Source organism: Bacillus sp. RC252, from assembly GCF_044909215.1.
Taxonomy (GTDB): domain Bacteria; phylum Bacillota; class Bacilli; order Bacillales; family Bacillaceae_G; genus Bacillus_A; species Bacillus_A mycoides.
The window spans coordinates 288,358-330,514 of sequence record NZ_JBIYDV010000003.1; the positions used below are offsets into that span (position 1 = coordinate 288,358).

Annotated in this window: 44 protein-coding genes, 1 pseudogene, 1 riboswitch and 1 other annotated feature (1 of these 47 cut by a window edge); of the genes and pseudogenes, 22 read left to right on the top strand and 23 right to left on the bottom strand. The window is 37.8% G+C overall.

Features of this window, described 5'->3' with window-relative positions; translation table 11 throughout:
* The 5 genes from moaA to ABH960_RS06685 all read right to left on the bottom strand — a co-directional run.
* Positions 1-182 carry the start of a GTP 3',8-cyclase MoaA gene (gene moaA, locus ABH960_RS06665; RefSeq protein ID WP_404443748.1) on the bottom strand. Its footprint begins 832 nt before the window's first position, so only the first 182 of its 1,014 coding nucleotides appear in the window; the start codon lies at positions 180-182; its stop codon lies off the left edge, out of view.
* 175 nt (positions 183-357) lie between these two features.
* A complete protein-coding gene (locus ABH960_RS06670; protein ID WP_404443751.1) occupies positions 358-3,189 on the bottom strand; it encodes a BclA-related collagen-like exosporium protein in 2,832 nt (943 codons plus the stop codon).
* 121 nt (positions 3,190-3,310) lie between these two features.
* Positions 3,311-3,634, bottom strand: coding sequence for a hypothetical protein (locus tag ABH960_RS06675; protein WP_113935769.1), 324 nt, complete (start codon positions 3,632-3,634; stop codon positions 3,311-3,313).
* A gap of 20 nt (positions 3,635-3,654) precedes the next feature.
* Positions 3,655-3,879: a spore germination protein gene (locus ABH960_RS06680; RefSeq protein ID WP_113935770.1), complete on the bottom strand. Its 225-nt coding sequence runs from the start codon at positions 3,877-3,879 to the stop codon at positions 3,655-3,657.
* A 78-nt stretch (positions 3,880-3,957) separates the two neighbouring features.
* Positions 3,958-4,263 (bottom strand): rhodanese-like domain-containing protein, encoded by a 306-nt coding sequence (locus tag ABH960_RS06685; RefSeq protein WP_000141214.1) that lies wholly within the window; start codon positions 4,261-4,263, stop codon positions 3,958-3,960.
* A gap of 199 nt (positions 4,264-4,462) precedes the next feature.
* On the opposite strand from ABH960_RS06685, the gene ABH960_RS06690 reads away from it, so the two are divergent.
* Positions 4,463-4,645, top strand: coding sequence for a hypothetical protein (locus ABH960_RS06690; RefSeq protein WP_002129493.1), 183 nt, complete (start codon positions 4,463-4,465; stop codon positions 4,643-4,645).
* A 48-nt stretch (positions 4,646-4,693) separates the two neighbouring features.
* Here the strand turns inward: ABH960_RS06690 and ABH960_RS06695 are convergent, their stop codons facing one another.
* Positions 4,694-5,818 (bottom strand): homoserine O-acetyltransferase family protein, encoded by a 1,125-nt coding sequence (locus tag ABH960_RS06695; protein ID WP_404443756.1) that lies wholly within the window; start codon positions 5,816-5,818, stop codon positions 4,694-4,696.
* Between the two features lie 152 nt (positions 5,819-5,970).
* Between ABH960_RS06695 and ABH960_RS06700 the strand changes: the two genes are divergently transcribed.
* The 5 genes from ABH960_RS06700 (at position 5,971) to ABH960_RS06720 (ending at position 11,095) form a co-directional block, all read left to right on the top strand.
* On the top strand, positions 5,971-7,980 hold the full coding sequence (locus ABH960_RS06700) for a spore germination protein (protein WP_404443759.1): 2,010 nt from the start codon (positions 5,971-5,973) through the stop codon (positions 7,978-7,980).
* Positions 7,981-7,996: 16 nt separating this feature from the next.
* Entirely contained in the window at positions 7,997-9,091 is a 1,095-nt protein-coding gene (locus tag ABH960_RS06705; protein ID WP_002138709.1) for a spore germination protein, read from the top strand.
* Positions 9,067-10,146, top strand: coding sequence for a Ger(x)C family spore germination protein (locus ABH960_RS06710; RefSeq protein ID WP_404443763.1), 1,080 nt, complete (start codon positions 9,067-9,069; stop codon positions 10,144-10,146). The genes ABH960_RS06705 and ABH960_RS06710 overlap by 25 nt, the downstream gene beginning before the upstream one ends.
* Positions 10,147-10,237: 91 nt before the next feature.
* Entirely contained in the window at positions 10,238-10,423 is a 186-nt protein-coding gene (locus ABH960_RS06715; RefSeq protein ID WP_002129504.1) for a hypothetical protein, read from the top strand.
* 249 nt (positions 10,424-10,672) lie between these two features.
* The gene (locus tag ABH960_RS06720; RefSeq protein ID WP_404443766.1) at positions 10,673-11,095 is read left to right on the top strand and encodes a pyrophosphohydrolase domain-containing protein; all 423 of its coding nucleotides are present in this window, start codon (positions 10,673-10,675) and stop codon (positions 11,093-11,095) included.
* Positions 11,096-11,139: 44 nt separating this feature from the next.
* Here ABH960_RS06720 and ABH960_RS06725 read toward each other — a convergent pair whose 3' ends face one another.
* On the bottom strand, positions 11,140-12,216 hold the full coding sequence (locus tag ABH960_RS06725; protein WP_404443769.1) for a VrrB protein: 1,077 nt from the start codon (positions 12,214-12,216) through the stop codon (positions 11,140-11,142).
* 157 nt (positions 12,217-12,373) lie between these two features.
* Between ABH960_RS06725 and ABH960_RS06730 the strand changes: the two genes are divergently transcribed.
* Positions 12,374-12,802 carry a GNAT family N-acetyltransferase gene (locus ABH960_RS06730; RefSeq protein ID WP_404443771.1) on the top strand — a complete coding sequence of 143 codons (429 nt, stop codon included), beginning with the start codon at positions 12,374-12,376 and terminating at the stop codon, positions 12,800-12,802.
* 25 nt (positions 12,803-12,827) lie between these two features.
* Here the strand turns inward: ABH960_RS06730 and leuS are convergent, their stop codons facing one another.
* The 11 genes from leuS to ABH960_RS06785 form a co-directional block, all read right to left on the bottom strand.
* The gene (gene leuS / locus ABH960_RS06735; protein WP_404443774.1) at positions 12,828-15,236 is read right to left on the bottom strand and encodes a leucine--tRNA ligase; all 2,409 of its coding nucleotides are present in this window, start codon (positions 15,234-15,236) and stop codon (positions 12,828-12,830) included.
* 65 nt (positions 15,237-15,301) lie between these two features.
* Positions 15,302-15,520: a binding site (T-box leader), on the bottom strand.
* Positions 15,521-15,718: 198 nt separating this feature from the next.
* Positions 15,719-16,912: an MDR family MFS transporter gene (locus ABH960_RS06740; protein WP_002089089.1), complete on the bottom strand. Its 1,194-nt coding sequence runs from the start codon at positions 16,910-16,912 to the stop codon at positions 15,719-15,721.
* Between the two features lie 190 nt (positions 16,913-17,102).
* Positions 17,103-18,326: a cation:proton antiporter gene (locus ABH960_RS06745; RefSeq protein WP_404443777.1), complete on the bottom strand. Its 1,224-nt coding sequence runs from the start codon at positions 18,324-18,326 to the stop codon at positions 17,103-17,105.
* A gap of 3 nt (positions 18,327-18,329) precedes the next feature.
* Positions 18,330-18,827: a cation:proton antiporter regulatory subunit gene (locus ABH960_RS06750; protein ID WP_002089091.1), complete on the bottom strand. Its 498-nt coding sequence runs from the start codon at positions 18,825-18,827 to the stop codon at positions 18,330-18,332.
* A gap of 39 nt (positions 18,828-18,866) precedes the next feature.
* On the bottom strand, positions 18,867-19,433 hold the full coding sequence (locus tag ABH960_RS06755; RefSeq protein WP_404443780.1) for a tyrosine-type recombinase/integrase: 567 nt from the start codon (positions 19,431-19,433) through the stop codon (positions 18,867-18,869).
* Positions 19,434-19,545: 112 nt separating this feature from the next.
* Positions 19,546-19,734, bottom strand: coding sequence for a hypothetical protein (locus ABH960_RS06760; protein WP_002067637.1), 189 nt, complete (start codon positions 19,732-19,734; stop codon positions 19,546-19,548).
* Positions 19,735-19,891: 157 nt separating this feature from the next.
* Entirely contained in the window at positions 19,892-21,751 is a 1,860-nt protein-coding gene (locus ABH960_RS06765) for an FtsX-like permease family protein (RefSeq protein WP_404443783.1), read from the bottom strand.
* A 16-nt stretch (positions 21,752-21,767) separates the two neighbouring features.
* Positions 21,768-22,529 (bottom strand): ABC transporter ATP-binding protein, encoded by a 762-nt coding sequence (locus ABH960_RS06770; protein ID WP_105585974.1) that lies wholly within the window; start codon positions 22,527-22,529, stop codon positions 21,768-21,770.
* Between the two features lie 239 nt (positions 22,530-22,768).
* Positions 22,769-23,791 carry a DUF418 domain-containing protein gene (locus ABH960_RS06775; RefSeq protein ID WP_404443786.1) on the bottom strand — a complete coding sequence of 341 codons (1,023 nt, stop codon included), beginning with the start codon at positions 23,789-23,791 and terminating at the stop codon, positions 22,769-22,771.
* A 136-nt stretch (positions 23,792-23,927) separates the two neighbouring features.
* Positions 23,928-24,077: a hypothetical protein gene (locus ABH960_RS06780; RefSeq protein WP_001129345.1), complete on the bottom strand. Its 150-nt coding sequence runs from the start codon at positions 24,075-24,077 to the stop codon at positions 23,928-23,930.
* A gap of 15 nt (positions 24,078-24,092) precedes the next feature.
* Positions 24,093-24,356: a YtzC family protein gene (locus ABH960_RS06785; protein ID WP_002089099.1), complete on the bottom strand. Its 264-nt coding sequence runs from the start codon at positions 24,354-24,356 to the stop codon at positions 24,093-24,095.
* A 261-nt stretch (positions 24,357-24,617) separates the two neighbouring features.
* Here ABH960_RS06785 and mnmL point away from each other — a divergent pair, with 261 nt between their 5' ends.
* From mnmL to ABH960_RS06815, 6 genes are all read left to right on the top strand, one after another.
* Entirely contained in the window at positions 24,618-25,577 is a 960-nt protein-coding gene (gene mnmL / locus ABH960_RS06790) for a tRNA modification radical SAM protein MnmL/YtqA (RefSeq protein ID WP_002034421.1), read from the top strand.
* Positions 25,574-26,146 (top strand): tRNA 5-(aminomethyl)-2-thiouridylate-methyltransferase MnmM, encoded by a 573-nt coding sequence (gene mnmM / locus ABH960_RS06795; protein ID WP_404443791.1) that lies wholly within the window; start codon positions 25,574-25,576, stop codon positions 26,144-26,146. The genes mnmL and mnmM overlap by 4 nt, the downstream gene beginning before the upstream one ends.
* A 185-nt stretch (positions 26,147-26,331) precedes the next feature.
* Complete coding sequence (locus ABH960_RS06800) at positions 26,332-27,165, top strand: ABC transporter ATP-binding protein (protein ID WP_002034419.1); 834 nt, start codon at positions 26,332-26,334, stop codon at positions 27,163-27,165.
* Between the two features lie 18 nt (positions 27,166-27,183).
* Positions 27,184-27,864, top strand: coding sequence for an ABC transporter permease (locus ABH960_RS06805; protein ID WP_404443794.1), 681 nt, complete (start codon positions 27,184-27,186; stop codon positions 27,862-27,864).
* A gap of 24 nt (positions 27,865-27,888) precedes the next feature.
* Positions 27,889-28,563, top strand: coding sequence for an aspartate/glutamate racemase family protein (locus ABH960_RS06810; RefSeq protein ID WP_002184795.1), 675 nt, complete (start codon positions 27,889-27,891; stop codon positions 28,561-28,563).
* Between the two features lie 155 nt (positions 28,564-28,718).
* Positions 28,719-30,020 (top strand): PepSY-associated TM helix domain-containing protein, encoded by a 1,302-nt coding sequence (locus ABH960_RS06815; RefSeq protein ID WP_404443797.1) that lies wholly within the window; start codon positions 28,719-28,721, stop codon positions 30,018-30,020.
* A gap of 34 nt (positions 30,021-30,054) precedes the next feature.
* Here the strand turns inward: ABH960_RS06815 and ABH960_RS06820 are convergent, their stop codons facing one another.
* Positions 30,055-31,119, bottom strand: a complete 1,065-nt coding sequence (locus tag ABH960_RS06820; protein WP_002089107.1) for a tetraprenyl-beta-curcumene synthase family protein — start codon at positions 31,117-31,119, stop codon at positions 30,055-30,057.
* 37 nt (positions 31,120-31,156) lie between these two features.
* Positions 31,157-31,960 (bottom strand): alpha/beta hydrolase, encoded by an 804-nt coding sequence (locus tag ABH960_RS06825; RefSeq protein ID WP_002129529.1) that lies wholly within the window; start codon positions 31,958-31,960, stop codon positions 31,157-31,159.
* Positions 31,961-32,034: 74 nt separating this feature from the next.
* Here ABH960_RS06825 and ABH960_RS06830 point away from each other — a divergent pair, with 74 nt between their 5' ends.
* The 5 genes and pseudogenes from ABH960_RS06830 to ABH960_RS06850 all read left to right on the top strand — a co-directional run bounded on the left by ABH960_RS06830 (position 32,035) and on the right by ABH960_RS06850 (position 35,689).
* Entirely contained in the window at positions 32,035-32,547 is a 513-nt protein-coding gene (locus ABH960_RS06830; protein ID WP_002015678.1) for a gamma carbonic anhydrase, read from the top strand.
* 145 nt (positions 32,548-32,692) lie between these two features.
* Entirely contained in the window at positions 32,693-33,223 is a 531-nt protein-coding gene (locus ABH960_RS06835) for a phosphatase PAP2 family protein (RefSeq protein ID WP_404443802.1), read from the top strand.
* A gap of 12 nt (positions 33,224-33,235) precedes the next feature.
* Entirely contained in the window at positions 33,236-34,378 is a 1,143-nt protein-coding gene (locus ABH960_RS06840) for a glycosyltransferase family 4 protein (RefSeq protein ID WP_404443805.1), read from the top strand.
* Positions 34,379-34,381: 3 nt separating this feature from the next.
* Positions 34,382-34,565: pseudogene (locus ABH960_RS06845) on the top strand (IS200/IS605 family transposase); the annotation flags it as partial.
* Between the two features lie 11 nt (positions 34,566-34,576).
* Entirely contained in the window at positions 34,577-35,689 is a 1,113-nt protein-coding gene (locus ABH960_RS06850) for an RNA-guided endonuclease TnpB family protein (RefSeq protein WP_404443808.1), read from the top strand.
* A gap of 218 nt (positions 35,690-35,907) precedes the next feature.
* Here ABH960_RS06850 and ABH960_RS06855 read toward each other — a convergent pair whose 3' ends face one another.
* Positions 35,908-36,510 (bottom strand): molybdenum cofactor guanylyltransferase, encoded by a 603-nt coding sequence (locus ABH960_RS06855; RefSeq protein WP_404443811.1) that lies wholly within the window; start codon positions 36,508-36,510, stop codon positions 35,908-35,910.
* The gene (locus ABH960_RS06860) at positions 36,507-37,016 is read right to left on the bottom strand and encodes a MogA/MoaB family molybdenum cofactor biosynthesis protein (protein WP_404443814.1); all 510 of its coding nucleotides are present in this window, start codon (positions 37,014-37,016) and stop codon (positions 36,507-36,509) included. The genes ABH960_RS06855 and ABH960_RS06860 overlap by 4 nt, the downstream gene beginning before the upstream one ends.
* Before the next feature lie 246 nt (positions 37,017-37,262).
* Here ABH960_RS06860 and ABH960_RS06865 point away from each other — a divergent pair, with 246 nt between their 5' ends.
* Together ABH960_RS06865 and ABH960_RS06870 are read left to right on the top strand one after the other, a co-directional pair.
* Positions 37,263-37,442 carry a hypothetical protein gene (locus ABH960_RS06865; RefSeq protein WP_002067722.1) on the top strand — a complete coding sequence of 60 codons (180 nt, stop codon included), beginning with the start codon at positions 37,263-37,265 and terminating at the stop codon, positions 37,440-37,442.
* A gap of 6 nt (positions 37,443-37,448) precedes the next feature.
* The gene (locus tag ABH960_RS06870; RefSeq protein ID WP_404443817.1) at positions 37,449-37,631 is read left to right on the top strand and encodes a hypothetical protein; all 183 of its coding nucleotides are present in this window, start codon (positions 37,449-37,451) and stop codon (positions 37,629-37,631) included.
* Between the two features lie 191 nt (positions 37,632-37,822).
* On the opposite strand, the gene metK is transcribed toward ABH960_RS06870, so the two are convergent.
* Positions 37,823-39,022, bottom strand: coding sequence for a methionine adenosyltransferase (gene metK / locus ABH960_RS06875; RefSeq protein ID WP_131246890.1), 1,200 nt, complete (start codon positions 39,020-39,022; stop codon positions 37,823-37,825).
* Positions 39,023-39,191: 169 nt separating this feature from the next.
* A riboswitch (SAM riboswitch) is annotated at positions 39,192-39,313 on the bottom strand.
* A 228-nt stretch (positions 39,314-39,541) separates the two neighbouring features.
* On the opposite strand from metK, the gene pckA reads away from it, so the two are divergent.
* On the top strand, positions 39,542-41,128 hold the full coding sequence (gene pckA / locus ABH960_RS06880) for a phosphoenolpyruvate carboxykinase (ATP) (RefSeq protein WP_242310584.1): 1,587 nt from the start codon (positions 39,542-39,544) through the stop codon (positions 41,126-41,128).
* A 287-nt stretch (positions 41,129-41,415) separates the two neighbouring features.
* Positions 41,416-41,622, top strand: a complete 207-nt coding sequence (locus ABH960_RS06885) for a hypothetical protein (RefSeq protein WP_404443821.1) — start codon at positions 41,416-41,418, stop codon at positions 41,620-41,622.
* Positions 41,623-42,157 lie beyond the last annotated feature (535 nt).

Below are 42,157 nucleotides of genomic sequence, written 5' to 3' on the forward strand. Positions count from 1 at the left end.
ACTTTTGCTAATCGCTCTATTTCATCAAATGTCAGTAAAAACTCATCTTTCAAAAAAGCATAATCAGGACCAAACACTTCCGCTGGCATACAATACGTACACCGTAAATTACAACGATCAATGACAGAGATGCGTAAATCTTGAAGTGGGCGTCCGAAAAAATCTTTAACCTTCTCCTGCATCGCCACTCTCCCTTTCTGCCAAATTTATACCTCTCTTCATTCTATTATAATATATTTTTGAACCGCGATGTTTTTGCTAAGGTGAATAAAGTGAAACTTTACTAACCAATTAGACTATCTACAAGTAACGAGATAAAAAACCTTGAAACATAAAAGTTCCAAGGTTTTCTGTTTATTAACTTAATCTAATAATAGTTAGAGTAGCTCCTGGCGTTGTTGTAGATAATGTAGCTATTGCAACTAATCCAAATAACTGCAGACTAATAGCAGCTCCAGCAGGCAAGTTAGCAATTATTGGTGCACTAAATGAACCAGTAGCCACTGTCGGGGAGTTTATCGTTCCCGCAAGCGGACTGCCATTTACGGTTATACGAGAACTGACAAGTAATCCTGCCGTTAAATTAATTGTATAGGCTATATAATAATTCCCTGCATTCGCAACTGTAAATACAGTATTTCCACCACTAACGGTTATTCCTGGTCCAATATTTTGATTGTTCGGTAATGAGATATTCGTACCGCCTAATAAAACCGAAATAGCGGTTCCTGATGTATTATTCGCAAATGCATACGTTGCAGTTGTACTAACTCCAGTCACCCCGGTCGCTCCTGTTGCTCCTGTTGCTCCTGTTGGACCCGTGCCTCCCGTTGGACCTTGAATTCCTTGTGAACCTGTCGCTCCTGTTGCCCCCGTTGGACCTTGAATTCCTTGTGAACCTGTCGCTCCTGTTGCCCCCGTTGGACCTTGAATTCCTTGTGAACCTGTCGCTCCTGTTGCTCCCGTTGGACCTTGAATTCCTTGTGGGCCTTGTGGGCCTGTTGGACCCGTGTCCCCGGTTGGGCCTTGTGGACCTTGTAAACCTTGCACTCCTTGCGGACCGGTTGGACCTATTTCTCCTTGCACACCTTGTATTCCGGTTGGGCCTTGTGGACCAGTCGGACCTTGCACTCCTTGTATCCCTTGAATTCCCTGTGGGCCTTGTGATCCGGTTGCACCTGTTGCCCCTTGTATCCCTTGTGGGCCTTGACCTCCTTGGATTCCTTGAGGACCTGTTGGACCTTGGATTCCTTGCGGGCCTTGAATTCCTTGCGGACCTTGATCTCCCGTTGCTCCCGTTATACCTTGGATCCCTTGTGGACCTTGAACACCTTGCGGACCGGTTGGGCCTATGTCTCCTTGTACTCCTTGTATTCCTTGTGGACCCTGCAGCCCCGTTGCTCCGATTGCACCAGTTACTCCAGTTGCTCCGGTCACACCCGTCACCCCTGTTGCTCCCGTATCTCCTACTCCTCCCGTTACACCTGTCGCTCCTGTCGGACCAGGTGGTCCACCGGATGGACCTGTCACTCCCGTCGGACCTGATGGACCTGTTGGGCCAGTCGGTCCGGCTGGGCCTCCTGATGGACCCGTTACACCTGATGGACCCGTTACTCCAGTTGCCCCTGTAGTCCCTTCCCCTGTCGCCCCAGTTGTACCCGTATCTCCAGTTACTCCTGTCGGACCTTGGATTCCTTGAATTCCTTGTGGGCCTTGCACCCCTTGCGCACCCGTCGGTCCTTGAATTCCTTGGATTCCTTGAACTCCCTGTGGACCCATTGGACCTGTTGCACCTATATCCCCTTGAGTACCTTGCACTCCTTGCGGGCCCTCTGGACCTGTTGCTCCTATATTCCCTTGAACACCTTGAACCCCAGTTGCTCCTTGTGCTCCGGTTGCTCCTGTTATACCTTGAATCCCTTGTATTCCCTGAATGCCTTGTGGACCTTCTGGACCTGTTACTCCTATTGGTCCTTGAATTCCTTGGATTCCTTGTGGGCCCTCTGGACCTGTTGCTCCAGCTGGTCCTGGCACTCCTTGTATTCCTTGCGGACCCTGAAGTCCTTCTGGGCCTTCTGGGCCTGTTGGTCCTATATCACCCATTGGCCCTTGAATTCCTTGGACTCCTTGTGAGCCAGTGTCCCCGGTTGGACCAGGTACCCCTTGTATTCCTTGTGGGCCTTGATCTCCTGTTGCTCCTGTTATACCTTGAGGTCCTATGGCCCCTTGTATACCTTGCGGACCTTGATCCCCTGTTGCCCCCGTTATCCCTTGAATCCCCTGAACCCCTTGGATTCCTTGTTCACCAGTTACTCCTGTCGGACCAGGAATACCTTGAATACCTTGCGGACCTTCTGGACCCGTTGGCCCAATTGGCCCTTGAACCCCTTGGATTCCTTGCAGGCCCTGTGCTCCTGTTTCTCCTGTACTTCCAGTAGGACCTGTATTTCCAGTCACTCCCGCACTTCCAGTTACTCCAGTATTTCCAGTCGCTCCCGTCGCACCTGTACTTCCACTTGGTCCACCTCCTGGCCCTGTCGCACCAGTTGCTCCAGTCGGACCTGGAGGTCCTCCAGATGGGCCAGTTATCCCTGTTGGACCTGTTATTCCAGTCGGACCACTAATCCCCTGACCAGTCGCTCCTGTTGCTCCCGTATTTCCATCCGGTCCTTGTGGGCCTTGTATCCCTTGAGCTCCTTGTATTCCTTGTGAACCTGTTGCACCCGGTACCCCTTGCACTCCTTGAATTCCTTGAGGTCCCTCTGGCCCGGTAGCTCCAATCGGCCCCTGTAATCCCTGTATCCCCTGTATACCTTGTGCCCCAGTCGCTCCGGTTGGACCAATTGGACCTTGTAACCCTTGCACTCCTTGAGGTCCTGTCGCTCCAGTTTCTCCCTGTGGTCCCCTTAATCCTTGTGGTCCCTGCTGTCCTTCTGGTCCTGTTGCACCCATTTGTCCAGCTGGTCCTTGAATCCCTTGCACTCCTTGAGGTCCTGTCGGGCCCATCTCCCCCATCGGACCTTGAAATCCCCTTGGTCCTTGTGGACCAGTCGGGCCTTGTGGACCGGTTGGACCAGTAATCCCAATGCCAGTAAATCCCGTTGGAACGGGGGGAAAAGTAGGTCCAATAAGATTCGGTGAAATTCTGAAATTAGAGTTTAATGAATTTTGTCTATCGCGCTCTTTCACACTTTCACCACCTACACACCATCTTTTTTACTTTAAACAAACCTCTTCTTCTTAATATGTATTTACAAAAACAATCTCAAAGACTATTTTTATTTTAAATAATAAAAACTCCCTTAATTCCTTAAGGGAGTCCAGAAACTGAATCCATATTATCTGTATTAGGGACAGCTTGCGATATACTCGACACATTTGCACCTTGCCCCATGTTTGTTCCCGTTACAGTACCAGCAGGGGTACCTCGTGTATAGGTTGTCGTCACCGAATCTCCCGGTTGTAAACAAAGCTTCGTCTCCGTCCCTATTACTGTAACAACGTCAATCCAAGTGCAACCCGTTGAACCACTATACGATTTCGAAGCAGTAAATGAAGTATCACTCAAATTATCCCCTGTAAATATATTCCCAGTATTATTAACGATAATAAATTCTTTAATACGTGCAGGCATACTTACACTCTACCTTTCATTTATGAACCTAATGTACGTGTACTCGTCGCTAATGGCGGAAGAAACACTGATGTTCTAATCACAGCTTCTGGCTGTCGTTTCCCATTTAAAAAAACAGCCGCACTCGATCCTCCAGCACCCGCATATATTTTCGATACAGCAAAAGGTGCGATATTATAACAGTCGCCAACATTAACAGCCCCTGTATTATTAATAATTTTTACTTTACGCATGTTAATCCCCATTTACCCCTCCCCCTTTTGTATACTGTATGCAAAAGAAAAAAACTTGAAACAGACTCGTTTCAAGTTTTTAACAATTAACTATTTAGTTTCCCCTTCATATTGAAGCATACCGCCAACCATGTTCACTGTTTTAAATCCTTGTTCATTTAAATAATGGCATACATTTTCACTGCGCATTCCCGAACGACAAATAAAGATATATTCATTCTCTTTCTCAAAGAAATCTACTTTATTTGGAATATCACCCATTTTAATATGTACAGCTTCTGGAATTTTCCCTGCCGCTACTTCTTCATCTTCCCTTACGTCTACTAAAAATAACGTTTCTCCATTTTCTAAACGCTCTTGCACTTCTTCTGTAGTAATTGTTTTTACTTCTGTCATATGTAGTTCCTCCTTATATACAATAAAACCTTCAGTTTCTTCTTTAAACAATCATTTCTCATCAATTTTAGCACGCGAAGGAAGGAACGCAAAGAATGGAACATTTATTTCTCAATTTTCCAGCAAAACTTATTCTTTACAAACATAACTGACGCATTGTATCCTCAATATACTTGTTTGATGAAAGGAGCCAGTTAAAATGACACTTTTTCTTTTCATTATGGGCATCATTTTCTTAGTTTTTGCAGTTATTGCTCTTAGTATGAAAAATAATAAAAAGATAAAATCCCCTCAAGAAATGTCATTCTTATTTCTATTACTTAGTATAGCTTTCTTCGGTTTATCAATCGCTTCATATATTTTCCGTCTGCAAATCATGTAAAAAAAGGTGCCTACTATAAATCATGCACCTTTCCACATTAATTATTTCCTACACAAAACTAGATACTTTCCGGTTTAAAAACTCATAAATTTTCTTTTCAAATAAATGAACATCTAACGCTCCTGCCATATGCCCATTTATACTTTCTATCTCATATACTTCTGCGTACTTCCCTTGCTTTTGTAAAATATCTACCATTCTATAATTGTAACGAGGCGGCTGAAGTAAATCTTGTTTGCATGGAATCATGAGTACATTCGCTTCAACCTTAGAAAGAGCCTCTTCTAAGGAAGAAAATCCATGTGCAACATCATGTAATAAGACCGCTTTCGCAGTATACATCCATGAATTTGCATCTACTAAATCTATACTTTTACATGTCACTTTATTTATCTCTTTTTCAAATGATGTTAATGCAGAAAATTGTTGATAAGGTGCCATGTCTATACTGTTCCGCGGGAATGCTGTTTCATAAAAATGTTCATCAAATGCATTCATAAACATCATTTTATTCGCTAAATGAAGCCCCTTCATTGGTTGCTCCTCTCCGTACTTTCCGCCTTTCCAATCTGGATCAAGCTGAATTGCTTCAATCGCATTTTGCGCTACATTTCCCGACGTTATAATTGGATTTTGCGGATTCGTAATAACTCCAATCATTCGCTGCACCATATGAGGATAGTGGACAGCCCATTGCTGCGCAATCATCCCACCTGCCGATGGTCCCATTACAGCATGTAACCTAGCAATCCCCATATCTTTTATTAACTCATATTGCATACGTGCTACATCTAAAAATGTGAAAACTGGAAAATCCATCGCATACTCAAAACCAGTCATCGGATTTATCGATTTTGGTCCCGTTGTAATCACATATGGGTTCTTCACTTGTACATTACAAAGGTTATCAGTACATATAATGAAATATTTATTTGTATCAATTGCTTTCCCAGGTCCAATTAATCCATCCCACCAACCAGCCCCCTCATCATGCTCTGTATATTTTCCTGCCGCATGACTTGTTGCACTAAAATAGTGACAAACCAAAATCGCATTTGATCTTTCTCTATTTAAAGTACCATACGTCTCATACCCCATTTGAACAGGAATCTCCCTACCATTTTCAAACACAAACTTTTTTAAAACAAACTTCTCCTTTTTTACAATTTGCACAGAATCGCCTTCTTCCCGTCATATTATGAACTGCTTACTAAAGGATTTTTTTTATGCAAACCAATCTCCTCCTTCTTTTAATAAATAAATGAATAATATACAAAATTAGCCACAAAATAGCACTATATTACAAGATCAAAGAGGGCATACATATGATTTGGAATTGGTTACGCAAGAAAAAAAACTCAAATACAAAAGAGACAGATGATTCGAAACAACAGTCTGATGATCAAAAGGAACATAACAAAGATAAGAATGACGAGCCAAAAAGTAAGGAACAAACTGAGGATTCTTCTCAAAACAAGCAGCAAAATTCTAAGCAAGATAATAATTCTCAAGACAAACAGCAAAATTCTAAGCAAGATGATAATTCTCAAAACAAGCAGCAAAACTCTAAGCAAGATGATAATTCTCAAAACAAACAGCAAAATTCTAAGCAAGATGATAATTCTCAAGACAAACAGCAAAACTCTAAGCAAGATGATTCTTCTCAAGACAAACAGCAAAATTCTAAGCAAGATGATTCTTCTCAAGACAAACAACAAAATTCTAAACAAGAGGATAATTCTCAAAGCAAACAGCAAAATTCTAAGCAAGATGATAATTCTCAAAACAAACAGCAAAATTCTAAGCAAGATGATAATTCTCAAAACAAAAAACAAAGCTCAGGTAGTAACAGCATTTATGACTTTAGCAAACCAGAAAGTGACCATATTCATTCTCTACAAGATTTAATAAAGAAGCTGAAACAGTCTAGTGATTTTGTTAATTACCATACATCTGACGATGAAACGATGCCTTATTGGATTTCTTACTATCGCCCTTCACTTGACGGTGAGAAATTGCAAAAGTATTTAATGCCTACTCTAATGGAACGTCCTTGCGCTCCATTAGAAGAATTAAAAGAACATATTCCAATGAGTGGTATAACGATTACGAACGACTTACAAAAAATTGAGGACATGGTTTTAAAGGGACATGCGATTATTCAATTGAATCAGCAAGATCAAAAATGTATGCTTGCAAACATTGCAATTGATAATTATCGTGCACCAACTCCTCCATTAAATGAATCAACCGTTATCGGGCCACAAGAAGGATTCGTAGAAGATATTGATACGAATATTAATTTAGTACGAAAACGTCTTCCTGTTTTAGATTTACACACAAAAGAGATGATTATCGGAGAGTTTTCAAAAACAAAGGTTGTCATGATGTATTTAGACAACCTTGCCGAAAAAGATAATGTAGACTTTCTAGAAGAATCACTTCGAGCTCTTGAATATGATCAAATTAACGATAGTGCTTATATACAGGAATTAATGGGTGAAAAGTCAATTTTTCCTCTCTATATAAATACAGAACGCACTGATAGAGTCACAAAAGCACTTATTGATGGAAAAATTGCTATTTTTGTTGATGGTTCTCCTAGTGTCCTATTAACGCCTGTATCATATTTCGATTTTTTCATTTCACCAGAAGACTATAACGTATCTTGGCTATACGCGACATTTTCAAGAATATTACGCCTTATCGCAGTTCTATTCTCAATTTGTGCCACACCGTTATATGTCGCTATTTTAAATTATCATTACGAGCTCATTCCAAGTGATTTGCTTGAAACATTGATTTTATCAAGGGCACAAGTACCCTTCCCACCTTTAATCGAGGCACTCTTTTTAGAATTAGCTATTGATTTATTAAGAGAAGCTGGCGCGCGATTACCAATGAAAGTTGGACAAACACTAGGTATTGTAGGCGGTATTGTAATTGGGCAAGCATCTGTACAAGCTGGTTTAACGAGTAATATTTTATTAATTATCGTTGCCTTATCAGCGTTAGCTTCCTTTATTACGCCCATTTATAAAATGGGTAACGCCGTTCGTTTACTACGTTTCCCATTTCTCGCATTTGCAGAAATAGGTGGGCTCTTCGGTATATCTCTTGGATTTATCTTTTTATTTACCCATTTGTTTAGACTTACTTCTTTACGTAAACCGTACGCTCTCTTTTATCCAACGAGACAACAATCCTTTAAAGATTCTTGGATTCGTTTTCCATTAACAATGATTGATACTCGAGATGTTCAAGCAAGACCGCAACACGTAAAAAAAGCAACTAATGGAATTTCTACGAAACATACGTCAGATTTTGATGATTAAGAAATGAGGTGCATCGATGAGTAAAATTAAAGCAGAACACCAAATATCACCCGTCTTCGTTTTCTTTTTAATTCACGGTGCACAATTTGGTGCTGGTGTTCTCGGATTTGCCCGCATTATTGCGAAAGCAGCAGGATACGATGGCTGGATAGGTGTCCTTCTCACAGGAATCATCATTCATATTCTCCTATGGATGATGTATTCCTCATTAAAAGATATAGATGGTAATTTAATTGATTTGCATAAGCAAACATTCGGAAAGTGGCTCGGGAATGGGATTAACATTATATTTATGGTGTATTTTTTAATCGTAAGTATTTCTGTTATTCGAACATATGTAGAAATTATTCAAGTATGGATGTTTCCCTCTGCTTCGACTTGGATGTTAACAACTTTTCTATGCTTAGTCGGTTACTATATTATTTCATCTGGTTTTCGTGTTATTACTGGTATCTGCGTTATTTCTGTCGGTGGCACGCTCGGATATCTTTTCCTTAGCCTTTTTATCTTAAAATACACTCACTGGTCTAATTTACTCCCTGTATTTTCACATTCATTTTCAGACATTTTAAAAGCAGCTCACTTATCAATCTATACTATGACCGGATTTGAAATTTTCCTTATGATTTATCCATTTGTAAAAGACTCTAAAAAATCTCATAAATTCGCTCAATACGGTGCATTATTTTCTAACCTTTTATATTTATTTAGCACCCTCTTAGCTTTTACATTCTTTAGCGAAAAACAATTATCCAAAACGATTTGGGCCCAGCTCTCTATGACTCAAGTTATTCAACTACCTTTCATAGAACGGCTAGAGTACATTGCAATTTCTGCTTATGTTCTCGTTATTATTACGAGCTTTATTCTTCCTTTATGGGCAGCAACAAGAGGAACACACGAAATATTTCGTGTAAAACAAAGAGGTGTTTTAATTGCTTTTATGCTCATTACCCTCATTATTTCACAGCTTTTAACGAACAGACATGATATTAACGATTTTATTAGTAATGCATCAAGGATTAGTTTTTGGCTTATATACATATACATCCCAATTCTATTTATTATTGTGTGGGTGAAAAGAAAATGGAAAAAATCAAAAGAAAATTAATGCTTCTTTCTTGTATCAGCGTCCTTAGTCTAACTGGTTGCTTACAAAAAAATATTATTGATGATGTCAACCTAATTCAAGGGACTGTTTTTGATACAGCAAAAGATAATAAAGTAAAAGTCACATTCGTTTGTCCTATACAGAAAAAAGGTAATAAAGTTCAAGTCTTTGAAGGAGTAGGAAACGCAGTAAAACAAGTAAAAGCGGATACTTCTTTAGAATCCTCTCAACCGTTTGCAAGTGGACAAATGCGTATTGCTTTATTTACTACAAGAATCGCTAAAAAAGGATTGTCAACTTCCTTTGACACGTTAATTCGTGATGTGAACATCGGGAACTCAATGTATGTCGGTCTATTAGAAGGAACTGGAATGGACTTACTAAAAGGTAAATATACAACATCATCTAACGTTGCCATTTATATAAAGAAAATGTTAGACCATAATATGCAAACAGGCCCTTTACCTACTGACAATCTACATTTAGGAGCTTATCGATATTATCGTGAAGGCCAAGATTCCTATTTACCAATTCTCAAAAAAGATAAAGATAAAATAAAAATTACTGGCATCGGCCTTTTAAAAGGAGATAAATATATTGGCAAAATTAATTATCATGATATGTTTGCCTTTAAAGGCTTATTGGAAAAACACCGATTAGATTCACATGAATTTAAAGCAAACTCTGGATACACAATCATTAATAACATTCGATCCGTCCCAACTTACCAAGTAAATATAGAAAACGGGAAACCATCATTTTTCATACACGTCAAACTAGAAGCGCGTATTCAAGAACTATCTAAACAGTTCAACTTAGACAATAAAAAGAATACACAAAAAATAGAAAAATCGGTTAAAAAACAATTAGATGCAACAGCTAACAAACTAATTAAACAGTTTAAATCTTTAAATGTGGATCCCCTCGGACTAGGAGCAAAATATAAAGAACATTATCGCTCATTCAAATTAGAAGAGTGGCGAAAAATGTATAAAGATGTTCCAATTAAAGTGAAATACACTGTCAACATTACAAATTCTGGTGTAATTGAATGAGAAATGATTGAACTCCTCTCTCCAGCATGATACAACGGAAAGAGGAGTTTTTATTTTTAAATAGAGAAAAGGGATATTTACGGGGGAGCTTATGTCTAAAAAATTAGTAAAACCTATTTTAAATGGTATTTTATTTCTCGGCGTCTTTTTATTTGCTCATACATACTTAAAAAATGTTTCTTTCACACGTTATTTACTTGTAGTTATACCAATGCTACTCATCGGAATGTTTGGCATCGATCTTATTTTATCCGTTTTAATTAAGAAAGAAGAATAACGAGCGAACATCTTATTTCTCATAAGATGTTCTTTTTATTTAATAACTACCTTATGTTACAATAAAGTGAAACTTTAATCAGTGGGGATTTTGTCCATTACCCACTGATTATTAGCCTTCACCAATCGGGCTTTTACGGGCAGTTATCTCCCACCTCACTTCCTCGCATTTGCGACTTTTGAGGTGGGAGTCTTACTGCCCGTTAATGCGGGATAAAATTCGGCATAACGTAAGAAAGGATGAAACAACATGACAAACGAAAAAGGTTTAGATAAAGGATTCGAACTTGTTGCAAAAATGCATGAAGAATTCGGACATCCTGTGACAAGTACTCCAACAAAACTAACAGAAGAGCGTGCAAAAATTCGTGCTAGCTTTATGCAAGAAGAGCTAGAAGAATTTCTAGAAGCAACAACTGTTGAAGATCAATATGATGCACTTATTGACCTTGTTTACTTTGCATTCGGAACGTTTGCAGAAATGGGTGTACGTCCAGATAAAGGATTCGAAATTGTAAACAACGCTAACATGGCAAAACTATTCCCTGATGGAAAGCCTCGATTCCGCGAGGGCGACGGCAAAATTATGAAACCAGAAGGATGGCAAGCACCGGAACCACAACTTCGTGCGGAAATCGAACGCCAACGTCAAGAGGCAGAAAAAAACTGCTAGGATCTCCTAGCAGTTTTTTATTATGTCTTTTTTCCTTTGGTCTATTAATGACCCACGTGTCCCGCGTGTCCAGCTGCTCCTGCAGTACCAGCTGCTGCGCCTGCTGCCGTCCCTGCCCCAATTCCACCTCCCCAAGGCTGTTGTTGCTGCTGATATTGTTGGTATTGTTGTTGACCCTGATGCTGTTGTTGACCTTGATGATGCTGTTGGCCTTGATGATGCTGTTGGCCTTGATGATGCTGTTGGCCTTGGTGATGGTGTTGACCTTGGTGATGATGTTGACCTTGGTGATGGTGTTGACCTTGGTGATGATGTTGACCTTGGTGATGATGTTGGCCTTGGTGATGGTGTTGACCTTGATGAGTTTGATAAAGGACAGCCTGCGGGTGAATTTGATGATGACCTTGGTGATGTACTTGTTGCTGATGGTGGCCGTGGTCTTGATGATGACCATGATGACCGTGGTGTTGATGCTGGCCTTGGTGACCATGATGACCATGGTGTTGATGTTGGCCTTGGTGACCATGATGATGAGTTTGATAAAGAACAGCCTGCGGATGAATTTGATGATGACCATGATGATGACCATGATGATGTACTTGTTGTTGATGATGGCCATGATGCTGATGATGGCCGTGTTGTTGATGATGACCGTGATGGCCGTGATGCTCATGATGTACATGCTGGCCGTGATGGCCGTGATGCTCATGATGTACATGCTGACCGTGATGACCGTGATGCTCATGATGCACATGCTGACCGTGAACACCTTGAGGGAAGCCGCCGATTCCACCAGCTACAACACCAACGCCTGGTACAGGGAATCCTGTTTGTACGCCTCCAACGAAAGATGGGAATGTAGTTGGCATACCTACAGGCACTCCTCCTTGTGTACCTCCTACTAGTGCCGGAAATCCTGTTTGCACTCCAGCTACTGATGTTGGGAATCCTGTTTGTACACCCGCCACTGACGTCGGAAATCCTCCAGCTGCTCCTCCCATCCAACTTGGAATTCCGCCATATCCGTGTTGACCATCTCCTCCCATGAACATCATTTGTCCATAACTATCCGATCCACCTCCGAAGAAGCCATGTGGTGCATTATTGTCCATCCCTTTCATTCCTTTCACCTCTTCTGTTCAATTTAACCTACCTTTTTCATCATATTTCCTATAGAAGAATAGGTGTTTGTCTATATGGGAATTCCGCGCCTTTTTCTTCGTTCTTCATTCATGATAAACTAAATTAACTGATTATTTTTCAAAGGAGGCGTTTTCGTTGGAGAACGTAGCAAAAGCTTCCATCGACGATTTAGATTCAATCTTACAAATAAATGTTGATGTGATCGGAGACGATAGTAGACGAGATTATATTAAACACGCTATTGATGAAGGAACCTGCATCATTGCAAAAGAGGACAATTCCATTTCTGGTTTTCTAACATACGATACAAATTTCTTTGGTTATACTTTCCTCTCATTAATCATTGTTTCGCCAACGAAAAGAAGACAAGGTCATGCAAGCTCATTAATCTCATATATGTTAACTCATTCTCCTACTCAAAAAATATTTTCTTCAACGAATGAATCGAATGAGAGTATGCAAACCGTTTTTAATGCGAATGGATTTGTACGTAGTGGAATAGTTGAAAATTTAGATGAAGGTGATCCAGAGATTATTTTCTACACAAAAAAGCTCAGAGCATAAACGCTCTGAGCTTTTCTTTCAATCATTAGTTTGCAACAACGTTAACAAGTTTTCCAGGAACAACAATTACTTTACGAACTGTTTTCCCTTCAATTTGTTCTTTGATTGCCTCAAGTGCAAGTTGTTTCATTTCTTCTTTTGATGCGTCTTTACTCATTGTTAGTTTTGTGCGAACTTTGCCCATAATTTGAACAACGATTTCAACTTCATCTTCTACAAGTTTAGACTCATCAAATGTTGGCCAGCTTGCATATGTGATTGTTTCACTGTATCCAAGTTTGCTCCATAGTTCTTCCCCGATGTGAGGTGCAACTGGTGCAATCATTTTTACGAAACCTTCTACATATTCTTTCGGAAGTGTTTCAGCTTTGTATGCATCGTTGATGAATACCATCATTTGAGAAATCGCTGTGTTGAAGCGAAGCTCTGCATAGTCTTCTGTTACTTTCTTCACTGTTTGGTGGTAAGCTTTTTCAAGATCTTTGTTTGGTGCATCAGTAATTTTCTCACTTAATTCACCGTTCTCTTGAATGAATAGGCGCCATACGCGGTCTAGGAAGCGACGAGCTCCGTCAAGACCATTTTCAGACCAAGCAATTGAAGCATCTAATGGTCCCATGAACATTTCGTATAGACGAAGTGTATCTGCACCATGGCTTGCTACGATATCATCCGGGTTTACAACGTTACCTTTTGATTTACTCATTTTCTCGTTGTTTTCACCTAAGATCATACCTTGGTTGAATAATTGTTGGAACGGTTCTTTCGTTGGAACTACACCGATATCATATAATACTTTATGCCAGAAACGAGCATATAGTAAGTGAAGTACAGCGTGCTCTGCTCCACCGATATAAATATCAACTGGAAGCCATTGTTTTACTTTTTCAGGGTCTACAAGTGCTTCGCTGTTGTTTGGATCGATGTAGCGTAGGTAGTACCAGCAGCTACCAGCCCATTGCGGCATTGTATTCGTTTCACGACGACCTTTTTTACCAGTTTCAGGATCAACAACATTTACCCACTCTTCAATGTTTGCAAGTGGTGATTCACCTGTACCTGAAGGACGAATATTCTCTGTTTTCGGAAGAACTAATGGTAATTCTTCTTCTTTCACAGCTGTCATTGTACCATCTTCCCAATGGATTACTGGAATTGGCTCACCCCAGTAACGTTGGCGACTAAATAACCAGTCACGTAGACGGTACGTTACTTTTTGATTTCCTGCGCTTGTTACTTCAAGCCACTCAATCATTTTTACAATTGCTTCTTCTTTATTTAAACCATCAAGGAATGCTGAGTTTACGTGCGCACCATCACCTGTATATGCTTCTTTCGAAATGTCTCCGCCTTTTACAACTTCCTTCATTGGAAGATTGAACGTTGATGCGAATTCATAGTCACGCTCATCGTGAGCTGGAACTGCCATTACAGCACCTGTTCCGTAAGTTGCAAGAACATAATCAGCGATCCAGATTGGTAATTTCTCACCGTTTACTGGGTTAACTGCGTAAGCACCAGTGAATACACCAGTTTTTTCTTTCGCAAGTTCTGTACGCTCTAAATCGCTCTTCATTTTAACAGAGTTAATGTAAGCTTCTACAGCTTCTTTTTGTTCTGGTGTTGTAATGTTAGCAACAAGTGCATGCTCTGGAGCCAGTACACAGTAGCTTGCTCCAAATAGTGTATCAGGACGCGTTGTGAAAACTGTGAACTTCTCATCTGTACCGTCGATGTTGAAGTGTACTTCTGCACCTTCAGAACGACCAATCCAGTTACGTTGCATGTCTTTTAAGCTTTCTGGCCAATTAAGCTCATCTAGATCTTCTAATAGACGATCTCCGTAAGCTGTAATTTTTAACATCCACTGTCTCATCGGACGACGCTCAACTGGATGTCCACCGCGCTCACTCTTACCGTCAATGATTTCTTCGTTTGCAAGTACTGTACCAAGTGCTGGGCACCAGTTTACAGGTACTTCATCAACGTAAGCTAAACCTTTTTCAAATAGTTTTAGGAAGATCCATTGTGTCCACTTGTAGTAGGTTGGATCTGTTGTATTTACTTCACGATCCCAATCGTAAGAGAAGCCTAATGCTTTAATTTGATTACGGAACGTATTAATATTAAGCTCTGTAAATTCAGCCGGGCTATTCCCAGTATCAAGTGCATATTGCTCTGCTGGAAGACCGAATGCATCCCATCCCATTGGATGAAGAACGTTATATCCTTGCATACGCTTCATACGAGATAAAATATCTGTCGCTGTATAACCTTCTGGATGACCTACGTGTAAGCCTGCACCTGATGGATATGGGAACATATCTAGTGCATAAAATTTTGGTTTTTCTGTTTCATCTGGCGTACGGAATGTTTTATTCTCTTCCCAATGCCCTTGCCACTTCTTCTCAATTTCTTGATGATTAAAGCTCATGAGATACCCTCCTTGAAATTCTATTTATTTTCACCGCCCAAAATACAAAAAACCTCTCATCCCTAGAAAGGGACGAGAGGTTATAGATTCCCGCGGTACCACCCTAAATTAATGTAATAAATACATTCGCTTAGATCCGTAACGTGGATTAACGGCAATTGCTACTAATGATTTCACAACTGCAACTCAAAGGCGAGTTCATAACGAAACGTGGATTGACTTGCACCGACCGTCAACTCTCTAAACCAGCTTCTATTACTACTACTCCTTCTCACTGTTATTACAAATATGAGTTAATGTGAACTACCCACCACTTAGTATCTCTTAAGAGCTTACTTGAAGCGAGGGCTTCTCGGTTAATCGTTACTCTTGCTAACTAACGAATTCGTCTTAGGACAGCCGAGCTAACTCCCTTGTTCCAAAGGATATTTTATTACTATTTATTTAAATATATTCTAAAACATGTTGCATGTTCCGTCAAACTAAACTGCAATTTTTTCTTCAACTGTTTCTTCTACTTTTACTCGTCTATCATAAATACTCGTTGCTATAAGCGCTACTACAAGCATTACCATGATCGCAATAAACAATACTTCCATATTGTATAAGTCAACAATCGCTCCGCCAACGACCGGTCCGAACATTTTCCCTACAGTCGCTGCGCTATTTACAACACCTTGATAAAATCCTAGCTTATCTTTCGGTGCAAGTATATTTGCGATGGTCGGAACTGCCGGCCATACGAATAATTCACCAATTGTTAATGTCACCATCGCAACGAGAAACATCGTAAATTGCTGCGCTTGACTTAACACAATAAATGACGCCGCAAAAATGACGATTCCAATCATAATTTGTTGTTTTAAAGAACGCTTCATCCAGCGAATTAACATACTAACAAGTGGCTGCGCACAAACAATCATCGCCCCGTTTATCGTCCATAATAAACTATAATGGCGGAGGCTAATATCTAATTCTCGCATATGAGTCGCAATTGCCCCTTGCCACTGTACGTATGTAACCCAGCATAAAGCATATGCTACACATACGATTAGAAGCGCTTTGAAGCCAGGTGTAAGTGACCAACCTTTTTTCGTTTCGGCTTCTTTTTGTACCTCTTGCTCTTTTTTTGCTTCCATACCACGAAATCCAATAAACGCAATTAAGAAGAAAATAAAATATAAAATAAAGTTCGCTAAGAAAATATAATCAAAACGATAAGACGCAACTAATCCACCGCACGCTGTTCCAATCGCAATCCCAACGTTTTGTCCAACATACATTGCATTGAACGCTCGTCTCCCGCCTTCTGGCCAAACCGTACCGACCATCGCATACATCGATGGAAACACCATTCCAGAACCGAATCCGATTAATGCTAGCCACACAACATATAATGGCCAACCATGGAAAAATACAAGACCTAAAATCGATACAAGTGTAATGACAATCCCTACTAAAATTGATTTATAACCGCCCCATTTATCAAATAAAACACCGCCGAGCAAGTTTCCGATTACACCAGTAAGCGAGTTGATCATTAATACCATTCCGGCTACTGATAAAGATTTCCCTAAACTATCATGTAAGTAAATTGTATTAAAAGGCCATAAAAAAGAAGCACCCGTGACATTAATAATCATCCCAGCTACTAATAGCCATACTTTCCTTGGCATAGTCTCCCCTCCTATTCTCTTTTTTTCGTTCATATATATAACAGTAAAATTGTAGTCGTTTTTAAATAGGAAGGCAACTGATTAATAGTTGATGAAATTCAGATAATAGCACAAAGACGATTAGAATGTATTCTAATCGTCTTTGTAAAATATTAATCTATAAATAATGGAATCGTTCCCTCGCGAAAGGTTATCCAACTTCCTTTTTACGTTTTGCACTTTCTTTAGCACTCCATTTAAATATTTTGTCTAGTAGAGAGTATATTCTCCCAGACTCCTTCGTTAATAATGGCCCTAACGACGCCAATATTAAAACATATAAAGCTGAGAATGGTTTAATCGTTGCCATTAAGCCACCCGCTATTCCAAGATTCGCGACAATAATGGAGAATTCCCCACGTGATATAAGTGTTAAACCGATATTCGTAGAAGCCTTATGCGATAACCCAGCTTTACGCCCTGCAATCATTCCAGCTGTAAAATTACCGATGAGAGTAATGAAAACTGCTCCTAATGCCAACCATACTGCTCCTCCAAGCGAAAACGGATCTATACTTAAACCGAAGCTGAAGAAAAATATAGCTCCAAAGAAATCACGAAACGGGACGACGAGATGCTCGATTCGATCACTATGCTCTGTTTCTGAAAAGACGAGTCCTAACAATAAAGCCCCAATCGCTTCCGCAACATGAATTGTTTCTGAAAATCCTGCTACAAAGAATAAAATAGCGAATATTACGATAATAAAAATTTCGTTTGACGAAATATCTAATACTTTATTTAGGAACGGCGTAGCTTTTCTAGCGATTACAAAGAATAGTAACATATATCCTACTGCGATTAGTACGGATGTAAGAGCACCTACAAATGATGTTGCACCTCCGAGTACTAATCCTGAAACAACTGATAAATATACAGCTAAAAAGATATCATCAAACATAATGATTCCTAAAATTAGTTCTGTCTCTTTATTACCAGTTCTTCTTAAATCAACGATTACTTTCGCTACAATTGCACTCGATGAGATTGTAATAATTCCAGCAATAATTAATGTTTCTAGTAAGGGGAAGCCCATTATATATCCATAAAGTAAACCTAATATGAAATTAAGCGATATATGAACACTACCCCCAAAAGCAATCGACTTTCCTGATTTAATTAATTTTTTTATTGAGAATTCTAAGCCTAAGTAGAATAGGAGGAATATGACGCCAACACGGCCGAGGAAGGAAATAACTTCTCCGCTTTCAATAAACCTTAAATCGATAAGTCCTAAATCTGGGGCATGAGGCCCCACTAGCATACCGAGTATAATGAGAAACGGAATAATCGAAAACTTTAACTTTGCAGCGAGGATAGCTGCAAAAGCTACTAATACTAACGCAGTTCCAACTTCCAAAATTAAAGTATCCATCGATTATGAATCACCTCCTGCCGAAAGTAATTCCTTAATAATTCTTTTCACTTCATGTCTTTCGCCCGATAATACGAGCATATCGCCAGCTTCAATGATAGAATCTGGGCCTGGATTAAAGAACTTCTTCATATTCTTTTTCAAAATAGCAATGATTGTTACGTTATATGTTTTTCTAACGTGTAAGCTCCCAATTGTTTTTTGTACCACTGGTGCGTTATTTTCTACTTTAAACCATTCAATTGATAATCCTTCAAAAGCCATCTCAATCGTGTCTAAAGCTTGTGGCCTATATACCATCCCGCCTAATATAGCCGCAATTTGTCTTGCTTCAGAATCACGAAGAGAAATGCTTGAAATACTCTCATCATGATCCGCATCAAAATGGTACATTTCCCTTCTTCCATCATCGTGAATAACAATAACCATTTTTTCATTACCTTTTGTTATCACTTCAAATTTACATCCAATGCCTGGTAGTTCACTCTCTCTAATATTCATATTCCCGCCTCCTAATTTTTTAGTTACGGCTCTTTCCTTTTACAAATCTACATCAATCTCTGTTTTAAACTTCTCATCTTTTGATATCCCTAAATACTTTAACGTTTCTGATGGAGTTGCGTGATGAAAATGCTTTTGCAATAGCGCAATCGCTATTCCTCTTTTGTACGCATGAAATCCAAATGTTTTTCGCATTGAATTCGTTCCAATCTTTCCAATAATCCCAACCGCTTCAGCTGCGCTATGGATAACACGATATGCTTGTTGGCGTGAGATTGAATTTGTCGTTTTATTAGATTGAAATACGTAGTTTTCCCTTTTAACATCAATAGATTGTACGTACGCTAAAAGCGCTTCTTTTACTTTTGTATTTAAATAAATATCTTGTTTAAACTTTTCATCTTTCACAGGAAGAGAATAAAACTCTTTAACAGTTCCATCTTCATTTAATACATCTTCAAATTTAATACTCAGTAGTTCAGTAATTTTTAAACCTGTGTTAATTCCAATAACAAATAAAAGATAATCTCGCTGTGAATGCTCTTTTAAATATTTTTTCATAGCCTCAATTTGGCTTATATTTTTTAATGCCTCTACAACTTCCATACATGTATTCTCCTCATCTTATGAACGGTAATTTTCTCATCATGTTGTCCATTTTACCTTATCATGCTATGGGAATTCCATGTATTATCCATTTCCTTTTAAATTTTTTACGCTATACAATTGGAGCGATATACTTTAATGCACCTAAAAATTCTGGATATTTATGATTTGGAAACTTACTATTGTAAAAATACGTTGCGGTTAGAAAAATAACGAGGGATAAAAATGAAAATAGTAAAACTTCTTTGGACCTTAGCGCTATACCTATAACTTCAAATAAAGATCCATCTTCTTTCTGCAATTTAGATTCCTCCTTTCAGTTCCTGCTACTTTATACATTCAGTTTATGTTACTTAATTACATTCTATAACACAATTAAGTAACATATCAACGTTTTTTATTATTTTTTCTGAAAATAATAAAAATACCGAGCACCCTCTGCTCGGTATTTTTCGTTATTAATCTTCTTTCGGAAGAACAATTCCTTTATACAATTGAACTGTAATGAAGTAGTAAATTGCATAAATGACTACGAAAATTACAATCGGTACCCAAATACGGAAATACGGATCCACTAAAATGAAACCGAAAATATTCATACCAACTAATACGTGGGCAATACCTACAATTGCTGGGAATAAGAATACTAAGAACAACTCTTTATAAATTGATTTCGTTAATAATTCATGGCGCACTCCGATTTTACGAAGCATTTGATAACGTGTAATATCTTTTGATGCACCAGAAAGAATTTTAAACATTAAACAACTTGCCATCATTGCTAAGAATGCAATTCCAAGGAAGAAGCCCATAAACACTGTTCCACTCGCAACACCGTAGAACATATCGTAAGCTTGATATTTACTGTTCATTCTTTCAGCTGTTACATTTTTATATTTATCTAGTTGCAACTCGTCAAGTTTTTTCCATTTTTTTGTATATGTTAAGAAATCATCTGTTTTTCCGATAAATGCTATACCTTCTTTACCATTTATCCCATCGTACATTTTTTGATCTACAATTTTAATTGCATGATCTTCGTATATATAATATGGCTGGATTGTACTAAAAGCATCAACCCATTCTCCTGGAAGTTCTTTAGCGTTCGCATCTTTTTCATTCATTTCTCTAGAAACTGCACCTACTGGTAGTTCCTCTGAAACTTTTTTCGTATTTACTAAATCCTTCATCGATTCCATATTTGCCATATCTTTTACTAAAGGACGATTGTTCTCTAAATCTTCTTTTACATAGTAAACGTATTTATCGTCAACTTTGTAACGATATTCATTTTTCTCTTTAAATGGAATACCATCTAAAATTTTCTTTTCTTCAGCTGTAGGATTATGAACAACTGAATCATATATTACTAAACCATCGACCATTTTTATAACGTTATTTTTAAACGCCATACCACCTGAAATCGCACCAGCTCCAAGAGCAACTAACATCGCTACTGTCGCAAGCACTTTCGTTAAACTATTAATACGGAAGTTTAATTGTGCAAATGTAAAAGCGTTAAGTCCTTTTTCACTACGTTTTTTATTACTTTTTAACTTTTTAATAATAACTGGAAGAAGCGATCCAAACAGCATGTAAGTACCAGCTGTTGTTGTAATTAATGCAATAAGGATTCCCATCTCTCTTAGTTTATCCATATAAATCATTGATGCATAGCCAATGCCTAATAAAATAACCGCTAGGAATGCAACTAAACCTGTCATTTTTCCTTTTACTGCAACACGTTCTGTTTGTGCATCTGCATGTACAAGTTGCAGTACAGAAATACGCGATAACTTAATACTGTTCATAATTGCTGATAATACAAATAGTGCAAAGAAGAAGATGCAAGTAACAGTCATAGATGGCAGATAAAATGCTTTATAGCCTTCACCCGCAAATTCGAGTTGTTTCATTAATAACTGACCGATACCTTCTGCAAGTCCTACACCAACTGTAAGTCCAATCGCAAGAGACGCAGCACCTAATACGATTGTTTCAATAAACATAAGTAATGTAACTTTATGCTTTTTTGCTCCTAACATCATATACATACCAAACTCTTTTTGACGAAGAGATAATAAGAAAGAGTTCGCATATAAAATATAGAAGAAGGTTATTATTGCTAATAAAAATGAACCTGCTTGGAATACAAATCCGATAGACTTAATCACTGAATTAGATTCAATAAACGCTTTATTCAGCGCTAACGTTTGGAACATATAAAAAATTGAAATCGACATGACAAGACCGACAAGTAAGACGATATAATCTTTCAGCTTACTTTTTAGCCCTGACATGGAAAGTTTGAATAACATGCCAAAGTCTCCTTTCTTACGCTTTTTGTGTGCCTAAGTCTGCAAGCACATCTAAAATTTCTTTATAAAACTCTTCACGTGTACCACCGCGATGAATTTCTTTATATAGCTCACCATCTTGAATGAATAAAATACGCTGACAGTAACTTGCACTATATGGATCATGCGTAACCATCATAATAGATACGCCTTGTTCTTCATTTAAGTTTGTCATCGCATCAAGTAAACTTGCTGCATTTTTAGAATCAAGAGCTCCTGTTGGCTCGTCCCCTAAAATAATTGCAGGCTCATGCACAAGTGCACGCGCTGCTGCCGAACGCTGTTTCTGTCCTCCAGATACTTCAGTTGGATACTTTTGAAGTATTTCTGAAATTCCTAACATATCCGCTACTTTCTCTACTTTCGGACCAATATTACGTGATGGGACACCTTGAAGTGAAAGTGGAAGTGCAATGTTCTCATAAATAGATAAGTTCTCTAATAAGTTGAAGTCTTGGAAAATGAATCCTAACTTTTGCGAACGGAAATCAGAAAGCTCACCTTGCTTCATTTTCGTAATGTCCGTACCCGCAATTTCAACAACGCCGCCCGTTGCTTTATCAAGCGTTGAAATTACATTTAATAATGTCGTTTTACCAGAACCAGATGGTCCCATAATTCCAACAAACTCACCCTCTTGAATTGAGAATGAAACACCTTTTAACGCGTGTGATTGGTTCTCACCTTTTTTACCGTACACTTTTTGAACGTTTTTCACGTCTACAACTGGTTTCGTCATATATATCCTCCTACACTTGTTTTTCCATTACCTATTTTGCGCCTTTTGGAGGTGAACTGCTATTTATTAACATTACAATTACCTTACACTTTTGTAAGAAAAAAAACTGAGCATGTAAGCTTAGTTCTTTCATTAGTAAATGCAATTTTATCAGCGATTTTTCAAATATATCGACTTACCGACAAAAGATGACAATAAAAATAGGCTGTTTCGCATGTGGAACAGCTTATTTCCTACTCTTATTTCTTTAAAGGCGTTACCGTCCAATACGTAATAACACGCCAAATCCATTCTAATGGACCCATTTTAAAGATTTTCATCCAAATCACACTGAAAATAATTTGAATTGCATAAATTGCGATACACACATATAGCATCTGCATGTACGTTAAGTTTCCTGCAAAATTAAATACACTGCCTGCAATTAAAATCATTGCAGTTTGTCCAATATAATTTGTTAAAGCCATACGACCATAGTATTTCAGTGGCGCTAACAATGCTTGAACTGGTTTTAACTGAAGTAATAAAATTAATGCTCCTACATAGAAAGCTGAAATAATTGGTCCAACTGTAACACCAATTTTTAAAAACTGACCTGCAGCATCCATTGTTCCATCCTCAGTCATAAGTATCATATTTACAAATGGATTAGCAGGAACGTGCCCATATTGATACCATAAAGCTATCACACTTAAAACAAACATAACTCCTGTAAAAATAGCGACTTGCTTTATTTTCGCTGAAAGATTTTCAAATATTTTGTACTGTCCTGCAGCAAGACCTAATAAAATTAAACCTACAGGCAATAATTCCTTAGCCGCCATAATACTAAAAACTATCGTAAGAATAAGACCGATTACTAAATTTATTTGCTTCTTCACTTTATAAAATGGTAAAGTGACTAATCCACAAATTGCGTATAACGCTAGTGCTTCTCCGGGCTGAAACATTTGATGAATCAAACCAAAAATAAATAGTGCAACTAAGCGGCGTAAAAATAAAACATATCCATTCTTCCCTTTTGCAATCGCTCTTGTGATGAAGATATAGAATCCTACTCCAAATAAGAATGAAAAGATTGAGAAGAAACGACCTTCTACAAATAAGTATAGAAACCTTTGATAACTTGCATCCACTGTATTAGGGTCTGGAACTTTAATATTAAGTAACGCCAAAATATTTACTAAAATAATCCCCAGTAATGCGAAGCCACGAATGTAATCTAACTCATCAATTCGTTTGTTTGTAATATTGTTCCCCATAATACAACTCCTTGTCCTAAATTAAATCCTCCCTTACTCTACTGGAAAAGTAAGCTTACAACTATCGGAAAACCTTACAGAAATCTTACATTATTGTCATATAACAAAATAAAACCAGGTCATATTGCGACCTGGTTTACTCTGATTGCTTCGATCTTTGAGGTTGTCCCTTTTTACTATTACGCTGTTTCACTTGAACAACTGGATCAAGTTCATTTGAAAATTCAGCGTTATGTCCATTTTGCGTTTTTTGCTCTGGATTATTTTGATCTGAACGTTTCGCCATTACATTCACTCCTTATTAGTGCGGTGTAATAATCATTTGATGTTGCAATTGGCGAATTGCCATACGTGCTCTATTTAATTGCTCACGTTGCTCATCATTCGCATGTTGTTGCATCGTTTGTAAATCATTATATGCTTGTTCTAATTGTAACTGAGCATCCGAATACTCCATCGTATTGTAATGCTCTTGTCTCATGCCTTGGTCTAATTGTTCTTTCGCATATTCCACCGCTTGTTCTGCCTGTGTAATATACTCTTCAAGTGATTGACGCTCTGCCATAATTGTCCCTCCTTGCTTCAATTCCCCTTTAGTGTGTCCCTTCCATATGAACCTTATGAGTATGTTATAATGGATTTTGTTTCATCCCGCATTAACGGGCAGTAAGACCTCTACCTCAAAATTTGGATGAAACAAAAAAAGGTAGGTGAGAGCTCAACTGCCCGTAAACGCCCGATTCGTGAGGGCTGATAATCAGTGGGGGGAACATCCCCCACTGATTAAAGTTTCACTTTATTTTGACTCGTCTTAGGAGGGAAAGTAATGAAGGTTCAAAACCCTTTTCCATATACAAACGACAATAAACGTTATCATACATGGAATTACCACTTACGAAATGAATTTGGTGAAAAAATCTTTAAAGTTTCATTAGATGCTGGCTTCGATTGCCCGAACCGTGACGGTACAGTTGCTTACGGTGGTTGCACGTTTTGTAGTGCTGCTGGATCTGGTGACTTCGCTGGTGATCGCCGCGATGATGTTATAACGCAGTATCATGAAATGAAAGAAAAAATGCGCTCAAAGTGGAAAGACGGAAAATGTATCGCTTATTTTCAGGCTTACACAAATACACATGCACCACTTGAAGTGTTAAAAGAAAAATTCGAACCGCTTCTAGCAGAAAAAGACGTTGTCGGTCTTTCTATCGCAACTCGTCCAGATTGTTTACCAGACGATGTCGTTGAATATTTAGCGGACTTAAATAAACGTACGTACCTTTGGGTTGAACTCGGACTACAAACTGTTCATGAACGTACTGCAAATCTTATTAATCGCGCTCACGATTATCCATCTTATGTGGAAGGCGTAAATAAATTACGCAAGCACGGGATTAGAGTTTGCTCTCATATTATTAACGGTCTTCCCCTTGAAGATTACGACATGATGATGGAAACAACTCGTGAAGTAGCAAAGCTTGACGTACAAGGAATTAAAATTCATTTACTTCATTTATTAAAAGGTACGCCAATGGTGAAGCAATATGAAAAAGGTCAATTAGAATTCCTTTCTCTTGAAGATTACGTAAGTCTCGTTGTTGACCAACTTGAAATTATTCCTGAAGATGTAATTGTGCACCGCATCACAGGTGACGGTCCACCTGACTTAATGATTGGTCCAATGTGGAGCTTAAATAAATGGGAAGTATTAAATTCCATCGATGCAGAATTTGTACGCCGCGGAAGCTGGCAAGGAAAATATGCAAATGAGGAGAAACAAAAATGAAATTAGAACGTGTATTACCGTTTGCTCGCTCGCTGCTGCAAACGGCTGTTAAAGAAGGCGATTACGCTGTAGATGCAACTTTAGGAAATGGACATGACACTTGCTTCCTAGCTGAAATCGTTGGAGATAACGGAAAAGTATTTGGATTTGATATTCAAAAAGAAGCAATTGAAAGCTCTACTATCCGCCTAAAAGAAAAAGAGCTTTTTGAACGTACTGTTTTAGTTCACGATAGTCACGATACGCTTCTATCCGTACTACCAGAAGATGCAAAAGGAAAAGTAACAGGCGCTATCTTCAACTTAGGTTACCTTCCAGGCGGTGACAAGCATATCGTCACAAAACCGAACTCAACAATCTCGGCGATTGAACAATTACTAGGAGTAATGGCACCTGAAGGTATCATCGTCCTTGTCATTTACCACGGACATCCAGAAGGACAAGTAGAACGCGACGCTGTACTTAAATTTGCAGAAGAACTAGATCAAAAAGAAGCTCACGTTTTGCGATACGGCTTCATTAACCAGCAAAATAACCCGCCATTTATTGTGGCGATTGAGAAGCGATAAAGTGAAACTTTAATCAGTGAGGTTTACTGTCCGGCAAATAGCAGGATAATTATATCAACGATTTTTCAGATATATCGATCATTCGACAAAACATAACAAAAAAAGACGTGCATTCATTGCACGTCTTTTTCTTATTCTCCTATATAATGGATGTATACAATATTTGAAGAAAGAAGGATAGAACTTTGCTAGTAGAACTAAGGGGAATTCAAAAGAAGTATGGCAAATCACTTATACTAGACAACATCGATTTATCCATTCCAGAAGGAGAAGCACTCGCTATTATTGGTGGGAACGGGACTGGAAAAAGTACTTTACTCAAAATAATTGCAGGCTTTATTCCACCTACGGCAGGGACACTTCAAAGAAAAGAACATATACAAATCAGTTATGTCCCTGAACATTTTCCTGAAGGAATTCGTTTTACATTAGAGGATTATTTATATCATCTCGGCCACATTCACGGTTTATCAACAAAATATTTAAGAAATAAAATTCCGATGCTCCTTGAATCTTTTCATCTACATCATGCAAAGCATTACGTTGTACGAAACTTTTCAAAAGGTATGAAACAAAAAACAGGCATTATGCAAGCATTACTTACGGACGTCCATTTATTAATTCTAGATGAACCTCTTTCTGGACTCGACCCTAACTCTCAGCAAGAATTAGAGCATATTTTACTCTCATTAAAACAACAAGGCATATCTATACTCTTCACATGTCACGAAAAACAACTACTAGAAAACTTCGCCGATAGAATTGTGACATTAGCAAATCATACAATTGCGGAAGATACCTCTGTGCAAAAATCAACAGAACAGGTCTATATTGAGGCAATTGTTCACGAAACATTTTCAGCTATAGAACTACAAAAGCAATCAGGATTTATACAAGTTACACACAATTCAAATCAAAACCTCATTCAATTACAAATCGAAAAGGAATATGCAAACGAAATGCTTCAGTTTTTATTACATAAAAAAGCATCTATCACACTGCTACAGCCTAATTTTTAAATCGAAAGAAGGTTTATTATGTTTGCGCTTATTCGTTACCATTTTCTCGACTACACGAAATCGTATAAGTACATTCCTCCTATTGCGATGTACTGCATAAGCTTACTTTTTGTATATACATATAAACCAACTCCCATTGTACCAACATACTTAGAAACAGCACTCGCACTTTATTTATTATCTGCCTGGATTACAGTCACAATTTTTCATACTGAAGATCCTGTACAAGAACAAATCACTATTTCACATACAAATAATATTTCGGCATTATACGTTGGTAAATATATTACGGCTTTTCTTATTTGTACTGCTTTATCTTTTATATCCGTAATCTATCCAATTATTTTGCAAATGTTTAATGAAAAAATGACAGCTTCTTTATTTCTAGTCGGATTTCTCGCTCACATGTCTTTATCTATACTAGGAATTTCAATCGCAACATTATTTACTAGAAATATTATTCAAAAAGCAAGCACCGCTTGGCTTAGTCTTACATTTATATTACTTATGACGATTGCCTCAATCCGGTTAAAAAAAGAGTTACTATGTTTTTTACCACCTGTCGAAAGCTTTATAATGCTTGGACAATACAAATATAATATACTTACTCATACTCTATGGCTTACAGCTTGGGCTATCGTATATTCATTTTTATTACTTACTTTATTTCTTTTTCTCGTTCGCAGAAAACGTTTTTGATTACATATTAAAGGGGACTAAACAATGATTGGAATACTAGCAGGAATGGGTCCAAAATCAACCGGACCATTCGTCGATACAGTTGTAGCAGAGTGCCAAACAATTTATGGAGCAAAGCATGATATGGACTTTCCTCATATGATGATTTATTCGTGCCCAACACCGTTTTATATGGATCGCCCTATTGATCATGCGGCGATGAAAAAAGCGATTATTGAAGGAGCGCAAAAACTTGAAAGTACTGGTGTAGATTTCATCGCAATGCCATGTAATACAGCGCATCTTTATTTCGAGGAATTACAGCGTTCTATTACCATTCCTATTTTGAATATAGTCGATGAGACGTTAAAAGCAATTCCTGAAAATACAAAAAGAGTCGCTCTTCTTGCAACAGAAGCGACTGTTCAAGCAAGTATTTACCAAGATGGAATTACAAAACGTGATATAGAGTACATTCATAATGAACAATGGCAAGAAATGATTAATCAAATTATTACTTGTATTAAAGGCGGAGAAATTGAGGAAGCTCGTAAATTATGGAGTCTGCTCGTTTTACAGTTAAAAGACGAAGTAGATACCGCTATTATCGCATGTACCGATTTGAATGTGGTGGTGAGTGAGGACTTTGTTGATTCCGCTCAATGTCTTGCGAAAGCAGTTGTTAGGATCTATGCATCAAATATAAAAAAGTCTTCATAAACATAGAACACATCCTTTTTAAAATGTGTTTTATGTTTGATAAAAACAACCAAAACTTTTAACTTTTTTCACAATTATTTCAAAGTAATCACACTTAATCTCGCTATATTAAATAAGTAGTTTATTCATATAGGGAAGGTTAGGGGAACTGAAGTATGAAAGTAAATCGTTCGCTTCATTATATTTTTTGGAGGTGGCATTTTTACGCCGGGCTTTTTATTACGCCGCTTCTTATTACTTTGTCACTGAGCGGAATTGGGTATTTATTTCGTGAAGAGGTTGAAGATTTCATCTATAAAGATTTATATTTTGGGAAGAGCGCCCAAACAGAGTCTATTTCGATGGCTGATTCGCTTTTCTTAACAGCGAAAAAATATCCACATTATAGTGTGGCGAAAATTAGTGAGTTTAATGGGGATTATAATACGAGGCTTACTATTGCAAATGAATATACAGGAAAGCAAAAATATGTGTATTTAGATAGCAATAATCAAATTGTTGGAGATCAAAATGCAAGTGAAACGTTTGCCAATATAATGAGGGAATTACATAGTTCTCTTTTAGTTGGTGGTACTGTCGTTAACTACATTGTAGAGCTTGCGGCATGCTGGACAATCTTTTTAATTGTGACTGGATTGTATATGAGTATACGCCAATTCAAAAACACACCCGCATCCACTAAGCGAGAAAAGGCAAAACGACGTCATTCTATTATCGGTATTATATTTACAATTCCACTCGTTTTGTTAGTCGCATCTGGATTGCCGTGGTCAGGATTTATGGGTAACCAAATTTATAAAATCGCATCGTCGAATGAATCAATTGGATATCCAAAGTTGTATATGGCACCGCCTGAATCGAAGGTAAAAGAATTGCCGTGGGCAACAAGAAAAGAAGCTCCTCCTGAATCGAATTCAAATGAGCCAAAAGCAATTTCTGTCGATGAATTACAAAAAGGAATTGAAATAAAGAAGCCATATGTTATCTCACTACCGGCTGATCCGAAAGGTGTATTCACCGTTTCGAAATCAAGCGGTTCCGGTATTACGGGTATGCATGTCGCACCAAATGAAGAAATAACAGCTTATTTTGATCAATATAGCGGAGAACTTATTTCCAAAACGGACTATCGTGATTATGGATTATTTGCACAATGGTTTACTTACGGTATCCCGCTTCACGAAGGACATTTATTCGGATGGCCAAATAAAATATTATGCTTACTAACGACATTATCTTTATTACTTCTCATTTATTACGGAATAAAAATGTGGTTAGCAAGAAAGCCAAAAGGAAAATTAGCAGCACCGCCAAAGCAAAGAGATAAGAAAAGCATAATCGTTTTCTTTATCATGATGGTTATACTAGGCGCTGTCATGCCTTTATACGGACTATCTGTTTTAGTTATTTTCGCAATTGAACTTCTCATATATGTATTTTCAAAAATACAATCATAATAAGAAAACCACTCTACAAGAGTGGTTTTTTTCATCACTGCGCCATTTTCTTTCGGTACATCTTCCCGTTCCAGTAGAAGAATCGTGAAGTGAGCCCTCCGTATTTTACAATGCGCCGTGCCATTTTGTGCATATTCTTTTGCGCTGATACTTTTTGATCTGATAAATAAATACCAAGTAATCCTCGGCTTATGAGACGATGAAACTTCGCATGAGGCAAATCACCAATGCTCTTCTCTGCTTCTTCTACAAAATGTTTCATACGATCTAATATAGCTTGCTCGTTTTCATAATAACTACAGAAATTCAAATCTCCGCCGATACGGTCTTCTTCTTGATCGATGAAATAATCAAGTAAAATGTGAAGTCCTTGTACGTATGGAAAATACCCTTGTCTAATTTTCACAATATCTTCTTCATGTAACTCATCATGAAATGCATATGCTACAAGACAGAAAATTCCAAGCGTAGAACCTGCACATGCTGAAAACTCAAACCAACTCATCGGTGGTAAATTTTCTTTATGCGCTTCAAACCATGTTTTTAAGCGTGGTTCTCTTTCTTCTAACTTCACGTGTTTATGAATTTGCAAATCACAATAATAACAAGCAAGTTCATGAAGAATTGGAGCAATTTTATCATAATGCTTCGTTTTCTTTAAAACATCCTGACATGTTTCAACAAGCTCATCTAAATAACCACCATCATCTTGATCATCACGATAACGATAATAGTTACCGCCCCCTTCAACTTCAGGGCTTAATGCCATTACCATCGACTCATGAAGAGCCGCAAAGTCTTTCGGGTCAAGTGATGTACTACGATCACATAAATTATCTAAATAGTCGCTAATCGTTTGATAAGCTACGATAAAACGAATACATTCCTCACGATGTTCATTTGCTAGTAGCGCTAAAATGCCACCGCCCTCGCAATGAAACGTTTTATTCTCAATACTTGCGATTGCCTGACTATGAAGCTCGTCATTCGGAATATGGTAGGCACGCTCTTTCCACATCGCTAGCTCATGGTGTACTACCGGAAACACATCACGGTATACTTTCGCCATGAGCGTTATGGGATTACTCGGTACGTTCACTTCTTCCTTCATCTCCTCTATTCAATGTACAAATAATTTACTTATTTGTTTCTATTATGTTATTGATGCGTATTTCAGTAAATGACTGAATATAATTCAAAATTTCATCACGCTCATACTCATTTAATAACTCATGATAACAATTCGGCCATTCTTTAAAAGCCTTATCACTTATTTTAACATTATCAAACCAAGTACGGACACGTGTTTTATCTACAAGTTTATCCTCACAAGCCTGCATTAGCAAGAGTGGAACGTCTGGAAAATCGCCTATTTTTTTATGCGCAATTTCGATAGACTTAATCAATTCACTATACCAACGTACTGATACTTTGCGCAAGAACAATGAATCATTCTCCATCGCATCTCTCACTTCATGATTACGAGTTGACATTTCCACTGTAAGATTCGTTGCAAATTGCAATTTTGGAGCAACAACATTTAATATTTTTGAGGCAGCTCGAAGCGGAGCAGAAGGTCCAGTTAATACACCTAAACATGGTGAACTTAAAATAATACCATCTACATCTTCTCTCTTCGTTTCTTGCATCATACGAATGACAATAAGACCACCCATACTATGACCAAATATAAAAATAGGTAATCGATACTTCCTTGCCTCTTTCACCCATAATTTAACTTCCTCTATGTATTCATCAAATGAATCAATATGTCCTCTATTTCTCGAAGTCGTTCCATGTGATGGAAGGTCTCCCATCACAACGTGGTAGCCGATATGATTCCACATTTCTGCTATAGCTTCGTAACGTCCGTGATATTCCATTGCGCCGTGCACGATAACGACTACAGCTTTCGCTTCCTCTGCTTCATAATTCCACATACGGACCTCCTCCATTTCACTCTTTCTCATAATTTGATACACTAAAACTAGTCTCTAGGAAAGGAAGGCTTTACATGATATATCCTTACAAAGAAAAAAATCCAAAAATTGCGAGTAGTGCTTTTATCGCTGACTATGTTACCATTACAGGCGATGTGACAATTGGCGAAGAATCTAGCATTTGGTTTAATACAGTCATCCGCGGTGATGTATCACCAACGATAATTGGAAATAGAGTAAATGTACAAGATCAATGTACACTTCACCAAAGCCCCCAGTATCCTCTTATTTTAGAAGATGACGTTACCGTTGGGCATCAAGTTATTTTACATAGCTGCAAAATTGAAAAAGATGCTTTAATCGGAATGGGATCTATCATATTAGATGGCGCTGAAATTGGTGAAGGAGCTTTCATCGGTGCTGGTAGTCTCGTTTCACAAGGAAAGAAAATCCCTCCTAATACGTTAGCTTTCGGTCGCCCTGCGAAGGTCATTCGCGAATTAACAGAAGAAGACCGTAAAGATATGGAACGTATCCGCACACAATACGTTGAAAAAGGACAATATTATAAATCGTTACAAAAGTGATTTTATCGCTGCCATAAGACTGGCAGCTTTTTTTATGAAAAAATCTAACTTTTTCTTTACAAAACCTTATTATCCCCTCAATAAAATCTTATTAAAATAGAAGTTAATAACTCCATATATATGTAAATGAGGGAGGAAAAATCTCATGAAGGTCAGTGGACTATATAAAATAGAATGTTACATCTTCAAAGGAATTAATCGCTACTTTGATCAAAAAACATTAAACATCTTTTTCAGCAATATTACCCATATCGGTGGTGCAAGTTTTTCCATTGCACTTACCCTATTCTTTTTAATTTTCGCAACAGGGAATTTGCATCAAGCTGCAATTGCAACTACTATTTCTTTGACAATTAGCCATATTCCTGTGCAAATATTAAAAAGATGGTATCCACGAAAACGCCCTTATTTAACAATTCAGGATGCGAAATATCCAGTTCATCCATTAAAAGATCATTCTTTTCCATCCGGACATACAACGGCTGTTTTCTCTGTCCTCATTCCATTTATTTGCTATAATCCAAACTTGCTTGCTTTTCTATTACCGTTAGCATTATGCGTCGGTATTTCCCGTATTTATTTAGGGCTTCATTATCCGTCAGATGTATTTGTAGGCATGTGCCTTGGCACTTGCTCTGGCATCATCTCTTTTTATCAACTCATTCCACTCATGTAAAGGAGCGATATGATGAGAGTCGCCATATTTACCGATACATTTACACCACAAGTCAACGGTGTAGCGAAAACTTTGGAACGTTTAACTAAATATTTTCAAAAAGAAAATATCGCCTATTCTGTTTTCGCCCCTCAGCATACGGCAGAAGATAATTTCGTAGCGAATGTGAACAAAATGAGAAGTATCCCATTAACAATATTATATCCAGAATGTCGCTTTGCCTTTCCTACTCCGCGCATTAAGCGGGAACTTCTTGCCTTTAAACCTGATATCATTCACATCGCTACGCCTTTCAATATGGGACTTTGTGGGTTATATTATGCCAAAAAGTTAAATATCCCAGTTGTCGGTTCTTATCATACTGATTTTGACGCCTATTTACGCTATTACAAAATCGAATTTCTCTCCAATATGCTATGGAACTATTTAAGCTGGTTTCATAGTCATATGCAAAAAAACTTTGTTCCTTCTCCTGAAACATTACATCAATTAAAGAAAAAAGGATTTCAACAGCTCTATATTTGGGGACGTGGTGTAGATTGTACTCTCTTTCATCCAACTTACAATAAAGACCTATTCCGAAAAAAATATAATATTACAGCGAAATATATTCTTTCCTACGTCGGGCGCCTTGCTCCTGAAAAAGATATCGATACTCTTCAGACACTTATTCAAACGACAAACAAAGAACGTGACGATATTCATTGGCTCATCGCTGGAGACGGGCCTCTAGCAACAAATTTACGTGAAGCTGTTCCGAAAACAAATGTCACTTTTACTGGATATTTACAAGGTACGGATTTAGCTGGAGCATATGCTTGTTCTCATATGATGGTATTTCCATCAGCTACTGAAACGTTTGGAAATGTCGTACTTGAATCATTTGCATGCGGTACACCTGTCATTGGTGCAAATAGTGGCGGGGTTAAAAATATTATTACAGATGGAAAAACGGGAATTCTTTGTCCGCCAAAAGATACAGATTCCTTTCTATCCTCCATCCATTCTTTATTGCAAAATGAAGTGCTGCTTATGCAAATGGGCATAGCAGCTTCGTCTTATGCTAAATCAAAAAGCTGGGATGAGATCTTTCGTGGCTTACTTGACCAATATGAAGAAGTCCTTCAGCACACTGCATCAGAATTACTCGCTTAAAAAGAAATGACAAAATTTATTAATGCTTATAAAAGTGCAAGTTCTCAACTAATCAAAAAAGACTTTCCACAAGTGAAAAAAACTTTAGAAAGAAATGTTTTGGTCAAGAAGTTTTTGCTTACTAACTACTGGTAGTTCGCCAATAGACGTAGTAAAGAAATATATTGAAAATCAAGGTAAAAAGTGAGGTGAAATGATATGACAAAGCAGAATAAAGCATATAAATTCCGGTTGTATCCAACAGAAGAACAAGCAAATCTTATACGTAAAACCTTCGGTTGTGTACGTTTCGTGTACAATAGAATGTTAGCTGAGCGAAAAGAAGCGTACGAAAAATACAAAGATGATAAGGAACAACTAAAGAAACAAAAGCCTCCAACCCCTGCGAAATATAAAGCAGAATTTGAGTGGTTAAAAGAAGTTGATTCATTAGCTTTGGCAAATGCTCAACTACACTTGCAAACTGCATATAAGAATTTCTTTAGTGGTCAAAATAACTTCCCGACATTCAAAAGTAAAAAGGACAGAAAGTCTTATACAACGAATGTAGTAAACGGTAATATTCTGTTGCTTAATGGTCATATCAAATTGCCAAAACTGAAAATGGTACGTATCAAAAAACATAGAGAGATACCACAAGATTATATGATCAAGTCTTGTACGATTTCTATGACACCTACTGGTAAATACTATGTGTCAATCTTGACTGAATACGAAAAAGAGATTGTACAAAAAGAAGTAGAAACAGTTGTTGGATTAGACTTTGCAATGGATGGATTATACGTCAGTTCTGAGGATGAGAAAGCCAATTATCCTAAGTTCTATCGTAACATGTTAGACCGATTAACAAAGGCGCAACGAGTATTATCAAGACGCAATAAAGGTTCTGAACGTTGGAATAAACAACGTATTCGTGTAGCTACGTTACATGAGAAAGTAGCTAACCAACGTAAGAATTTTCTTCATCATGAGTCTAAAAAGTTAGCTGCCAATTTTGATGTTGTAGCTATTGAAGATCTAAACATGAAAGGAATATCGCAAGCACTTCATTTTAGAAAAAGTGTCGCTGATAATGGGTGGGGTATGTTCACTTCTTTCTTAACTTATAAACTAAACAAACAAGGAAAACAACTTGTGAAAATAGACAAATGGTTTCCATCAACAAAAACATGTAGTAGCTGTGGAAATGTGAAAAGTCTGACATTGTCTGAACGAATCTATTCTTGTATATGCGGTGTAAATCTCGATAGAGATTATAACTCAGCCATCAATATCAAAAATGAAGCAATACGTCTTTTAGCGTCAGCATAAATTGTAATAAAATAACCTTTGGAACAAGGGAGTTAGCTCGGCTGTCTTAGGACGAATTCGTTAGCTATCAGAAGTAATGATTAACCGAGAAGCCCTCACTTCAAACACTCCTTTAGGACGTTAAGTGGCAGGTAGTTCACGAAATCCCCTTAAAATCAACTTACTCACATACCTTTATACAGCAATTGTTCCCCAATTTCTGTATATCAAAAAACCTTTCATTCATTTGAAAGGTCTTTTTGAGCCTGCACATATTCTTCTTTCGTATTCACATTTATAAACCAATCTGCATTCGCCTGTACATCCTCACCAACAATATATTTCACATTACATTGTGATAAAAGCTGGCCCATACTTCTTTTTTCTTCCTGAAGCAAAGCATAAATCTTGTCTTTCACACGGTTATGGTACGCTGCAAGTAACGGTTGTTTTCTTCCATTAATAATAGGAACAACCGCATCATATTCATTACTCGTTTGCTCTAGTAAAATGGTAAACCATTCATGCGAAACATTTGGCGCATCGCAAGGCATAATAGCGTACCAATCTGCTTCTATATATTTCATTCCTGATACAATTCCAGCAAGTGGTCCATTTCCTTTATAATGCGGAATATCTTCTATAACAGGAACTTGTACAAGTTGCTCTACTCGCTCTTTTATATCAGAATGACTAATGACTACAACTTCTTGTAACGCAGTTGTCATCACTTTCAAAATATGCTCTATAAAAGTACTCCCTTGCCAGCTCGCTAACGCTTTCGGCTCACCAAATCGACTCGACATACCGCCTGCCAATACAATTCCAGCATACTTACTCATTGGCGATGCAGCTCAAATGTAATATGACCTAATTCCGGTAAAATTAATTTATTCATCGCAAGGCGAACTGCTCCGCTAGACCCTGGCATGGAAAAGACAACTTTGCGCCCAATTGTACCGCTGATCGCTCTACTTAACATTGCGCTGCTTCCGATATCTTCTAAATAGCTAATCATACGGAACAACTCACCAAACCCAACAATTTCTTTATCTAATAACGCTGATACTGCTTCAATCGTCACATCACGTTTCGTAATACCAGTACCGCCATTTGTTAACACGACATCAACATCTTCCCGATGATAACCAGCTAACACCGCTTGCTGAATACTCTCTTTATCATCTTTTACAATTTCATAAGAGGTCACTTTATGTCCTGCTTCTATTAATAATTCATGTAATAGTTGTCCACTCTTATCCGTCTCTTCCGTACGTGTATCGGAAATCGTCACGATCTTGCAACGAACTTCTTTTGGAGCTTGTTTTTTATGCTCAGTTACGCTCATTTTTTATCTTTCCTTTCTTAAAGACTTTTCTTCATTTTATCATACATATCTTTACACAATTATGTATGAAGCCAACGATGCATCATGATACAATATAAGTATACACACCCAGAAAAAGGAAGATAAAAGTTATTTATACTCCTAGACTTCACATCATTAGCTACTCTTTAACTCCCCTTATATTTTCTACATAGTAGATTTTATTTTAAAACTTACATTATAAAATAATTTGGAGGTTCACACACTATGGAACTTTATAAAAAATTAACAACAACATTCATCCTCTTATTTGTCGCTTCCATCACTGTCGGCTTTTCTTTAAAAGGCGCAATTCCATACGCTACATTAGTGAGTATTATATTCGCAACGCTATTTTTACTGAGCAGTGCTTTTTGCGCAGGAAAAGCGCGTCAACTGAAAGGGTGACCGTCTATGTTCCGTAAGAAACCAATCCTTTGCAAATCATGTGAAAAGGAAATACAAACGTATGAAAAAGTATGGATTCATATGCCATTTCCGGCAAGTGGTATGACAAATATGAGAAAGTATATTGAGCTAGACGGCGAAGTTTATTGCAGTTCATGTATCCAAATAACAAATAAAGTGAAACTTTAATCAGTGGGGATTTTGTTCTTCCCCACTGATTATTAGTTGAACCAATCGGGCTTTTACAGGCAGTTAGCCTCCTACCTAACTTTTTTGCTTTACATCCGAATTTTGAAGTGGGAGGCTTACTGCCCGTTAATGCGGGATAAAACCAAATAAAAAAAGCTTTGCGCACACAGCGCAAAGCTTTTTTTCATATATTATAGACCAGCTTGCTCTTTTAAAGTAGCTGCTTTGTCTGTACGTTCCCATGAAAGATCTACATCAGTACGTCCGAAGTGGCCATAAGCTGCTGTTTGTTTGTAAATTGGGCGACGTAAGTCTAGCATTTTAATAATACCAGCTGGGCGAAGATCGAAGTTGTTACGAACTAGTTCTACTAATACGTCTTCAGATACTTTACCAGTGCCAAATGTATCAACTGAAATTGATACTGGTTGCGCTACGCCGATTGCGTATGCAAGTTGTACTTCTGCTTTGTCAGCAAGACCAGCTGCTACGATGTTTTTCGCAACATAACGAGCTGCATATGCTGCAGAACGGTCAACTTTCGTTGCATCTTTACCAGAGAATGCACCACCGCCATGGCGAGCGTATCCACCGTAAGTATCAACGATGATTTTACGTCCTGTTAAACCAGCATCACCTTGTGGTCCACCAATTACGAAGCGGCCAGTTGGGTTAATGAAGAATTTCGTTTCTCCATCCATTAATTCTGCTGGAACTACAGCTTTAATTACGTGCTCTTTTAAATCGCGATCGATTTCTTCCCACGTAACATCTGGATGATGTTGTGTAGAAATTACAATTGTATCCACACGTACAGGTTTACCATTTTCATCATACTCAACTGTAACTTGCGTTTTTCCATCCGGACGTAAGTATGATAATGTGTCATCTTTACGTACTTCAGTTAAACGACGAGCTAATTTGTGAGCAAGCGAGATTGGAAGTGGCATTAATTCTTGTGTTTCATTACATGCGAAGCCAAACATTAAACCTTGGTCTCCCGCACCAATTGCCTCAATCTCAGCGTCAGTCATTTGACCTTCGCGTGCTTCTAGTGCTTGGTCAACACCCATAGCGATGTCAGCAGATTGCTCATCGATAGATGTTAAAACTGCACAAGTTTCTGCATCGAATCCGTATTTTGCGCGTGTGTAACCAATGCCTTGAATTGTTTCACGAACGATTTTTGGAATATCTACGTAAGTAGAAGTCGTAATTTCCCCCGCTACCAATACTAAACCAGTTGTTACAGTTGTTTCACAAGCTACACGTGCATTTGCGTCCTTTGCTAAGATCGCATCTAAAATTGAATCAGAAATTTGGTCACAAATTTTATCTGGATGTCCTTCAGTTACAGACTCAGATGTGAACAGATGACGTTTTTTTGTCATGTGGTAAACCTCCCTACAGTAATTGTATATATTGTACGGAACTCATCCTTAATTTGCCACAAACTGCGACATACATTTATTCTCCCACACAAGCATACAGAAAAACCTTTCCTACTTAACATAGAGGAAAGGTTTAATTTGCTACTTGCATACTGCTTTTTGCCCTTTGCTCTTATCGTTCGAGACCGTTAGCCTCGCACAGGTTTTAGCACCTATTCACCTGTATTTACCACTACAAGTGAGGTTGCTGGGCTTCATCGGGCCTGTCCCTCCGCCAGCTCGGGATAAGAGAGTATCCGTCCCAACCTATACTAAAGAAATGATATTCATTTGTCAATTAATATTCACATTTTCCTGAAAGTTTTTCTCAATACGTATAGAATGAAATATTAATAGGGAAATGATACATTCACACAAACAAAAATAAATAAATAGTATACATTATTTATATAATTGTGTTATACTATTGATGGGGATTACGAGAAATATTTCATTAAATGAAAAGGATGGTATATAAATATGAGTACTGTGAATGTCCAAATTGGTTTACATGAATTATTGAACGGAAGCAATGCACAGATTCAATTAAGTGTTCCGCAATTAGTGGAAAAAGTATTAATGCGAAACGAAGGGAAATTAACTTCTACTGGTGCCGTTTCTGCTTCAACAGGAAAATACACAGGACGTTCTCCTAAAGATAAATTTATTGTGAAGGAAGCATCGGTTGCTGACAAAATTGCTTGGGGAGCCGTGAACCAACCGATCTCTGAAGAACATTTTAATAAATTATATATAAAAGTTTTAGAATACTTAAAAGAAAAAGAAGAGTTATTCATCTTCAAAGGATTTGCTGGCGCTGATCGCAACTATCGCCTACCAATTCAAGTTGTTAACGAATATGCATGGCATAATTTGTTCGTACATCAATTATTTATTCGTCCAAATGAAGAAGAATTAGCAACTCACGAATCAGAGTTCACAATTGTTTCTGCACCAAACTTCAAAGCAGATCCAGCAATTGACGGTACAAATTCTGAAGCATTCATTATGGTTTCATTCGAAAAACGTATCGTACTAATCGGTGGTACAGAATACGCTGGAGAAATGAAAAAATCAATCTTCTCTATTATGAACTTCTTACTACCTGAACAAGACATTCTTTCTATGCACTGCTCTTCAAACGTAGGCGAAGAAGGCGACGTAGCACTATTCTTCGGTTTATCTGGAACAGGCAAAACAACATTATCTGCTGATCCAAACCGTAAATTAATCGGTGACGATGAGCACGGTTGGTCTGATAACGGCGTATTCAATATTGAAGGCGGTTGCTATGCAAAATGTGTAAACCTTTCTCATGAGAAAGAACCACAAATCTTCGATGCAATCAAATTTGGTTCAGTTTTAGAAAACGTTGTCATTGATGGTCAAACACGCATCGCTGACTATAACGATACTACTTTAACAGAAAATACACGTGCTGCATACCCTATGCATGCGATTGACAATATCGTACTGCCAAGTGTTGCAGGACATCCAAATACAATTATTTTCTTAACTGCTGATGCATCTGGCGTATTGCCTCCAATCAGTAAGTTATCAAAAGAGCAAGCTATGTACCATTTCTTAAGCGGTTACACTAGTAAGCTAGCAGGAACAGAGCGCGGTGTTACATCTCCACAAGCTACATTCTCTACTTGCTTCGGTTCACCGTTCTTACCGCTTGATGCATCTCGTTATGCTGAAATGCTTGGTGAAAAAATCGAGAAACATGATGCGAAAGTATTCTTAGTAAACACTGGCTGGACTGGTGGCGAATACGGCGTTGGTAAACGTATGAACTTAGGTTACACTCGTGCAATGATTCAAGCAGCACTAAGCGGTGAACTTGCTAAAGCTGAAACTGCAAAACACGACATCTTTGGCCTTGAAGTACCTCGTCATGTTCCAGGTGTACCTGATGAAGTATTAATGCCTGAACAAACTTGGGCTGATAAAGATGCTTACAAAGCGAAAGCAATTGAGCTTGCAAACGAATTTAAAGAAAACTTCAAAAAATTCGATAGCGTTTCTGAAAATATTATTAACTTAGGCGGTCCAATCGCTTAATTACAAATTTTCTGTTGGAATAACCCTTTTACTCATATGAATAAGTGTCGTGTAACCGTAAAATTCCGCGTACTCACCGACAAAACCCAATGCGGCTTAACGGTTACACACACTTACATAAAAAAGAAGCTTACGTTAAAAACGTAAGCTTCTTTCTATATCTTATATAAAGTGAAACTTTAATCCCTTCATCTATTGCATACCAATACCCATAAATTTACAGGGAATTCATTTTATAATCATTCGTTTGTAGTTTCCTATGATACAATTTACATATAAAGGAAAGGGTGAGGCCCAAGAAAAATTTTTCTCGTACAGGAAAAATTTTATTCAGTTATGGAGCGATTCAAATGTTTTGGGGACTTGTGATGCTTAACGTTAATTTATTTGAGCATACAAGTGAAACGATAAAATACATTATTCTAATTACCGGAATATTTTGTTGTATTGTATCCAACTTTTTTAAAGAACCTAAGAGTCATACTACTAAGTGATTTCATATTAACTTATTGGAAGCGGGAACCTATATTTTATACAAAGTTACGCTTCCTGTTGTACTATCCACCGCCGGATCCCTTATTCCAGAGTAAGCCAATTTTCAATTTAAGTAACCAGATTTTCATTTATACAAATCACGGCTTCGAACATATAAACTATTTTCCCACTCACTACATCCTTCTCGTTTCACATCGCATGGGACTAAAAAAGGATCTGACCGCTTCTATCCACTGCCAGATCCTATATTCCATCTAAAAAAGTTCCAAACCTAATTTTCAATTGATATACTCGGATTTTCACACATACAAACCACGGCTTCGAACATATAAACTATTTTCCCACTCACTACATCCTTCTCGTTTCACACCGCATGGGACTAAAAAAGGATCTGACCGCTTCTATCCACCGCCAGATCCTCTATTCCATCTAAAAAAACTCCAAACCTAATTTTCAATTGATATACTCGGATTTTCACACATACAAACCACGGCTTCGAACATATAAACTATTTTCCCACTCACTACATCCTTC

Excerpts from the sequence above, each read along its gene's own strand:
- ABH960_RS06675 (WP_113935769.1), bottom strand. The coding sequence starts at position 3,634 with ATGCCTGCACGTATTAAAGAATTTATTATCGTTAATAATACTGGGAAT.
- ABH960_RS06680 (WP_113935770.1), bottom strand. The coding sequence starts at position 3,879 with ATGGGGATTAACATGCGTAAAGTAAAAATTATTAATAATACAGGGGCT.
- ABH960_RS06685 (WP_000141214.1), bottom strand. The coding sequence starts at position 4,263 with ATGACAGAAGTAAAAACAATTACTACAGAAGAAGTGCAAGAGCGTTTA.
- ABH960_RS06690 (WP_002129493.1), top strand. The coding sequence starts at position 4,463 with ATGACACTTTTTCTTTTCATTATGGGCATCATTTTCTTAGTTTTTGCA.
- ABH960_RS06700 (WP_404443759.1), top strand. The coding sequence starts at position 5,971 with ATGATTTGGAATTGGTTACGCAAGAAAAAAAACTCAAATACAAAAGAG.
- ABH960_RS06705 (WP_002138709.1), top strand. The coding sequence starts at position 7,997 with ATGAGTAAAATTAAAGCAGAACACCAAATATCACCCGTCTTCGTTTTC.
- ABH960_RS06710 (WP_404443763.1), top strand. The coding sequence starts at position 9,067 with ATGGAAAAAATCAAAAGAAAATTAATGCTTCTTTCTTGTATCAGCGTC.
- ABH960_RS06715 (WP_002129504.1), top strand. The coding sequence starts at position 10,238 with ATGTCTAAAAAATTAGTAAAACCTATTTTAAATGGTATTTTATTTCTC.
- ABH960_RS06720 (WP_404443766.1), top strand. The coding sequence starts at position 10,673 with ATGACAAACGAAAAAGGTTTAGATAAAGGATTCGAACTTGTTGCAAAA.
- ABH960_RS06725 (WP_404443769.1), bottom strand. The coding sequence starts at position 12,216 with ATGAAAGGGATGGACAATAATGCACCACATGGCTTCTTCGGAGGTGGA.
- leuS (WP_404443774.1), bottom strand. The coding sequence starts at position 15,236 with ATGAGCTTTAATCATCAAGAAATTGAGAAGAAGTGGCAAGGGCATTGG.
- ABH960_RS06740 (WP_002089089.1), bottom strand. The coding sequence starts at position 16,912 with ATGCCAAGGAAAGTATGGCTATTAGTAGCTGGGATGATTATTAATGTC.
- ABH960_RS06745 (WP_404443777.1), bottom strand. The coding sequence starts at position 18,326 with ATGGATACTTTAATTTTGGAAGTTGGAACTGCGTTAGTATTAGTAGCT.
- ABH960_RS06750 (WP_002089091.1), bottom strand. The coding sequence starts at position 18,827 with ATGAATATTAGAGAGAGTGAACTACCAGGCATTGGATGTAAATTTGAA.
- ABH960_RS06755 (WP_404443780.1), bottom strand. The coding sequence starts at position 19,433 with ATGGAAGTTGTAGAGGCATTAAAAAATATAAGCCAAATTGAGGCTATG.
- ABH960_RS06765 (WP_404443783.1), bottom strand. The coding sequence starts at position 21,751 with ATGTTATTCAAACTTTCCATGTCAGGGCTAAAAAGTAAGCTGAAAGAT.
- ABH960_RS06770 (WP_105585974.1), bottom strand. The coding sequence starts at position 22,529 with ATGACGAAACCAGTTGTAGACGTGAAAAACGTTCAAAAAGTGTACGGT.
- ABH960_RS06775 (WP_404443786.1), bottom strand. The coding sequence starts at position 23,791 with ATGGGGAACAATATTACAAACAAACGAATTGATGAGTTAGATTACATT.
- ABH960_RS06780 (WP_001129345.1), bottom strand. The coding sequence starts at position 24,077 with ATGGCGAAACGTTCAGATCAAAATAATCCAGAGCAAAAAACGCAAAAT.
- ABH960_RS06785 (WP_002089099.1), bottom strand. The coding sequence starts at position 24,356 with ATGGCAGAGCGTCAATCACTTGAAGAGTATATTACACAGGCAGAACAA.
- mnmL (WP_002034421.1), top strand. The coding sequence starts at position 24,618 with ATGAAGGTTCAAAACCCTTTTCCATATACAAACGACAATAAACGTTAT.
- mnmM (WP_404443791.1), top strand. The coding sequence starts at position 25,574 with ATGAAATTAGAACGTGTATTACCGTTTGCTCGCTCGCTGCTGCAAACG.
- ABH960_RS06805 (WP_404443794.1), top strand. The coding sequence starts at position 27,184 with ATGTTTGCGCTTATTCGTTACCATTTTCTCGACTACACGAAATCGTAT.
- ABH960_RS06810 (WP_002184795.1), top strand. The coding sequence starts at position 27,889 with ATGATTGGAATACTAGCAGGAATGGGTCCAAAATCAACCGGACCATTC.
- ABH960_RS06815 (WP_404443797.1), top strand. The coding sequence starts at position 28,719 with ATGAAAGTAAATCGTTCGCTTCATTATATTTTTTGGAGGTGGCATTTT.
- ABH960_RS06825 (WP_002129529.1), bottom strand. The coding sequence starts at position 31,960 with ATGTGGAATTATGAAGCAGAGGAAGCGAAAGCTGTAGTCGTTATCGTG.
- ABH960_RS06830 (WP_002015678.1), top strand. The coding sequence starts at position 32,035 with ATGATATATCCTTACAAAGAAAAAAATCCAAAAATTGCGAGTAGTGCT.
- ABH960_RS06835 (WP_404443802.1), top strand. The coding sequence starts at position 32,693 with ATGAAGGTCAGTGGACTATATAAAATAGAATGTTACATCTTCAAAGGA.
- ABH960_RS06840 (WP_404443805.1), top strand. The coding sequence starts at position 33,236 with ATGAGAGTCGCCATATTTACCGATACATTTACACCACAAGTCAACGGT.
- ABH960_RS06850 (WP_404443808.1), top strand. The coding sequence starts at position 34,577 with ATGACAAAGCAGAATAAAGCATATAAATTCCGGTTGTATCCAACAGAA.
- ABH960_RS06855 (WP_404443811.1), bottom strand. The coding sequence starts at position 36,510 with ATGAGTAAGTATGCTGGAATTGTATTGGCAGGCGGTATGTCGAGTCGA.
- ABH960_RS06860 (WP_404443814.1), bottom strand. The coding sequence starts at position 37,016 with ATGAGCGTAACTGAGCATAAAAAACAAGCTCCAAAAGAAGTTCGTTGC.
- ABH960_RS06865 (WP_002067722.1), top strand. The coding sequence starts at position 37,263 with ATGGAACTTTATAAAAAATTAACAACAACATTCATCCTCTTATTTGTC.
- ABH960_RS06870 (WP_404443817.1), top strand. The coding sequence starts at position 37,449 with ATGTTCCGTAAGAAACCAATCCTTTGCAAATCATGTGAAAAGGAAATA.
- metK (WP_131246890.1), bottom strand. The coding sequence starts at position 39,022 with ATGACAAAAAAACGTCATCTGTTCACATCTGAGTCTGTAACTGAAGGA.
- pckA (WP_242310584.1), top strand. The coding sequence starts at position 39,542 with ATGAGTACTGTGAATGTCCAAATTGGTTTACATGAATTATTGAACGGA.